This is a genomic window from Mesorhizobium sp. W016, assembly GCF_054719485.1.
Map to the genome: position 1 here is coordinate 1 of NZ_JBTTIF010000001.1, position 47,694 is coordinate 47,694.

Annotated in this window: 58 protein-coding genes, 1 tRNA gene and 3 pseudogenes; 31 read left to right on the forward strand and 31 right to left on the reverse strand. The window is 59.8% G+C overall.

Annotated elements, in window-relative coordinates:
• Positions 1 to 188 precede the first annotated feature (188 nt).
• Together ACYG9V_RS00005 and ACYG9V_RS00010 are read right to left on the reverse strand one after the other, a co-directional pair.
• A pseudogene (locus ACYG9V_RS00005) lies at positions 189 to 332 on the reverse strand (DUF4113 domain-containing protein); the annotation flags it as partial.
• A gap of 237 nt (positions 333 to 569) precedes the next feature.
• Entirely contained in the window at positions 570 to 1,277 is a 708-nt protein-coding gene (locus ACYG9V_RS00010) for a hypothetical protein (RefSeq protein WP_352765881.1), read from the reverse strand.
• 700 nt (positions 1,278 to 1,977) lie between these two features.
• On the opposite strand from ACYG9V_RS00010, the gene ACYG9V_RS00015 reads away from it, so the two are divergent.
• From ACYG9V_RS00015 to ACYG9V_RS00025, 3 genes are read left to right on the forward strand one after another with little or no spacing between them, the layout of a single operon-like run.
• Complete coding sequence (locus tag ACYG9V_RS00015; RefSeq protein WP_352765882.1) at positions 1,978 to 3,471, forward strand: hypothetical protein; 1,494 nt, start codon at positions 1,978 to 1,980, stop codon at positions 3,469 to 3,471.
• Entirely contained in the window at positions 3,458 to 4,276 is an 819-nt protein-coding gene (locus tag ACYG9V_RS00020) for a hypothetical protein (protein ID WP_352765883.1), read from the forward strand. Before ACYG9V_RS00015 ends, ACYG9V_RS00020 begins: the two co-directional genes overlap by 14 nt.
• Positions 4,277 to 4,278: 2 nt before the next feature.
• Positions 4,279 to 4,560 carry a hypothetical protein gene (locus tag ACYG9V_RS00025; protein WP_352765884.1) on the forward strand — a complete coding sequence of 94 codons (282 nt, stop codon included), beginning with the start codon at positions 4,279 to 4,281 and terminating at the stop codon, positions 4,558 to 4,560.
• On the opposite strand, the gene ACYG9V_RS00030 is transcribed toward ACYG9V_RS00025, so the two are convergent.
• Positions 4,557 to 4,748, reverse strand: coding sequence for a hypothetical protein (locus ACYG9V_RS00030; RefSeq protein WP_352765885.1), 192 nt, complete (start codon positions 4,746 to 4,748; stop codon positions 4,557 to 4,559). The two genes, ACYG9V_RS00025 and ACYG9V_RS00030, sit on opposite strands and share 4 nt — an antisense overlap.
• 22 nt (positions 4,749 to 4,770) lie before the next feature.
• On the opposite strand from ACYG9V_RS00030, the gene ACYG9V_RS00035 reads away from it, so the two are divergent.
• Together ACYG9V_RS00035 and ACYG9V_RS00040 are read left to right on the forward strand one after the other, a co-directional pair.
• Positions 4,771 to 5,250 carry a hypothetical protein gene (locus ACYG9V_RS00035; RefSeq protein WP_352765886.1) on the forward strand — a complete coding sequence of 160 codons (480 nt, stop codon included), beginning with the start codon at positions 4,771 to 4,773 and terminating at the stop codon, positions 5,248 to 5,250.
• Between the two features lie 181 nt (positions 5,251 to 5,431).
• On the forward strand, positions 5,432 to 6,979 hold the full coding sequence (locus ACYG9V_RS00040; RefSeq protein WP_460221885.1) for a type IV secretory system conjugative DNA transfer family protein: 1,548 nt from the start codon (positions 5,432 to 5,434) through the stop codon (positions 6,977 to 6,979).
• Positions 6,980 to 6,983: 4 nt separating this feature from the next.
• Here the strand turns inward: ACYG9V_RS00040 and mobQ are convergent, their stop codons facing one another.
• Positions 6,984 to 8,255 carry a MobQ family relaxase gene (gene mobQ / locus ACYG9V_RS00045; RefSeq protein ID WP_352765890.1) on the reverse strand — a complete coding sequence of 424 codons (1,272 nt, stop codon included), beginning with the start codon at positions 8,253 to 8,255 and terminating at the stop codon, positions 6,984 to 6,986.
• Positions 8,256 to 8,466: 211 nt separating this feature from the next.
• On the opposite strand from mobQ, the gene ACYG9V_RS00050 reads away from it, so the two are divergent.
• Positions 8,467 to 8,790, forward strand: coding sequence for a hypothetical protein (locus ACYG9V_RS00050; RefSeq protein WP_352765891.1), 324 nt, complete (start codon positions 8,467 to 8,469; stop codon positions 8,788 to 8,790).
• A 240-nt stretch (positions 8,791 to 9,030) separates the two neighbouring features.
• On the opposite strand, the gene ACYG9V_RS00055 is transcribed toward ACYG9V_RS00050, so the two are convergent.
• The 4 genes from ACYG9V_RS00055 to ACYG9V_RS00070 all read right to left on the reverse strand — a co-directional run bounded on the left by ACYG9V_RS00055 (position 9,031) and on the right by ACYG9V_RS00070 (position 11,545).
• Positions 9,031 to 9,345 (reverse strand): type II toxin-antitoxin system RelE/ParE family toxin, encoded by a 315-nt coding sequence (locus tag ACYG9V_RS00055; RefSeq protein ID WP_352765892.1) that lies wholly within the window; start codon positions 9,343 to 9,345, stop codon positions 9,031 to 9,033.
• Positions 9,335 to 9,610, reverse strand: a complete 276-nt coding sequence (locus tag ACYG9V_RS00060; protein ID WP_460221886.1) for a type II toxin-antitoxin system ParD family antitoxin — start codon at positions 9,608 to 9,610, stop codon at positions 9,335 to 9,337. The genes ACYG9V_RS00055 and ACYG9V_RS00060 overlap by 11 nt, the downstream gene beginning before the upstream one ends.
• 473 nt (positions 9,611 to 10,083) lie before the next feature.
• Positions 10,084 to 10,206 (reverse strand): hypothetical protein, encoded by a 123-nt coding sequence (locus ACYG9V_RS00065; protein WP_352765821.1) that lies wholly within the window; start codon positions 10,204 to 10,206, stop codon positions 10,084 to 10,086.
• Between the two features lie 121 nt (positions 10,207 to 10,327).
• Positions 10,328 to 11,545: a replication initiator protein A gene (locus ACYG9V_RS00070; RefSeq protein ID WP_352765823.1), complete on the reverse strand. Its 1,218-nt coding sequence runs from the start codon at positions 11,543 to 11,545 to the stop codon at positions 10,328 to 10,330.
• A gap of 375 nt (positions 11,546 to 11,920) precedes the next feature.
• Here ACYG9V_RS00070 and ACYG9V_RS00075 point away from each other — a divergent pair, with 375 nt between their 5' ends.
• The 3 genes from ACYG9V_RS00075 (at position 11,921) to ACYG9V_RS00085 (ending at position 13,987) form a co-directional block, all read left to right on the forward strand.
• On the forward strand, positions 11,921 to 12,607 hold the full coding sequence (locus ACYG9V_RS00075; RefSeq protein ID WP_352765825.1) for a ParA family protein: 687 nt from the start codon (positions 11,921 to 11,923) through the stop codon (positions 12,605 to 12,607).
• 1 nt (position 12,608) lies between these two features.
• On the forward strand, positions 12,609 to 12,953 hold the full coding sequence (locus ACYG9V_RS00080) for a stability/partitioning determinant (RefSeq protein ID WP_352765826.1): 345 nt from the start codon (positions 12,609 to 12,611) through the stop codon (positions 12,951 to 12,953).
• A 215-nt stretch (positions 12,954 to 13,168) separates the two neighbouring features.
• Positions 13,169 to 13,987, forward strand: a complete 819-nt coding sequence (locus ACYG9V_RS00085; RefSeq protein ID WP_352765827.1) for a hypothetical protein — start codon at positions 13,169 to 13,171, stop codon at positions 13,985 to 13,987.
• Positions 13,988 to 14,400: 413 nt separating this feature from the next.
• Here ACYG9V_RS00085 and ACYG9V_RS00090 read toward each other — a convergent pair whose 3' ends face one another.
• Entirely contained in the window at positions 14,401 to 14,688 is a 288-nt protein-coding gene (locus ACYG9V_RS00090) for a hypothetical protein (protein WP_352765828.1), read from the reverse strand.
• A 192-nt stretch (positions 14,689 to 14,880) separates the two neighbouring features.
• Here ACYG9V_RS00090 and ACYG9V_RS00095 point away from each other — a divergent pair, with 192 nt between their 5' ends.
• The 4 genes from ACYG9V_RS00095 to ACYG9V_RS00110 all read left to right on the forward strand — a co-directional run bounded on the left by ACYG9V_RS00095 (position 14,881) and on the right by ACYG9V_RS00110 (position 17,421).
• Positions 14,881 to 15,318: a hypothetical protein gene (locus ACYG9V_RS00095; RefSeq protein ID WP_352765829.1), complete on the forward strand. Its 438-nt coding sequence runs from the start codon at positions 14,881 to 14,883 to the stop codon at positions 15,316 to 15,318.
• A gap of 57 nt (positions 15,319 to 15,375) precedes the next feature.
• Positions 15,376 to 15,501, forward strand: a complete 126-nt coding sequence (locus ACYG9V_RS00100) for a hypothetical protein (protein ID WP_352765831.1) — start codon at positions 15,376 to 15,378, stop codon at positions 15,499 to 15,501.
• Between the two features lie 413 nt (positions 15,502 to 15,914).
• Complete coding sequence (locus ACYG9V_RS00105; RefSeq protein WP_352765832.1) at positions 15,915 to 16,622, forward strand: hypothetical protein; 708 nt, start codon at positions 15,915 to 15,917, stop codon at positions 16,620 to 16,622.
• 31 nt (positions 16,623 to 16,653) lie between these two features.
• The gene (locus tag ACYG9V_RS00110) at positions 16,654 to 17,421 is read left to right on the forward strand and encodes a hypothetical protein (protein WP_352765833.1); all 768 of its coding nucleotides are present in this window, start codon (positions 16,654 to 16,656) and stop codon (positions 17,419 to 17,421) included.
• A gap of 68 nt (positions 17,422 to 17,489) precedes the next feature.
• On the opposite strand, the gene ACYG9V_RS00115 is transcribed toward ACYG9V_RS00110, so the two are convergent.
• Complete coding sequence (locus ACYG9V_RS00115; protein ID WP_352765834.1) at positions 17,490 to 17,846, reverse strand: DUF2958 domain-containing protein; 357 nt, start codon at positions 17,844 to 17,846, stop codon at positions 17,490 to 17,492.
• A gap of 9 nt (positions 17,847 to 17,855) precedes the next feature.
• On the reverse strand, positions 17,856 to 18,086 hold the full coding sequence (locus ACYG9V_RS00120) for a hypothetical protein (RefSeq protein ID WP_352765835.1): 231 nt from the start codon (positions 18,084 to 18,086) through the stop codon (positions 17,856 to 17,858).
• Between the two features lie 482 nt (positions 18,087 to 18,568).
• Here ACYG9V_RS00120 and ACYG9V_RS00125 point away from each other — a divergent pair, with 482 nt between their 5' ends.
• From ACYG9V_RS00125 to ACYG9V_RS00140, 4 genes are all read left to right on the forward strand, one after another.
• Positions 18,569 to 19,240, forward strand: a complete 672-nt coding sequence (locus tag ACYG9V_RS00125; protein ID WP_352765836.1) for a hypothetical protein — start codon at positions 18,569 to 18,571, stop codon at positions 19,238 to 19,240.
• A 98-nt stretch (positions 19,241 to 19,338) separates the two neighbouring features.
• Entirely contained in the window at positions 19,339 to 19,842 is a 504-nt protein-coding gene (locus ACYG9V_RS00130) for a hypothetical protein (protein WP_352765838.1), read from the forward strand.
• Between the two features lie 93 nt (positions 19,843 to 19,935).
• Positions 19,936 to 20,319, forward strand: coding sequence for a hypothetical protein (locus ACYG9V_RS00135; RefSeq protein ID WP_352765840.1), 384 nt, complete (start codon positions 19,936 to 19,938; stop codon positions 20,317 to 20,319).
• A 352-nt stretch (positions 20,320 to 20,671) separates the two neighbouring features.
• Positions 20,672 to 20,932 (forward strand): helix-turn-helix domain-containing protein, encoded by a 261-nt coding sequence (locus ACYG9V_RS00140; RefSeq protein ID WP_352765841.1) that lies wholly within the window; start codon positions 20,672 to 20,674, stop codon positions 20,930 to 20,932.
• 144 nt (positions 20,933 to 21,076) lie between these two features.
• Here ACYG9V_RS00140 and ACYG9V_RS00145 read toward each other — a convergent pair whose 3' ends face one another.
• Genes ACYG9V_RS00145 through ACYG9V_RS00160 form a run of 4 tightly spaced genes read right to left on the reverse strand, consistent with a single transcriptional unit; the run spans position 21,077 to position 23,138 of the window.
• Positions 21,077 to 21,481, reverse strand: a complete 405-nt coding sequence (locus ACYG9V_RS00145) for a DUF6527 family protein (protein WP_352765843.1) — start codon at positions 21,479 to 21,481, stop codon at positions 21,077 to 21,079.
• On the reverse strand, positions 21,478 to 22,653 hold the full coding sequence (locus ACYG9V_RS00150; RefSeq protein ID WP_352765845.1) for a ThiF family adenylyltransferase: 1,176 nt from the start codon (positions 22,651 to 22,653) through the stop codon (positions 21,478 to 21,480). The genes ACYG9V_RS00145 and ACYG9V_RS00150 overlap by 4 nt, the downstream gene beginning before the upstream one ends.
• A complete protein-coding gene (locus ACYG9V_RS00155) occupies positions 22,628 to 22,900 on the reverse strand; it encodes a multiubiquitin domain-containing protein (protein ID WP_352765846.1) in 273 nt (90 codons plus the stop codon). The genes ACYG9V_RS00150 and ACYG9V_RS00155 overlap by 26 nt, the downstream gene beginning before the upstream one ends.
• Before the next feature lie 16 nt (positions 22,901 to 22,916).
• Complete coding sequence (locus tag ACYG9V_RS00160; protein WP_352765847.1) at positions 22,917 to 23,138, reverse strand: DUF2188 domain-containing protein; 222 nt, start codon at positions 23,136 to 23,138, stop codon at positions 22,917 to 22,919.
• Between the two features lie 154 nt (positions 23,139 to 23,292).
• On the opposite strand from ACYG9V_RS00160, the gene ACYG9V_RS00165 reads away from it, so the two are divergent.
• Both ACYG9V_RS00165 and ACYG9V_RS00170 read left to right on the forward strand, forming a co-directional pair.
• Positions 23,293 to 23,619, forward strand: a complete 327-nt coding sequence (locus tag ACYG9V_RS00165) for a helix-turn-helix domain-containing protein (RefSeq protein WP_352765849.1) — start codon at positions 23,293 to 23,295, stop codon at positions 23,617 to 23,619.
• A complete protein-coding gene (locus ACYG9V_RS00170) occupies positions 23,616 to 24,518 on the forward strand; it encodes an ImmA/IrrE family metallo-endopeptidase (RefSeq protein WP_352765850.1) in 903 nt (300 codons plus the stop codon). The genes ACYG9V_RS00165 and ACYG9V_RS00170 overlap by 4 nt, the downstream gene beginning before the upstream one ends.
• A 174-nt stretch (positions 24,519 to 24,692) precedes the next feature.
• On the opposite strand, the gene ACYG9V_RS00175 is transcribed toward ACYG9V_RS00170, so the two are convergent.
• The 8 genes from ACYG9V_RS00175 to ACYG9V_RS00210 form a co-directional block, all read right to left on the reverse strand.
• Entirely contained in the window at positions 24,693 to 25,520 is an 828-nt protein-coding gene (locus ACYG9V_RS00175) for a DUF3800 domain-containing protein (RefSeq protein WP_352765851.1), read from the reverse strand.
• 73 nt (positions 25,521 to 25,593) lie between these two features.
• Positions 25,594 to 26,022: a hypothetical protein gene (locus tag ACYG9V_RS00180; RefSeq protein ID WP_352765852.1), complete on the reverse strand. Its 429-nt coding sequence runs from the start codon at positions 26,020 to 26,022 to the stop codon at positions 25,594 to 25,596.
• Positions 26,023 to 26,454: 432 nt separating this feature from the next.
• Positions 26,455 to 26,563 (reverse strand) — tRNA-OTHER (locus ACYG9V_RS00185).
• Positions 26,564 to 26,577: 14 nt separating this feature from the next.
• Positions 26,578 to 27,126 (reverse strand): helix-turn-helix domain-containing protein, encoded by a 549-nt coding sequence (locus tag ACYG9V_RS00190; RefSeq protein WP_352765854.1) that lies wholly within the window; start codon positions 27,124 to 27,126, stop codon positions 26,578 to 26,580.
• A 265-nt stretch (positions 27,127 to 27,391) separates the two neighbouring features.
• Positions 27,392 to 28,513 carry an abortive infection family protein gene (locus tag ACYG9V_RS00195; RefSeq protein WP_352765855.1) on the reverse strand — a complete coding sequence of 374 codons (1,122 nt, stop codon included), beginning with the start codon at positions 28,511 to 28,513 and terminating at the stop codon, positions 27,392 to 27,394.
• Positions 28,514 to 28,606: 93 nt separating this feature from the next.
• Complete coding sequence (locus tag ACYG9V_RS00200; RefSeq protein WP_460221887.1) at positions 28,607 to 29,572, reverse strand: gamma-glutamylcyclotransferase family protein; 966 nt, start codon at positions 29,570 to 29,572, stop codon at positions 28,607 to 28,609.
• Positions 29,542 to 30,408: a pentapeptide repeat-containing protein gene (locus ACYG9V_RS00205; RefSeq protein WP_352765857.1), complete on the reverse strand. Its 867-nt coding sequence runs from the start codon at positions 30,406 to 30,408 to the stop codon at positions 29,542 to 29,544. Before ACYG9V_RS00205 ends, ACYG9V_RS00200 begins: the two co-directional genes overlap by 31 nt.
• 52 nt (positions 30,409 to 30,460) lie before the next feature.
• Positions 30,461 to 30,700 carry an HTH-like domain-containing protein gene (locus ACYG9V_RS00210; protein WP_352765858.1) on the reverse strand — a complete coding sequence of 80 codons (240 nt, stop codon included), beginning with the start codon at positions 30,698 to 30,700 and terminating at the stop codon, positions 30,461 to 30,463.
• 220 nt (positions 30,701 to 30,920) lie between these two features.
• Between ACYG9V_RS00210 and ACYG9V_RS00215 the strand changes: the two genes are divergently transcribed.
• The 4 genes from ACYG9V_RS00215 (at position 30,921) to ACYG9V_RS00230 (ending at position 33,181) form a co-directional block, all read left to right on the forward strand.
• Entirely contained in the window at positions 30,921 to 31,496 is a 576-nt protein-coding gene (locus ACYG9V_RS00215; RefSeq protein WP_352765859.1) for a hypothetical protein, read from the forward strand.
• Complete coding sequence (locus ACYG9V_RS00220) at positions 31,493 to 31,879, forward strand: hypothetical protein (RefSeq protein ID WP_352765860.1); 387 nt, start codon at positions 31,493 to 31,495, stop codon at positions 31,877 to 31,879. Before ACYG9V_RS00215 ends, ACYG9V_RS00220 begins: the two co-directional genes overlap by 4 nt.
• 226 nt (positions 31,880 to 32,105) lie before the next feature.
• Positions 32,106 to 32,342 (forward strand): hypothetical protein, encoded by a 237-nt coding sequence (locus ACYG9V_RS00225; RefSeq protein ID WP_352765861.1) that lies wholly within the window; start codon positions 32,106 to 32,108, stop codon positions 32,340 to 32,342.
• A gap of 131 nt (positions 32,343 to 32,473) precedes the next feature.
• Entirely contained in the window at positions 32,474 to 33,181 is a 708-nt protein-coding gene (locus ACYG9V_RS00230) for a trypsin-like peptidase domain-containing protein (RefSeq protein ID WP_352765862.1), read from the forward strand.
• Positions 33,182 to 33,205: 24 nt separating this feature from the next.
• Here ACYG9V_RS00230 and ACYG9V_RS00235 read toward each other — a convergent pair whose 3' ends face one another.
• The gene (locus ACYG9V_RS00235; protein WP_352765863.1) at positions 33,206 to 34,261 is read right to left on the reverse strand and encodes a hypothetical protein; all 1,056 of its coding nucleotides are present in this window, start codon (positions 34,259 to 34,261) and stop codon (positions 33,206 to 33,208) included.
• Between the two features lie 171 nt (positions 34,262 to 34,432).
• Positions 34,433 to 34,933, reverse strand: a complete 501-nt coding sequence (locus ACYG9V_RS00240) for a hypothetical protein (RefSeq protein WP_352765865.1) — start codon at positions 34,931 to 34,933, stop codon at positions 34,433 to 34,435.
• An 816-nt stretch (positions 34,934 to 35,749) separates the two neighbouring features.
• Here ACYG9V_RS00240 and ACYG9V_RS00245 point away from each other — a divergent pair.
• A pseudogene (locus ACYG9V_RS00245) lies at positions 35,750 to 36,043 on the forward strand (SOS response-associated peptidase family protein); the annotation flags it as partial.
• Between the two features lie 387 nt (positions 36,044 to 36,430).
• Entirely contained in the window at positions 36,431 to 37,375 is a 945-nt protein-coding gene (locus tag ACYG9V_RS00250; protein ID WP_352765866.1) for a toll/interleukin-1 receptor domain-containing protein, read from the forward strand.
• Between the two features lie 168 nt (positions 37,376 to 37,543).
• On the opposite strand, the gene ACYG9V_RS00255 is transcribed toward ACYG9V_RS00250, so the two are convergent.
• On the reverse strand, positions 37,544 to 39,478 hold the full coding sequence (locus ACYG9V_RS00255; RefSeq protein WP_460221888.1) for a ParB/RepB/Spo0J family partition protein: 1,935 nt from the start codon (positions 39,476 to 39,478) through the stop codon (positions 37,544 to 37,546).
• A gap of 546 nt (positions 39,479 to 40,024) precedes the next feature.
• On the opposite strand from ACYG9V_RS00255, the gene ACYG9V_RS00260 reads away from it, so the two are divergent.
• Entirely contained in the window at positions 40,025 to 40,741 is a 717-nt protein-coding gene (locus ACYG9V_RS00260; RefSeq protein ID WP_352765868.1) for a DUF1353 domain-containing protein, read from the forward strand.
• A 2-nt stretch (positions 40,742 to 40,743) separates the two neighbouring features.
• A complete protein-coding gene (locus ACYG9V_RS00265; RefSeq protein WP_352765870.1) occupies positions 40,744 to 41,739 on the forward strand; it encodes a hypothetical protein in 996 nt (331 codons plus the stop codon).
• Between the two features lie 232 nt (positions 41,740 to 41,971).
• On the opposite strand, the pseudogene ACYG9V_RS00270 reads toward ACYG9V_RS00265, so the two are convergent.
• A pseudogene (locus ACYG9V_RS00270) lies at positions 41,972 to 42,452 on the reverse strand (Ros/MucR family transcriptional regulator).
• Positions 42,453 to 42,698: 246 nt separating this feature from the next.
• Between ACYG9V_RS00270 and ACYG9V_RS00275 the strand changes: the two are divergent.
• The 4 genes from ACYG9V_RS00275 to ACYG9V_RS00290 are packed head-to-tail and all read left to right on the forward strand — an operon-like array spanning position 42,699 to position 45,350.
• On the forward strand, positions 42,699 to 42,977 hold the full coding sequence (locus ACYG9V_RS00275; RefSeq protein ID WP_352765873.1) for a hypothetical protein: 279 nt from the start codon (positions 42,699 to 42,701) through the stop codon (positions 42,975 to 42,977).
• A gap of 1 nt (position 42,978) precedes the next feature.
• Complete coding sequence (locus tag ACYG9V_RS00280) at positions 42,979 to 43,512, forward strand: hypothetical protein (RefSeq protein ID WP_352765874.1); 534 nt, start codon at positions 42,979 to 42,981, stop codon at positions 43,510 to 43,512.
• Positions 43,513 to 43,526: 14 nt separating this feature from the next.
• A complete protein-coding gene (locus ACYG9V_RS00285; RefSeq protein ID WP_352765875.1) occupies positions 43,527 to 44,780 on the forward strand; it encodes a hypothetical protein in 1,254 nt (417 codons plus the stop codon).
• Between the two features lie 15 nt (positions 44,781 to 44,795).
• On the forward strand, positions 44,796 to 45,350 hold the full coding sequence (locus tag ACYG9V_RS00290) for a hypothetical protein (RefSeq protein WP_352765876.1): 555 nt from the start codon (positions 44,796 to 44,798) through the stop codon (positions 45,348 to 45,350).
• A gap of 100 nt (positions 45,351 to 45,450) precedes the next feature.
• Here ACYG9V_RS00290 and ACYG9V_RS00295 read toward each other — a convergent pair whose 3' ends face one another.
• The 4 genes from ACYG9V_RS00295 to ACYG9V_RS00310 all read right to left on the reverse strand — a co-directional run bounded on the left by ACYG9V_RS00295 (position 45,451) and on the right by ACYG9V_RS00310 (position 47,523).
• Positions 45,451 to 46,020 carry a hypothetical protein gene (locus ACYG9V_RS00295; protein ID WP_352765877.1) on the reverse strand — a complete coding sequence of 190 codons (570 nt, stop codon included), beginning with the start codon at positions 46,018 to 46,020 and terminating at the stop codon, positions 45,451 to 45,453.
• A gap of 139 nt (positions 46,021 to 46,159) precedes the next feature.
• A complete protein-coding gene (locus ACYG9V_RS00300; protein ID WP_352765878.1) occupies positions 46,160 to 46,600 on the reverse strand; it encodes a hypothetical protein in 441 nt (146 codons plus the stop codon).
• A complete protein-coding gene (locus ACYG9V_RS00305; protein ID WP_352765879.1) occupies positions 46,554 to 46,943 on the reverse strand; it encodes a restriction endonuclease in 390 nt (129 codons plus the stop codon). Before ACYG9V_RS00305 ends, ACYG9V_RS00300 begins: the two co-directional genes overlap by 47 nt.
• A gap of 13 nt (positions 46,944 to 46,956) precedes the next feature.
• Entirely contained in the window at positions 46,957 to 47,523 is a 567-nt protein-coding gene (locus ACYG9V_RS00310; RefSeq protein ID WP_352765880.1) for a hypothetical protein, read from the reverse strand.
• Between the last annotated feature and the right edge of the window lie 171 nt (positions 47,524 to 47,694).

A 47,694-nucleotide genomic window follows, 5' to 3' on the forward strand; every position in this document is an offset into this window, starting at 1 on the left:
CATATAATAAATTCAATGGCTTAGATATTTACTTATTTCGATCAAGTTGACGGATCGGTCATTCCGGGACTGTCTGTTTGCACGCTTTGATACCACTTAATAGTATAGGATGCAACATATGAAACGCTGCAACGCGAATTCGTCATGCCGATCAAAGGCTTGCGGGGCACCGTGCAGTGCTCGCGGTGCTATTGTGCTGCTACGTGCTGCCTGTCCTCACTGTGCTCCCGGATGGTGCGGAAGGGATTGAGGCTGCTCTCCGGATGCAAAAAACAAATCGCCACGCGCGGCAGTTCCGCCCAGCGAGTGGTGTAGCACGGCGACTTCCGATCGAACTCGGTCGACTAGCTGGGGTTCAACTCCAGCATTGTCGCCGTCGAACGCATCCGTGTGCAGGAACACGAACTTCGTCGCCGGCCACTCGTTTGCGGCCTGCCTGGGCGGCAGCCAGCTCCAGCGCGTCGACTGTGAGGACGCCGCTCACGAAGGTCTCGAAGACCGCCCTGGCGGCTCACATGATGGCATGAGGCACTGACGGTTTTGCCCTCGATCTGGCCGCAACGTTTGGACTAGAGCCCTGTCGCGCCATTTCCAAGCCATGTGGTCTTGAGCGCAGCGAGCCTTTCGTCGCTGATCTTCAGATCTTCGTGCTTCAGAATGGCGTTGGAAAGATAGGTGGCATCGTTGGAGCGGTCGTTGACCGTAATGAAGCCCTTCATCAGCTCGTTGGCCGGGTTGACGGGCGCTCTCAAGACGAGTGAGGACTGCACGTACTCGCTGAGGCTCGTGAACATGAGACAGTTGCCGCTCTTGAGTATGTAGCCGTCGTTGTGACGCTTCTTGCCCTGCAAGCTCACGCGGTACCAATATGCGGGGAAGAATGGTTCATCGTTGACCGTGATGGTGAGCGTTCTCAGTTTCACCTGCCCTTCGGGAATGGCGTGGTAAACGTCATAACGACCGGCGAACCGTCGCAGCACCCGTTGCGAGTCGACCATCTCATGCATCTGGTCGACCGCGTAGTTGTAGTTGTTGACGTGCGTGACCCGGTCGAGATCCGGCAGCTTCTGGAGGACCTTGTCGAGGAATCCGGCCCTGACCAAGGTTGCGCTTGTCGCCTTGTCCGGGTCTTTCAACCAGTTATCCAGAGTTTTGCGGGTTAGAAGGCCCTTGATAGCCAGGTTGACCTGCTTCGAACGACCCTCGTCGATGTAGCGGCGGATCATAGCGAGTTTCTGCGCAACTCCGCGCGGCGCAAAAAGGTCGGAGAAATTCATCTGATTCTGCTATTTCCAGGAGGTGCGAACTTTTTCTATCAATCGGAAAAATTTCGTCAAGACTTGTTCATATCCAATTTTGTCTGTTCCAACAGAAACAACACAGTCTAGGCGGTGATGTTTAACCTCCAACGACTGCTTAGACTGGCCAAAGGACAACCGGCGGCTATGCTCTGACCTCGCGTGACGCCCACGCCAATGCAACCTGTCGTCGAGGCCGCTCGCAGGGGCAGCACAGCTCCTTTTCCGGAATTTGGAAATATTCCGCCAAATGCGCGGAGCCGGGGGAATTTGTTCTTAGTTCGCGAAACGTTTCCAGACGACCGGAAAAATGTCGCCTTTTAAGTGACTGATTTCAAACACTTTTTTAACATTATTCGCTGGACTGTTGCGCGGGCAGCGATATAATGGGGGCGTAGGAGGAGCTGAAACTCCGCCTACGCCGCATCGGCTAACTAGGTAAAAGTTGCAGATGCATCCGGATGATCAAGATCCGGCCCCTTCTATATGGGTCGGCCAACGAAACGCGTCAAGCGCAAACTGCAACTTTAAGTTGCTGAATGCGCTAACCGCCTGAATGATCGAGGTTACGCCCATAATGTCCCACGCTCCCTAGAAAACCCGCACCACCTGAAATACCCGCCCACCTGCAACGTCGGCTCGCGCCCTCGGGGGCGAAGCCTTGCCAAAGGAGATCATGATGAACCTGCCATTCCGCAATTCCAGCAAGCCGGTGGCCGTCGGCGAAAGGCTGGTGCCCCTGTCAGACGGCCTCGGCCAGAAGCGCCTCCAGGACGTCGCTGCTCAACTCCGGATCACGGCGCGCGCCGCGGAGGCCGGCTCGATCAATGAGCCGAAGACGGCGGACGCGACGCTCGACGACACCCAGCAGCAGATCATCAATCAGGCGCGAGAGTGGAGTGCAGCGGCGAAGGCCAGCGCCGAAAGCATCGTCGCCGACGCGGCAAAGACCATGCGCAACATGATGCCGGATAAGTTCAACTTCAACTTGGCACGCGCCTCGGTGCGACGCGCCGCCGAGGACGCATCAAGCGCCCATCGCGACGAACTGGACCAAGCCAATGAAGACGAGCGCCGCAGGCTTCGCGAGCGCAACCACTTCGAGCACATCAACGGCCTCATCCCCGGCTCGGCGATCTACTCAAACAAATTGAAGGATTGGCTGAGCTGGCTGTTCCTGCTCGCAGTGGCAGAGATGATGGTCAATGCGCTGTTCCTGCAGGAGGCTTCGGACTACGGTTTCCTGGGCGGCTTCGCGGTTTCGGCCGTGGCGAGCGTGCTCAACATTGCGAGCGGCACGTTGGCGGGCCTGTACGGCTGGCGCCTGCTGCGGCACGTGCGGGGTCTGCTACGCGTGGGCGGCGCCGTCGTGCTCGTTCTCGCTGCGTGGTTCTCTTGTGTGGCGGTGATCACCGTCGCCCACTACCAGCAAGACTTGGCCAACGGTCTGCAACCCAGTGTGCAAACTTTCAAGCATCCGGAGATCTGGTTCGACCTGAACACGCTTTCCGCATTCTGCATCGTCCTTTGCGGCACCGCGATGTTCGTGTTCGCGATGCTCAAGGCCAAGGGCGGCGAGAACAGCTACTTCGCGCCTTACTACCAGCACGAGATCTACGACCGCCGCTATGGCAGGGCGCTAAAGGCTCTGCTACGCGCCAACGCCGCGTTCCGCATCGACGTCCAGAACGTCTACGCCAAGCATCTTGGCGAAATGAGGGGAAAGCACGTTGCTGACCAGAGAGCGCTCGACACGATCCGCAAGCTGGCCGGGGACACGTCCGGCAGCGTGCGGACGCTGGAAGGCTCGATCGTCGACGAGCACCAGCGGGTGACCTTCTGGCTTCGTCTGTACAGGGACAACAACCGACAAGTCCGCACTTCGCCGGCCCCCGCCTATTTCGACCAATATCCGAGCCTTTCCGAGTTTGCCGGCAACCCCATCGATCTGTCGGACCTGAGCAGCTTGGTCGTGCAGGCGGCAGGGCTAGCAGAGACTAACGGCGACAACCTTGCCGCCTTTGAAGAGGCAATGCTCGACGACCAGGCGGAGTTCATCGGCCAGATCGAGCATATCCGCAAGGCCACCGAAGACCGCGTCACAGCGCGCATCGATCGCGACGACCAGATGGGCGTCCCGGCTTCTGAAGGAGGCAACAATGTCCGCCGCTAACTATCTGCCGGCGCCCGCACTGGCGGGCCTCGCCATCCTCGCTATCGTCGGGCTCACATGGGGATACGCCTCCGCAACCAAACCGCCGCCGGTGTGCGTGGCCAGCGACGCCAGCCGCGGCGTCACGATCGTCGTGGTGGACACTACGGACCCGTTGAGCCCAACATTGGCCCGACGCATGACGGCGACCATCGAGAACGAGCGGGACAAGGTGCCAGTGGGCGCCCGGCTGGTCGTACTTGCGGTTAACCCGGCGGAAGCCTCGGAGCCGGTAGAGCTCGCGTCGGCGTGCAATCCGGGCAACTCGACTGGCTCAAACCCTCTGATCACGACCGGAAGTCGCCTGGATCGCCGTTGGCGGGATTCTTTCGTTGACCCTGTCAACGCCGCCATCACCAGGGCAGCAGAAAATCCCCCGGCCAAGTCGTCTCCCCTCCTGGAGACTATTTCAGCCGTGCTGAATCGGCCCGACTTCGACGGCCGGGTCGTGTTGCGGCGCTTGGTGCTGATTAGCGACATGGTTCAGAACGACGCAGACTATAGCCAGCTCGGCAAGGGCGATCCCTGGAAACGGTTCGAGAAGTCGGAATTGGCCAAGGACTTGCCCCTCGACCTTTCCGGCGTCGACGTTGCCGTCGACTACCTGCTGCGTCCCGAGTACCGCGGGATCCAGGGATCCAAACACAAAGCCTTTTGGGCGAAGCTGGCGAGCAGCCACGGCGCGGCGGATTTCCACTTCATTGGCCAGCCGGCTGAGCCGGCGCCGGCTGCTTCCACCGACAACCAAACCATCGCGAGGAGGTAATCTTGAAGCTCATCTTCGACATCCTTGTTGGCCTCACCCGACTGTTCTTCACAATCGTGTTGTCGCTCCTCAGTCTCATCCCGTTGGGGATACGAATTGCCGGCGCTCTCGCTGGAAGTCTTTTCGGGCTGCTTGGTAAGGCCGGCCCCAGCCAGCGGAGGGCCGGCCATCTCCGAGGCACCGATGCGAAGCTGCCGTCATCGGGCCGCGAACACTCGCTGCTAGAGCAGTCGGAGTCGGGACATCGACTTAACTACGAGGTGCGGCCCCTGCCCCCGCCCTAGGCGTCGTGGACGCGCCGGCCGTGCCGCGCTCGCCGGGCGACTTCGGCCATCGCGTCGGTCTCCTGCTCGAAGTGGTCGAGGAATACGGGGCGCCAAGGCATCGGCTGAGAATGCTCACCCATCATTTCGTCATAGTGCCGGCCCGGCCCGAAGCCGAACCACAACAGAACGGTGCGCAAAATCTCCATACCTGAATCATGAGGCCATTCCATGGATCCGACAACCGAAAACGACATGCAGGAAAACCTGCGCGATCTCAGCCAGGCCATCCGCCACGCCCACTTGAACGTCAGCAACGCCGAGACCCAGCTCCGGCGAGTCCTGCGCGCGGCCTTCGCCGGCGGCGACGTCGTCTACGAGCGTTTCCAGCAGCTGGTCCGCACCCATGGCGCCGACCATGCCGTGGCGATAGCCGAGGGTAGGGGAAAGCTCCCACGCCTGCTGTGGCTCGGCTCACTGCGCGGCGGTTTTCTCAGTCCGGGGGCTCGCGGCCGGGCGGAGCAGAACGTTCTCGAGATCGCGGCAGCGACGCGCGAGCTTCGGCTGGCCGAACAGGCTCGCGACGACTTGGTCGCAACGCGTGAGAGGGTTGTGGCGCAGCGGCCCGCCTATGATCCGGCGCGGCACCGCCAGGTCATCGACACCTCGCATATCGAGATCCGCGGACGCTCCCGCACAAGGAAGCCGTGACGGCGGCAGACATCGCACCAATGCAAAGATTGCACACCATGCGACCAGCATTCGCGATGGTATCCACCATTACAGAAACTGAGAAACTCGGACCTCGCTCGAGGTCAGCCATAAAGCAAGCGCCGCTGAATGCGGCAATCGCCATTGACCTGCCAGACTCGAACCGGGATGGTCGAACGTCATGCAAATTCTCGTCTGGACCTTTCGGCTGATTTCCGCCGTGATGATCGCGACGTTTTGGCTTACCCGCAAACTCGGCATCGGCCTCTTCTGGCTTCTGCGCAGGCTGCTGCGCCGGCGGCCGACCAGTCATGGTTCAGCACGCTGGGCAAAGCTCGGCGACCTCCTGCGCGGCGGCGTCTGGGCGCGCCGGACGGGGCTGATCGTGGGCAAGGCCTACGGCGGCCTGTTACGCCACCGGGGCGAAGGTGCCGTCCTCGTTTACGCACCGATGGGATCCGGCAAGGGCGTGGGTCTCGTCGTGCCGAACCTGCTCGATTACCAGGGCGCCGTCATCTGCACAGACCCCAAGGGCGAGAACCTGGCGGTAACAGGGCGGTGGCGCGCAACCCTCGGTCCCGTCCACCGGCTTGACGCGCAGAACCCCGAAAGCGCGCACTGCTTCAACCCGTTTGACCTCATCAGGGTTGGCACCCATCACGAGACCGACGACATCGAGGCACTTGCGGACCTGCTCATCATTTCCGAGTTGTCCGAGGGACACTGGGACACAAGCGCTCGGCACATGATCTGCATGCTGATCGGCTACATCATCTATGCGAAGCCGAGATGGATGTGGACCCTGTCCTCGGTCCGGCAGCTCATCGCTCTGGACACCCCGAACCTCGAGTACGAGCTGCGGCTGATGGCGGACTGCGGGAACACCATCGTGGCAGAGGAGGCCAGGGTGACTCTGGCGGGGTTCAACCACGACGAGACGCGATCCGTGATCAAGAACACCGCCAAGGCCCTGCAGTTCTGGTCGCAGGACCGCATCGGCGGCGTCCTGACGTCGCGCTCGGATTTCAATTTCCTGGACATGCACCGGATGTCCATGACTGTGTATGTGGTCGTCCCCGAGGACAAGCTGAAGATTTACCAGCCGTTCCTCCGTGTGATGATGGGGTGCGCTCTGATCGCCGCCGTTCGCGGCAAGGACTACCCGGTGCCGGAGCATAAGCCGCTCCTGCTCATCGACGAGTGTGCCGCCCTTGGGCGGCTGGAGGCCCTGGAGTCGGGAATCGGCTATCTGCGCGCCTACGCTCGGACCATGCTCATCCTCCAAGATCTCGGCCAACTCCACCGCATCTACGGGCAGCACGCCGCGCAGTCGTTCATGGCGGCCTCCGGCTGCCAGGTCGCATTCAATATCAACGACAACGACACCGCCCAGATGATGGCCAACGCCCTCGGCAACGCCACGATCATGTCCGCGTCCCAGGGCACGTCGCAGGCCAACGACGCCGTCCTCCGGCACCAGGTCCAGGCGGGCAAGTCGGAGAGCGGTCGGGCGCTGCTCGACCCTGCGGAAATCAGGCGCCTTAAGAGCCGGCACTGCATCGTGCTGATGGGCAGCGCCGTGGCGTTCCCGATCCGCGCCGTCAAAATCCGCTTCTACAAGGTTCGCCGGTGGCGCGGACGCTGGGACGTCTGGCGCCGCCAGTCGGGAACCGCGGCCCTCCCCGCCTCGGCATCGGATGATGCCTCGACAGCCCGACGAGCCGCCTGACCACTCACCTGTCCTGCGGCCGGCGCCTCGCCCGACCGGGCCGGCCGAACCCGTCCGGCCGGCCCCGTCGGACCGACTTTGCAAGCGCGCTCCGCCGCTCGATATGACGACCACGAAGCCGGAACAGGCCCGAGAGCACCCTGTCGAGCTCAGCGATGAGCGCGGCCACCAGCGCCTGGCGCCGGCGGGCATGGGCGCGCCGTCCACCATCGCCGAAGGCTGGCCCGGGAAGGCTGCCCCCGTTCGGCGGCCGCCATCGGGGACGCGCCATGGTCGGCACACTGACGGAACGTGTCTCATGTTCGACGCGGCCAAAATACTGCCGTCGGCTGCGCGCACGAACCGTCCGCTCCTGCCAGCGCCCGATCTTGGCGTCCAGGCGGGTCAGGTTTCGCGTGATCCGCCGCAGGTTCTCCTCGAAGCGACTGCCGTGGTCGATCTCCTGGTAGCGGACAGACCGGCTCGTCCTTGCCGGAGGGCGCCAAGGCCGCCCCTGCCGAGGCTCTGAGGCCTCCGCCCGTGGTTGCATGCGCAGACCGCTCGTCCGGTTGCGACTGGCCGGCTGGTATCCTCTTCGCGCCGCGTTAGTGGCCCTCGGACCGACGTGCAGCTCCGGCTCGCGGTCGAGTTCCTCGGCCCGCTGACGGTCGCCCCCTGCTCGTGCCGCTTCTCTCTGCGCGACCAGGTTGCGATGGTCGACTCTCGACTGGGAGTGGCCGTGCGCGCGAAGCGCGTCGTTTTGCATTGCCGCCCAGGCTGCCCGCCACGACACCAGCACGGCGTCGCTGTTCCACTCCCGGGTCTTGACTCCGCGAAGGCCTTCGGCGGTCGCCTGACGCAGCGGGAGCATGATGTGGACGTGGTGGTTGCGGGGGTCGTCACCCTTCTCGGGCACCGGCCGGTGGATGGCCACGTCGGCCACCATGCCGCGGCTCGTGAACTCCTGCCTCACGAAGGCCCGTACGAGAGCGAGGCGCTGCTCGTCAGTGAGCTCGGCCGGTAGCGCTATGTTCAGCTCCCTCGCGAGCTGGGCGTCAGCCCTCCGCTCCGCCTGCTCGACGCCGTTCCAAAGGGCCTGTCGGTCGAGCAGCCAGGACGCCGACCCTTCCGGTGCAATGATCTCGGTGTGGGCCACCCCCCGCCGCCGGCTGAAGTCGGCCTCCCCTCCCCGCTTCAGGTCAGAGAGCCTCTCGCCCGCCCTGTAGGCTGCCGCCCGGACAGAGGAGCGGCCTGTCGAGCGGCTGATGATTTGGACCGAGAGATGATACGACGCCATTGGTCTCCAATATCAATCGTCGCTGCAAAGCGACACCTTGCGGCGATCAAGCACGACCTCGTGCTCGCCGCAGCACCTATGTTGTGATAGCAATGTATAAGTGCCATTAGTTCTTTGGCAAGCTCTTGCCTCTTTCATCCTCTGTGTCCTAACATCCACAATCTCCCCTCTGCCCGAACTATGTCCCCGCAACCTGCCCAGTCGCCCGCCCATGTCACGTCCCCCAAGGACCACCGCCGGGTTCATCGTTGAGACGGTCACCCTGGTCGGCGTCGTGATTGCCGGCGCCTGGCTGTTAGACAAGCTGTGGATTTGGCTGGGCTGGAAGCCGTGGCTGGTGTGCAGTGCATTGGCGCTGACGCAGGACTTCGTCGGGCAGGCCCTCGCTCTTATAATCGTCTGCGTCGGCGTGATCATGTTCGCTCTGTCGGGCTTCCGGAATGCCGGCTACCTGACGCTCATCGTCGGCGGGATCATGCTCAGCCAGTTCCCCGGGGTTTTCGCCCATTACCTCGGCGCATCATGCACCCCGTAGACGCTTCAGGCGGCCGACCATTCCAATCGCTTCGACCGACTACGCTGCGTTTCCGGCGCCTTAGGAGACGTGTGGAGACATGCTGGTGGTCGACACTTAGGTGACGGGAGCGGGACATGATGCAAAAGCACGTTTTATTGGGAATTGGTCGCTCGGCGGTATGACAACCGATGTCAGACATTCGACCAGTGCCTTCGCAGCTATCGAGTTATTGGGACACGATAGGCGGACGCGATCGGATTAGGCGTCCGCCTCGTCGTCGCGTAATGACGGGTAGTCCTGCCCGCCATAGAGCACACGCAGGATAAGCACTCGGTTTCCCTCGACACGGAACAGGATCGATGCGCGCCGTTCGAAGCCAATCACGCGGATCCCCGGCCCGATCGCCTCGCGCACCGTGCCGCGTTCGGGGAAGGTCGCAAGCGCCAGGCACGCGGCTTCGATGCGGTCGATGTACCCGCCTGCGCGCGCCGCGCCACTGTCGTTCTCGATATAGCTGTAGATGGCAAGAAGGTCGGCCTGGGCCGCAGGCCTGAAGACGACCTTATGCGTCACGCTTGGCGGCTTTCATCCGGCCGGCATGGTGCTCGCGCAGTGTCCTGAACACGTCCTCCGCCGGAATATCCGGCCGCGGATCGTCGAGGGCTTCCTGGACCTTGGCACGCATGACCTCGGTGACCAACTGCTCCTCGCGGTCGAGGGCGCGGAGCGCCGCCCGCATGACCTCGCTAGCTGAATCGTAAGCGCCCGATGCCAGGCGGGCATCAACGCTGCTCTGCTGGCGGCCGAGGGTGACAGTGATCGGTTTGCTGGTTCTCATGGCAGACACTTTCGTTCTTCACCCTTATAGCACTCTGTATTACACTGTCATACACATTTCTGACAGCAAGCCCTTTCCTGCCTCCTAAGCCCGGACCGCCTGGGACGCCATTGGGATCGGTTTTGGAGTGCCAGAGGACCCAGGCCCCGATTGACTCACGTGAAAGCGACCTGGCAGGCCCCTCCCCCGCTCTGGCGCTAATGGGGAAGGCGATGTCTCAATGCCGAGCTCTTCGGAGCATAGGACAAGTCTTCCGAAAGGCGATTTATTGGGATTAGGCAGGTGCGGGCGTCATGTTGACGAGCCGCCTGCGACCGAGCGTGGGGATCGCCGACATACGACAATTCCAAAAAATCAAAATTCAAAAATGGAAAAAGAGGCGTAGCCTCGTTTTAGGAGTTTTATATGTTTTAGATAAGTTTTAGATAGTTTTAGGACAAAATCCGAGCGAATTACGCTTCAAGTTCAAGTGGTTAAGCCGTGGCGGTGTCGCCCAAGTACGGAATTTTGTCGGCGAAATACGGTTTGTCGTCGGCGATGTGCGGGTTGTCGTCGGCGAAGTACGGCGAAACGTCGGCGATAAACGGTCCCGACAAAAACTATCCACAGCCGATTCTCGCCCGGATGCAAGTGTCCCAGCCAAATTTTTGTCGTCGGTCATGTACGGAGGGAGTGCCCATTTTTGTCGTCGGCGATGTACGGAGGTCGCGACAAAAATTAGCTGGCGGCCTGTAGCAGCATCAAATCGGGCTGCGCAGTATCATCGCGGCGCTTCATGTGCAGCATGGCGCCGTCCCTGCCCTCAACAAGGGTCAGGTCATATTCGGGCATCGGGAAGGCCTGGGTGCGCGTGACGAACTCCCGCAGGTCATAGGCGAATTTTCGCAGCTCCTGCGTGGAGTCGCAGCGCCGGTGCAGCTCGCGGACACTATACGTCGCTTCGGTTTTGCCGGCGGCTTTGCGGGCGAGCCGGTAAATGAACCGGCCAAGGCCCGAGCTGATCAGGAAGTAGTCCTGGTGCAGGGTCAGAAGCGGCAACGTCTTCTCGTTGCGCACAACGCTGGTGTAGACCCAGTCGGGGATGGTGATCTCGATGGTTTCGATCTTGTTGGCGCCGGTGCGGCTGACGACGCTGTAGCCGCCGATCATCGGGCGGCTGTCGACCTGCCGGCGCTTGCCGCCGGTCAGGTTCACCACCTTGATGGTGGTGTTGGCGAGCCGGTCCAGCGCCGCCTCGAGATCCACGTAGGACTTCCCACCGTCCGAACGGCGGCAGAATTTCAGGATGTGCGAGGCGTTCGGACGGTAGCTTTTGGGCGGTAGGGTTGGCCGGAGCCCCTTGGCTTCGTCGCGCCGGTAGACCTGCACCGCCTCGGCCAGATACGAGACCATGTTCAGGAAGATGTCGTAGTCGAACACGGTCGCCAAGCCGGTCTCCGCGCCGCCCTCAATGGTGATGAGGCTGTCCTTCAGCTCGTACTTGATGATCCCCTTGTTGGACTTCTTGCCGAGGGAGAACGGGGCGACGTCCATCAGGTTGACGTCATCTTTGAGAGGCGCGTCGTAGATCGTCGGTACGAAGAACATGAGCTGGGCGTCGTCGTGCGGTGCAGCCCGCAGGACGCGCCTCGGGGTCGTCTCCTGGAGCAACGCCGCCGCGATGTCGTCGTTGATCGCCCCGCCCCGTATGGCCTCGCCCAGCGAGCGGAGCGAGCGGTTCAGTGGCCCGCCGCCGATCTCGTCCAGCTTCAGATCGGCCCAGACCCGTCGGCTGTAGTATCGACGCAGGCGGCTCAGCATCTCGCGGTCGAGAACCACGGGCTCACGGTTGTTTTCAACGGCGAAGCGATCCGCCAGGTCCTGCAGATAGGCGTTCTTTTCATGAAGGCCGAGCGCTGCGAACTGGTCGCGGGGCATCAGGTTCAATTTAGCCATTGCTCCCCTCCCCTTTCTCCCTTGATCGCACGACGTGTCGTGACATGTTTGTCATGGGCGTACTCTAACGGCGATTCGCGACCGCTGGGAACGGAAATCGCGTCCCGCCGCCTCACGGATGCCCAACTTCATAGCAGTAGACGGTTCTCTTCCCCGTCGCATCATGGAGTTACCAGATAGCTATCTGCTACCCATTGGCTAGCTTATAGATATCTGTTAGCTATCTGATACCTAAAAGATAACCGATAGCTAACGTGTAGCTATTTGGTAACAGGGGGGTAGCCGATAGCTACCCGCTACCATTGAGCTAGCTGGTAGCTATCGGTTAAGATTTCGACAGTAAGGTGCTTACGAAAACAAGATGGAAGGTTTGTCATGCCCGTAATTTCATTCGCGAATCCGAAAGGCGGTGCCGGCAAGACCACCTCGGCACTATTGCTCGCCGGAGAGCTTGCTGACCGCGGCGCCAGCGTCGTCCTGATCGACGCAGATCCAGAGAAGTGGATTTCCCAGTGGGGCGCCTTGCCGGGCAAGCCCGCCAAGATTTCCATTATCAGCGACGTGAGTGAAGATACGGTCGTCGACTTGATCGACCAGGCGGCGAGCGAGGCGCAATTCGTCATCGTCGACCTTGAAGGCACCGCGAGCCTGATGGTGTCCCACGCGATTGGCTTGTCGGACCTGGTGATTATTCCATCGCAGGGATCGTCGATGGACGCCAAGGGAGCGGTGAAGACGCTGCGGCTGATCCGCACCCAGTCGCGGCTGGCAAACCGGGATATTGCACACTCTGTCCTGCTGACCCGCACCAGCGCCGCAGTGGCGACACGGTCGCTCAAGAACATCCGTGATCAGCTGGACGCCGGAAAGGTCGAGGTCTTCGAGACCTCGATCGTTGAACGCGCCGCCTATAGGGACATTTTGGATTTTGGAGGCCTGCTCAAGGATCTCAACCCGGCCAAGGTGAGCAACCTCGACAAGGCTGTTCTCAACGCACGCGAGTTCACAGCCGAAGTCGTGGCCAAGCTGAAGTCGGCCGGCCAGGTAGGGAAGGCGGCGTAACATGGGGGAAGAGCGCGCCAATATTTTTGCCGAGGACGATCTCGCTGAGTTCAAGCCGGCGCCCGCCAAGCGCCCAAGCCCTGCCGTCGCGAAGCAGGCGGCCGCGGCAGCGGGCTTTGTCAGCCGGGAGAGCAAGGTCGTGCCGATTGCACAGCCCATAACGCCGCCGGCGAGGGCTCCGCAACGGCGCCACCGCACCGGCCGTAACGTCCAGTTCAACATGAAAGCCAAGTCCGAAACCATCGCCGAGTTTGTGGCGATCGCCGACGCCCAAGGCTGGGTGTTCGGCGAGGCGCTAGAGAAGGCCGTTGAACTGCTCCGCGCAAAGTATCAGAAGATAAGTTAGGCTTCCCACCAAGCCCACATTGGGCGAGAGCAGTCGCGTTGACTGATCCACACACCCCTGTTCGGCAAATGGTTGCACGTCTATCCGCTCGCAAAACCATGCGACGCAGCACATAAATTAGGAGTGTCTCATAAATACTACAGCTTCTCGAGAAAAAAGCGCTCTACTACTCGCAAAATGACCTGACGTCATGATCGGGCCGGGGGGCGTAGAAGATGATGAAGTTGGCGAGAGCTGCTATAGTTGCGATGACGTGTACAGGTCTCGCAAGCTGCGGCACACAGGTTCCTCGTATAGAGGAACTGCCATTCGGTCAGGGCGAAGAGCAGCTACTGATCCAAGCCATCATCCAGAGCGTACATTGTGATCTAAGCAACGCGGTCAAAGAGTTCATAAAGGCGGACAGCGAACATCCGCCGAGGGCTGCCGCGTGGTTCGACAATTGGGGCATCCAGATGGCCCTGACCCTGACGATCGAAGAAAAAACCACGCTGAACCCTGGCCTGAAATGGAAGGTTCCGACGCCGCTTGTGTCCGCGCTCACACTTGGGGCTTCCGCTACTGGAACCGCAACCGCAACCCGGATGGATAAGTCGAACTACTTTTACACCGTGAAAGAGCTCGAGACGATGGACTATTGCAAGTCCGGGATTCAGCCGAAACGGGGTTCGCATTCGCCGCTCATACGAAACGATCTGCGACTGGGTGACTTCCTGTTCGAACAATTGTCACTCTCGGCGACACGCGTAGCTGGGTATCCAGATTCAGCGAAGGGGATCTTCAAGCAGAATGTCTTGCAGCATCAGGTGAAGTTCCAAGTGCTGACTGCAGTTGGTGTCACGCCGACCGTAACGCTGGTGCGAGCATCGTTCAACGACGGCGGCACGACCTTCGACACCCGGCGGGACAGGACCAGTGACCTGCTCATCACAATGGGTCCGCTGGACCCAACCCAGGAGAATCCCTCACTCGCGCCAGAGGCCGAGAACGCCCATCTCGCTCAACAAATCAAGGCAGCGGTGTCCACCAACTAGAGCCGCTGATCGATGATCACGGGCAAGGTTGCGCACTGCGCAAAGCAAACGGGGAGCAGCTATGGACAAGAAACAGAAAAACCAGAGACGGATGCGGACCGGGCGCCGAAAAGCCCGCCTGGCAAAGTTAGCACAATCGGCGCTGAGCCTACAGCACCTTGCACGCGACCCTCATCGACTCGTGCTGCTAGAGTGGCATGGTCCATCCAACGAGTTGGTCGCCAATGTCGTCCGCGCTGACGAGGCGACTGTCATGCTCGCAACGGCCAAGCGTCCCACAGTCACTGCAATCAGGGGCGACCCTTTGCACGTTATGCGTTGCGATTGGGTGGATGGCTCGGGTTGGGATTGTGACATCATAAGCGTGAACGATCCCCGGGCTCATCCCTGAGGCGGGCGCTCCGAAAAATCACCTAGGGCAGGTGCCTTCCGGACAATCGCCTCAGTATCGCCTCTTGCTCCCGTTCGTGCTCACTGAGCTCGGCGGCTAGCACAGAAAGGCGGGTTTCCAGTATGCCGAGAAACTTGCGCTTGTTGACCAGTTGGAGCGTCAGCCGGGACGCCATGGCGGGAGTTGCCCCGGCGGCGCGTTGCTCGGTTTCCGTGATGTCGGCCGCGGCTCTGTTGATCAAGCTTGTGACGGCTTCGTGCCGCTTGACCAGATCGCGATACTCGGACTGTGCCACCAGTGTACGACCCAACGTCTTGGATCCTGGTCGGACGATGGGCTTGCGGCGGTTCACAGATCGATTGTGGGACAACCGGCACGTTTTGCAAGCCGAGACTGCGCCGAGGCATCCGCCGATAGCTGTGGGATGTTTTGACAGGAGCGCTGCCACGGGTGTGCAGTGTGCTACCAGACAGGCAAGGTTTCGTTGATAAGGGGCCCGAGAATGGCCAACAGGTACAGCCGCGACCAGCTCCATGATGCGATCAGGCGCAACATCGTCACCTTTGATGATCGCGCCGCCGATGTTCAGGGGAATGTTGGTGAGCTTCGGCTTCACGGGTTCATCGACGGGCTACTGCTGACGCTTTACCTCCGCCACGCGGAAGGGAAGACTTTATCGCGCTCTCAGGCCTGGAGGCTGGTGCCCGCCGATCACCTTGACACCTGCAAAAAATACGTGGCCGAGGCCGAGCGACTGGGCTTCATCGCGTTGGTTGACGACCCCCATGACGGCCGGCGCAAGAACGTCGTCCCGACGCCGCAGCTGGTTCAGCACATCGAGACACGTGCCCGGGCCGCCCTCGATGCTGCAGCCGCAATCCTGCAGGCGGGACATCTCGGCGGAGAATCCAAGCGGAGAGCCGGAAAAGCTGAAAAATAGGATTGACAATTGGAGCCAGATTTTGGTACCAGTTTCTCCGTGAAAGGAGAACTGACGATGCATGCGCTTCACTTCGATCCCAGCAAGCTTGTCTTGATCATGAAGGCCACGCTGGCCGGGATCACCATCCTCGCCGTGTGCGCGGCCGTGGGCTGCTCGGTCATGCACCCCCCCGGCTTCTAATCCGGCCCAACCTCACAGGCGCCCCGGGCTCGCGTCCGGGGCGTTTTGATTTCCGGCGTAAGCTGGAATGCCATGACCGAGGCCCGGCGTCGCCGTGCCTCCGGTTGTGCTAGGTGCGGATGCTGCCGTGGCGGGATGCCTCGGCGGCGTATTCCGAGAGCGTCTTATTGGGACGGAAGTGCAGGCCGCGGTCGACTGGCTATCCCAGGCGGCCGCGGGCTCGGCGATGCTGACGTAGGTTTCACGGCGGGAGCGGTGGTTATGAGTTACAAGTGGATTGTTGTTTGGTCGGAACTTGACGACGAACTAGAGCGGAAATTGTGAGGAAGACATATTTCCGCCATAGCTAATACAGTAAAAACAAATGTCCTCTGCTGAGGACCAGAGCCGAACAGGCATCGTCCGAGGGGAACATGGCTCACGTCGACTTCATAGGCTTGGTATGCTCGGAATGGGACTACGCCCACAAAAAGTGCGCTGCGCAAGTCGAGGTGCGCCTTGTACAGGGCTCAAAATCTCCATTCTACGTCAGCAAACTTGCCGTCGACGCGGACGGGGCGCCAATGGCGTATCATCCCGACGATATGGGTTCTTACGACTATTTAGCCAACGTCAGTAAAAGCGACCTCTACGGAATTCAGGGCAAGGATGGCGCGGTCGGGCCGGAGCCCGGATTTTACGTCTCCGGAACCTCCCTGTCGAACCCGGCCTATGCGACGAACGACACCCGCCACTGGGTGGATGCGGCGACGATCCCGTATTTTGTGCTCAACCGGCAGGACTTCCCCAAATTCAGTATCCCGCTGGGTTCAATCGCCACGGTGGTCGACCTCGCGAGCCGGAAGCGCACGGGCGCCATTCTCGCCGATACGGGACATGCAGTCGGGGAGGGGTCCATCGCGTTGGCGGTGAAGCTGGGACTGAGCCCATTCTCCAAAAAACATCCGCCGAAGGTGGTGGGCTTTGACGCGCCACGTTTCCTCTATCTCCTGCACCCGGACCGATCGGTAGACCCGCCCTGGCCGGTGGACCAGATCCAATCTGCAGCAGACGCGGCTTTCCGCGACTGGGGCGGAGACGCGCAGCTGGACGCCCTCTTTCCGAAAGACGCCTTCACCTGATTTCACCGCAACACATAGGGAGGAACTTCACGTGACTGACATTCCAAGCAACGTTCTTGAGCACCTCGGTTCCGGACAGACGGCGGTTCTTCTCGAGAAGAAGACCGTCGGCACCGACACTCTCTACAAGCTGAACGTGACGTCCGAGGACGAGGGCGGGCAGCTCGTCGCCAAGGTCGATCAGGCGGGTAACGTGACGTTCCCGCTGAGCGACGCCGGCGTCCTCGAAGCCGACCCCGGTCAGGACATCGGGGCGAACCTGAAGTCCGCCTTGGACGAGTTGAAAATTCCCAACGCCACCGTCGAACTGGACTTGGAGGCCCCGGCCGGGGCCACGTTCCTGACGAAACAGCAGCTCGATACCAAGCTGGCGGCTGAAGGGAAAGAGTGCGTGAACACCTTGATCACCGCAGATGTCCCGGGCACAGATCATGGCAACCTGGCTTGCGCATGGGCGGTCAACGAGGTGGCGCGACGCGCGCTGCGACGGCCGATCGGCGGCGGCCTTTCCACAGCCAGCATGTACCTGGTGCTGAAAGCCAAGCACCAGCCCGTCAAACGGGCCGACGCGATACCGGGCAACATCATCATCTCGCCGACGGAAGGCGCCAACATCGGCCACGTCGGCATCGTGGGCGATAATGGCCAGATTTACTCGAACAGCTCCTCGCTGCAGAAGTTTTACAACAAATACACATTGGACACGTGGCAGGCGCACTACGGTGACAGCAAAGGCCTGAAGGTCCTGTTCTATCAACTCGACCCCGATCAGTTCCCTTTCTCCGGAGCGATTAGCTAACGTTGGGGAGCTGGCGCTGCCGGGGCAACGCAAACGGCGCGCCCGGCTGTGCCGGGCGCGCTCTTGGCTCATGAGCGGATCGCACCGTGGCGGAGGGCATCTGCGGCGTAAGCGGACAGAGGCTTAGTCGCCGCAAAGTGCAGGTCGCGCTCGACTGGCAATCCCAGGCGGCCGCGGACCGCCGCGAGCTCAGTAAGGCTGACACTGCCGAGTTCCGGGAAACCGAGACCAAGGTCACAGAGGCCGAAGGCGATGTCCGGATCCTCGGGATCGATCTCGGTTAACAGCCAGGTGGCGCCGGCGTCGGGGGTGAACAGTTTGACAACCGGGACGAAGTCTATCTCGTCGGGAGTGCCGCGGAGGGGCTGCTGCTGGCGACCGTTCGCCAGCAGCTGATCCCGCAGATCTTGAGTCAAGAGCTGCATTTCCGCCTCCTACTCGCCGTCTTCGGTTTTGGGCGCGCGCAGGACGACGCGGCCGTCCAGGGGCAGGGCCTCGAGGAGGAGCGTGCCGCCTTCGCCGTCTTCGTGGGCGAAGAAGGCGCCGATGCGCGTCCAGAAGCCCTTCTGGCCCTCTTCCCGGGCGTCGCGCACGGTGTAGGCCAGGTAGGTCGGGGATTTCGACTCGGTCTTCTTGGCCTTGGGGGTGTTGCTGTCAGTTTTCATGGTCATTTTCCTTTGGTTGGTTTCTGTCCCGGAGGACGGTTCCAAAGGGGGGCGACGCTCAGGCTGGCTTGTCCCCGAACACGGGAGCGAAGCGAATTGAGCGGGAAGGAACGGGACAAGACGGCCGCGTTGTCCACGGTACCGTCACTCACTCCGGGCAGACCACCAACCGGAATGTCGTTGAAGACCCAGCAAGCCACGGGGCCTCGACCACGACACCGACCACCAAGCCTCCGTGCGGCGCCGAAGATCGCACGAGGGCTAACGCCATCGGCGCTTTGTCCCAATAACGGTGGGATTGAGAGCGCTTTCTGGTCCGACCTGGCAAAGCTGAATTGCGCTCCGCCGGAACAGGCGAGGGGAGGGGGCATAGCGCGAGCTGCCACTGGCCTCTGTGGGATGGTGTGATGAGGCCCGCAACAGCTTCCGAATCGATCGCCAGCCATGGCAGAATGTCCCAAGAGTCACTGAGGAGCAGACACATGGGCAAAAGGCGCCCGGCCCGCTGTGCGTTATGCGGAGAACTGCGCCTGGTCACGCGGGAACACGTGGTGCCGCGCGGGCTTTATCCGGATTCGAAGGCCACAAGCCCCGTCCAGCGCATCGTCATTTGGACCTGCGCGAGCTGCAACAACGGCACCTCGGACGATGACGCGCATTTCCGTAACGTCGTCACCATTGCCGGCGACGCGAACGCTGCGGTTCAGGAGCTCTGGTATGGCCCGATCACGCGCAGTCTCGAACAGGTCGATGGGCGGCGCCGGGCGCTCGACATGTTTGCGTTGATGCAGCCGGCTCCCCACGCGGGCGATAACCGCTACATGGTCTATCCGGGCCGGGACCCGAGAATCCGGGGCACGCTGCGCAAGATTATACGGGGCTTGAGTCACTATCATGGCCTCAGGTCGGCCGTCACCGACGATCAGGTGTTCGTCAACGTGCTGACGGTCGATGTACCCGACGATATCCTCTCAAGGCTCCAGGCCGCGCACGCCGAGCCTGACGTTCTCGCTTATCGCTACGGGCGGATCGACGACACTCCTGGAATGGAATCGGCCTGGCTACTGCGGTTTTATGAGCGCACAACGTTCATCGGGTTTGTGTTCAGCGACATGGCGATGCGGCAACGGCTGGAGGCCGGTCAGACCTCTTGACGGTGCCAGCTGAAGTCCACAGCGTGTCCCGCGGAACCAGCTAGAAACCGTGCCGCCAAGTCTTGACCAGCTGGCGGTCATTGGGGACATTGGTGCCTATGAAATGGCCATTCGCAAAGAAGCAGGCACAGCCGTCAACGACACAGCAGGCGAAGGCGTTCAGCGCCGCGGATCTTGAATTGGTCGCGGCTGCAGAGAGTGGTGTTGCCGCCTTCATCAATTATCTTGGCGCCGACACCATGGTGGGCGAAGTCAGGGATGTGAAGGTTTTGCCTGGCCCCAAGTCGGCCCTCGTCAATGCCTTCACGCTCGCGGTGGCCCTGGAGGCTAATCCGGTACGGCGGGATGCTCTGCTCCGGTACGGGCTTTTGCTCTCGCAGTTCCAGGAAGGTGTCGGCATCAAGCCGGTCCGCCAGATGCCCGACCTCTCCGGCGACGGCGAAGCGATTCTGCAGGCGGTTCTCGCTCACAAATCCGAGTTTGGTCGTTTCAACCAATTGTTCCCGGCAGCCATCGCTGAGGCCAAGCAGATGGCCGAGAAGTACCAACGCTCCATTGATGCTGCCGTTCGGCGCGGTGGTGCGTCAGTCGCCGGAAGCTAGTCGTAACGTCACGCAATGACGGTTCGAACCCGCTTTGACATTCGGCCAAAAAGGTGTACATGTACACGTTCCTGAAGCTCTATGGAGCGTGCGATGATCGTGGACTGGCATCTCGGAATCGGGTTCGACGCGGCTTTGGAAGAGCCCCAGGGGCGGATGGGTCTGGCGGAGGACGATTTCAGCCTCTTCAAGAAAATCCTGGCGGAGTACCATGATGTTGGCGAACCGCATCCGCAGGTTCCTGACTTCCGCGTTCTGAACTTCCGGCCGATCGTGCGCCGTGATCTGGTGCTGGTTCGCGGGTATTACGCGATGTGCAGGCAGCACAAAGCGCCCTATCAGCTGCCCTACATCATGTTTTTCGGCCCTGCGGCGCCTGAAGATCCTTTCGGCACCAACGACGAATCCGTGAAGCTCCTGGTGAAACGTGTCGCGGAGCTCAAGAAACTGGTTTTTCTCAGTCAAAGTGCGGAATAGGGGGCAACTATGGCTAGTGTCTTGGAGAATATCCTCTTTGAAGGTGGCGTGGTAGAGGTGTTTGCGCGACGTCTCGCGCAGCTGCTATTCGTTTCAAGGTTTGCACATCATTCCTATCTGGCGCGGTTCTTTCGTAGGAATTTCAAATCGCTGTCTCTTGTTTGCTGCAACTACAATATATTCTATAAACTAAGAAGAGTTGGAATTCATTCCACACGTCTCTTTGTAAACAAGCTATTTATAATCGATGAAGAAATGCTGATAGGTATGGAAAATCGCTGGGCAAAATAAGGAAGATAGGACTATAGTCCTGTCCTATCTTACAACTGTCACTTTTGCTGCGGGTATTACCATGCACGACTTCATCCTGAACGGTCTTAACAAAGCTATCAAGAACCTGAAAGATGGTAAGTCAAGGTTCGAAACTTCGACGCTTACCGGCGACCAGATCAAAGCCATTCGGAAGCGTTCTGGTATGAGCCAGGTCGCGTTTGCCGAACACCTTGGGATTTCTGTCGATACACTCAAGAGTTGGGAAATTGGTCGAAGGCGGCCGGGACGAATAACCTCTCGGATCCTTGATACAATGAAAGCTGAGTTAGAAGACGCCTAATATCGATAAGGGGGAGACTTGGTCTCCCCCTTTTTCTTTAGCGACGGCTTACAGGCCACTGTGCTCCGCATGGCGTCGCCATAGAAGGTGTTCGTCGCTACTCAACGTCCGCCTGTTAGCCACTTGCAGAATAGGGGGCGTGGCTCAGCAGCGGCCGAACAGGCCGAGTAGGCGCCGCCAGGCCCGGTTCCACCAACGTGATTTTCGGTTCAGCTCGCGGTAATGGGCCTCGCGCCGACCATGGTCAGACTTAAGCGCTGCCACGGTCTGGGCCGCACTCATGGGCCGTGACCAGTCGACTCGCCCGTCGGTGATGAAATAGTGCGAGTTGCAAGGCAGCTGCCCGCTGCCGATCGACGGCCGGACGGTTGGCTTGCCATTGCGTTCTGTGACGTTCCAGCCAGCCGGACCGAGCGAGACCGGCACCTTGCTGCCGCAGCCGCATGCGCAAAGGTGCATCGCGATCTTGTATTCGTCGGAGACATACAGCACGCCAGGTTCCAGCGTCGCCGGCACATAATGGACCTTGGCCAGCCGGAAGTCAGTCACGCGTCAGGCTCCACGAACACGCGGGGCAGGGTGGTGTTCATCAGCAGGTTGTAGGCCGGCAGCGACTGGGCGTAAAATCCGCAGTGCTGCTTGTAGGCGAGCATGGCCATGCTGGCGTTCATGGCGTTGAGTTCAGCGATCTGGATGTTGGCCCGGTATTCGTGGCCGGGCGGATCACTCAGCGGCGCCAACTGCTTGGCCCGCACCTCTTCGGCATTCTCGGGTTTCACGACGGTCGTGCGGATCATGCCGGCGAGCGCGCCGTTCTGGCGCACCAGGCCCATCCCGACATCGATGAACGGAATCCTCAAGCGGATCAGGAGGTCAAAGATTTCCGCACGGGCCGTGCCGCTGTCAACACAGACGAAGGCGAAGGTCACGCCGGCGAAATCAGCTTCGCAATTGCTGTCGATAGCCTTGGCTTCGAGATGCAGACCCTTGCGGAAGGTCTGGTAGCGGTTCTGATACACTTCAGCCTTCGGCTTGCCGAGTTCGTCGGCCGACAGCTGCCCAGGCGAGCGGAAGGCGTTGTGAACATGGAAAGGCTTGGGGTCATAGCCTCTGATCTCGAGAACATTGGTCTTCACGAGATAATCCAGGACATAGGCGCCGGTGCCACCCAGGCCGATGACCGCGACGATCTCGTTGGCGAACTTGGCAGCGAGGTCACCGATCAGGGCCCGGCTAGTCAGCGTGTCGCGGAAATGGAAGACGCTTTCGGGCCCGGCGTCGTCATCGACGTTGAAGGTGAAAGGATCGGCCTCCGGATAGCGGTGGCGCGCGGGTCCCGAGACGATCGACAGGTAGTGCTCGATCTTGGTGTAAAAGTCCGGGAGACCCCCCGGCGGCTTATTGGAGAACGACCGCTGCACCACGACGTCGGTCTTCGCCAGCGTCACAGTGGCGGCACCTCCGCCGAGGGTCGGTATCGGGTTGCCATCGAGACCATACGGCACGCCCCCGGCGAAGAAGACCTGGTGGTCGACAGGCTCGACCCGCTTGCCGTCAATGTCCTTGAGCACGGTCACAATCGCGCCCCAGCACAGGTTCCCCTCGGCGTCGAGGTACGGGATGTTTCTGACTACAAGGTAGTTGCTGTCGAGCCGGAGCGCGAAGCCCCGGTCGATCAGCTTTTGGATGTCGGGATTATGACTCGCTAGTTGGAATAACATGGAAGTCCATCCCGTCCTTGGCCTTGATCGAGCCGCCGGGGGACAACGTGCCCTCCTTGGGCTTGTCGCCGCGGGTGTAGGTCACCGAGTAGACCGTCTGCGGGTGCTGCGGGTAGGTGGGGTCGAAGTAGGTCACCACCTCCGCGTAGGTCAGATCGTCCTTCTTCGGTACCTGATGCGGGGTGCCGTTCACCACGATGGTGATGGTCTTGTCGTGACCACCCTTTTTGTCGTCGTTGTCAGTCATTTTATGCGTCCTTCTGTTAGCCCTTGGGAGGGTAGGGGTCGTTGCCATAGGAGTTGGAGTCGCGGATCTGCCCGTTGGGCCGATGGATCACCACCTCGCTATGCTGGTTGATGGCGATCTCCCGTGCCGATGCGATGGCATCGGCCTGGGTCGGGTGCAGGGAAGTCGCCCGGCTGTTGCCGGCGCCGAGCACCGCCCACTGACCGTCGCGAGGTACCACATGCTGATTTTTGCTCATGAAAGGCTCCTTTAAGGCTCATTTGCTACAAACTCGTACAACTATATCTTACTATCAGGCTTGCGTCAATGCCTATGGTATGGTGTTGTAGTGCCTGATCAGACGGCGTGCCGCGCAAGCGTGCGCGCCGCTGTAACTCGTGGAGAAGGTCTGTATGGTAGAACTGGCGGTAAAGCTTAAGCAGCTGAGAATGCGGAGTGGAAAATCCCTCCAGGACGTCGCCGACGCTGTCGGTGCCTCCAAGGCGCATATCTGGGACCTGGAGCGTGGTGCAAGCAAGAACCCGTCGTTGAATCTCATCAAGAGCTTGGCGGATTTTTACAAGGTCGCTATCGCCGACCTCGTGGACGAGAACCCCGGCAGTGCGGACGCCGACGCCGAGCTGGTTGCTATGTATCGCAACCTAGGTGAGCTCTCGCAAAGTGACCGGGAAACCATCCAAATGCTGATGGACCGTCTCAAAGCGAACAGGAAACCATGACCGTAAGCCGGATCGATCTCGCGGACGCCGCAACGCCTGAGAAGCTCGTGCTTGAGATCCTTCGGCACGAGCCCAACCTCAAGATTCCGGTGCCGATTGAAGATCTCTGCCGGCAGCTTGATATTGTCGACATAACGCCCTTGGACACAGACGGCTATGAGGGCGGTCTGATCACGCCCGCCGACAAATTCGAAGGATCGATCCTTTATAACCGGCTTAGTCCACGGCGGCGCAGGCGCTTTACGATAGCCCATGAGCTGGCCCATTTCCTCATGCCGTCCCATATCCCGTCGGCAGACGGGCGATTCCTATGCAAGATGTCGGACATGCTGGCATTGCAAGCAGGCAAAGCCGACAAGCGGTTGCGGATGGAGGTGGAGGCCAACCGCTTTGCCGCGCATATTCTCATGCCAGCACCCTTCTTCCGGCCAGATGTGGCCGTGGGCAAGGATCCCGACCTCAACCAGCTCATCAAGCTGGCAGACCGCTACGACGTCAGCAAGGAAGCGGCGAGCCGGGCCTATACCCGCTACCGCGACGAGCCGGTCGCGATCGTGATCGTGCACAATGGCAAGGTCCAGCGCATATATCGAGAGCAGTCGAAGTTCCCGTGTCTTTCAGCAGGGCAGGGGTCGCCCGTCTCTGCTTACTCGCTGCTGCGCCGGCGCAAACACGAAGAAGGCGTACCCAGCGAGATCGACCAGACCGACGCCGGTGTCTGGTTGGACGTGCAACGCGGGCAAAGGCCACCCCAACTTTACGAACAGGTCCTCGCCCAGCGCGAGGGCTACGCGATGATCATGTTGTCGATTGAGCCCCAGATTGACGAGGACGAAGAGGACGAGGAAGACGGCTTGACCTCGGCCCAGCGCCTCAAGCGGCGGCTTTCATCCCGCTGAATGGGCTAGCATCCAGGCTGACCCAATGCCATGTACAGATCAATCTTACGAATGGTCAACGATTGTAAGATATACTTGACGAAAGCGTCCGGTGTAACCATATTGGTTACGTGAGCAACGCTCCGGGGTTGGCGCCAGGCGCCAGCCGAACTTTTCAAATAATCGAAGGCCCGGCTAGTCCGGGTCTTTGTTTTTTATCCGGTCAAAACAGCTGTACTTGATGCCACAGGCTGCCAGCTCTCCGGGCGGCAGGTGGGCGTCGATTAGGCGCTTATGCTCCATCAAGACCTTGAAGGGACGGTAGGACGGGTCATATCCGCCCTTGGCCATCGGATAGAGGTAGAGATCGGCGATCTGCAGCATCGGGGTGGCTTTGGTTTTGCCACGGGGCTCACCGCGCACGATGTCCTTGAACTCCTGGGCGGTTAACGACCCGTAGCTGGCCGAGTTGGCACCGTCGAACGGCATGCCCTGCGTCTTCAGGATCCGCGTGTAGGCCACCAGGTCGCGGTCCTCGGCTTTGCCGGCCCGCTCGAAGAACACGCGCAGCTTGCGGTCCTGGCTGCGGGCGTATTTGGCGGCGCGCTCGATCAGGATGCAGTAGGCGGTCTTGCACATAAACCAGAGCTGATCTTGATACCGGTCCCGGTAGCGGGCGACATAGCCGGGACGGTCAATGACCGCGGCAATGCCAATCACCGGGAGCGAAAGCAGCATCCCCTGCAGGTCTCCCAGGAACTCAAAAGCGGATTCGGGCTTCTTCAGCCAGCCGAAATCGCCGCGACCGCCCCGGATCGCCCAAGAGTGCAACGGGTAGGTGATGCCGTGCTTATGGCAAAAGGCCTTGTGGCGAGCATAGAGCTCATCGACGTCTTCCTCGTTGATGAGGATGCCGCCAAGGGCGAAATAATCCATTTCGTCCCGACGCTTCTCTTTCGGCTCTCGGTCTGGCTCACGGCTGCCGCTGTCATCGAGGTAGAGGTGGATTTCGCGGTCCGTCACGGGAGGGCTTTCACTATCCGCACCAGTTTCCCGTCTGGTTGCGCTGCTGGCTCCAACGGTTGCGGCCTGCAAGTCACTCGTAGCGCCCGCCGAACAGGTCGCCGACCGCGCGGCGTTTCTTGTAGGTCAGGTCGCGCTGGCGCAGATGCTCTGGCTTGTCGTGCAACATGTGGCAGCGCTGACAGAACGCACGAAGATTCTTCGGCGCGTTGTTGGACAGGTCGTGATCAAGGTGCGCGGCTGCGAGCGCCACTTTGGTGTACAGGATCGGCTCGGAGCACTCGAGAAGGGGAGGGTGGCTTGGCAAGGCTTTGCCGGTGCCCGAACGCCATACGGAAGCCGGCTCGTCCCACCACCGTCCGTCCCCCAGATGAGCAACGGTCGCGCCATGCGGACGGCCACACGCCTCGCAGCGGCCCTTGGCGCGCTTGAAGCGCACCCATTGGGACAGTTCCGGCCAATCGATCGGATAGAACCAGCGACGATGTTTGCGGATTGGCATCAGGCGAGCCCGCGGCCAGCATGGGCTAGCACGCTTGTGGTGTTGAGTTTCGAAAGGAGCACATCATCGGTTGGCATGCCCCGATAATCTCACATGACGACTCCGGGGAGAATAGATTTCTACCGGTCTGCACATGTCATGACGCCATCACCCACACCGATCTGACCCTCGAGGTCAAAGAAGCCTCGAACTGTTCCGTCCGCAAAACATGGCAGAAATCGACTCTTCTTCGACATACGAAGAGGGGAGATAGTGTGCTAGGACACCCGAGCCTATCAACGGCTCTGTTCGCGCCAATCCAAACCGCAACAGGCCCGTTGGAGCCATGGGCGGCGCACAAATAGGGCGCCCCGCCGCCGTCCATGGGATGGCCGGAAAGCGCCGGCGGGCAGGGGATCGGATCCTGCCTGCCGAGCGTGCAAATTGAGAGATTGGTCCGGCGGCGGGACTTGAACCCGCATCTCCCCGCCGCTACTTGTCCGATTGCTGAAGTCGGATTTTCACTCGATAGCGGGGGCTCTATCCGTTGAGCTACGCCGTATTCCTTAAAAAGGGTTAGCTCGCCCCCTTCACGATATGGAGCTTGGGCTTACCCTTCTTGGCGCGCATCGCGTCCTTGACCGCGATCTTCGCATTTTTGATCTGCACCATTTCCTTGGCGTAGGGCTTTGCTGCCTTGATGAGCCCTTCGAGGTGGTACACGTTCGATTTGCTGCCGACCTGGGAGACCCGCCGCTGCTCACGCTGGATGAGGCCGTCCTTTTCCATGTCGGCGATGCGGCGCTGGACCGTGCGAGGGTCGATATCCATCGCCGCCGCGATCGTCTTCTTCGAAGGATGAGGCTTATTATCCGGGTGCCACCAGTAAGAGGCGATGTGCATCAGGATATTGATGTCGATGGCGTCGAGGCCAAGCGCCTTCTGCCGCTCCAGGATCACATTCGGGATGACGGTCCAGCCGGCATCCATGAGCTCCTTGCTCCATTTCTTCTCGTTGGCCTTCAGGCTAATGCCCTCGGCCGCTTCGCTCTTTGCCATGCCCGCTGACCTTGTTGTTTCGATGAGCGATACATGGCCCCGAGCCGCCCCTTTTGCAAATCGCACGGGGAGGCGCGGGGGCCTGGGGCCTACGTTGTCCTTGGTTGTTCAGTCGGGGTCTGGGTTGAATGGGGTATGGGAGAATGGGATCCTGCTTTGCAGGGCGCCCCAACCTCCGAGCTCCCAGGCGCGAGCGTCGCCGGGGCGGGGACGGGCTGGCCTGGCGAGGGAGGCCCACAAATCTCCCGGTTCGGCCAAAAATAGTTGTTTCTAGGCCCTTTTTATCGAAAAACGGCTTATCCGTCGAGTAAAAAGGCGAGCCTTGCCGGGCTCATCGAGTGCTCTTTGACTTCACAGCCTGGCGGGCCTGCCAGGTCGAAACTAGGAACGTGGCCATTGTTCCCGAAAGATTCACCGCCAGCTCGGCATGGCGGGGCAGGGGCCGTGATCGCTTTGGCCCCGGACTATGAGCGTCACCCAACTTGCTGCGCAGCGAGCCCAGCAGCTCAACGATCTGCTGGCAGCTGCCGAGCAGCTGCCGGAACGTCTGCTCGGTATAATCGTCGGGCGCCAGCTTCAGCGTCTTGGCAAGTTTTCGGTAGAGAACCGGCAGGTCGTCCTTATCCTCGTAGGTCTCGCCGGCTTCATCGATGATCCATTTGCAGACATCCTCGAGGAGCGTCCGGGCCAGGGTTATCGCCCCTTGCGGGTCGTCTTGCCGGCGATCGACGGCGGCCGTCCAGCGGGGATGCACATCGTCCGGATTGAACGCGACCAGGGCGGCGGAGATACCTTCATCACCCGGGCTGCCGAGCCGAGCCTTCTGCACCGCATAAACGGGGGTCCCCGACACCTTTCCGGTCACGGCAAGCCGATATCCGTCGTGCTGCAACACCCCATTCAGTGCGGCCGCGAGCTCTGCCTGAACTTCCGGCGTCTGTGAAACGGGTCCCACGACCTCCGTAAGGAATTTGAACAGACGAGCCTTCGAACAGGTAAGAAGGCCCAGAGCCGTCAGTAGTTCGGCTGTATCCCAGTCATTATTGCGGACCGTGTGTTGGAAGATGTCGTCTTCTAGGGGACCCTCCGGGGGGTCGTAGATCGAGTCCATTTCGGCGATCGGCCAGACCCGTTGAATGAACTCGATCTCCGGAAGTTGGGTGGTCAACGGCCTTGCTTGGAATAGGGTCAGCAGCCTGCGGCGGGTTATTTCCGTGATAGGCGGTTCATCGCGCTCATCAATCTTGGCAACGAGTTCGGTGAGCGCAAAATTGGCGTCTTCTTCCAGGACCGCTCGAGCGACCTCAAGCACCCGGCTGACCCCGAGCGTTTCAAGTCGCCGCTCGGCGTACTTGTATTTGCTTTTCATCGCTTCGTCGCTTTCGCCGGACGCCAGGCCCAAGCGTTGGCAATAGCGGGGCACCTGATAGGCTGAAACGTTGGAAATCAGCATACAGACTCGATGCCGAAGTTCTTTAATGGTGGCTGGCGGAATGGCTGTCGGCATGGGCGCAATCAGGATCCGATCCGTTCCATCATCGGACTTTTACGCAATAGCCTCCAACGCGTCGAGCAAAGCCAAATAGCTATCCGGTAGCCCTTGGTGCTTGGCGCCATCGCGCAGATGCTGAAGGTAGGCTGCACTCGGCAAGAATGTCCCGGATTGCGGTTCGGCAAAGTAGGTTTGCGTCTCAGTTGCCACGCCATTCATCATAACCGTCACCGGGAGCCGCGTGTAGCTGTTGAGATGCCGATCGCGGCCGGACTGATAGCCTTCGTTCCGGTCGAGTAGAGCCAAATCGGTGGCAGTCAGACGATATACCACGCCCCAGACTTCGCCTCCAGCAAAGGGCTCCACCGACGACACCCCGCACTTGCGTTTCACTGACATTCTCGGGAAACACAGGGCATAGTCCGGCAGACGACCTGAACCAACGATTTCGGCGTCTGGGCAACGCTCCCTCATCTGCAGGATGTCCATGTTTGAGCCGTAGGCGAAATAGAGGATAGTCCCTGCCTTAGGCCACACCTGCCGTCCCAGCCGCTTGAAGTCGGACACGGCCATTGCGCCACGTTCGTTGCGGGAGATGGAGCCCGGCTCCGCCAGACGCGCCACCACGGCAGGGAAGGGGGCTTCCCAAATCTCGACAGGGTCCAAGGTGGCGTTGTGCAGCAACACCAACATCACGGTGTCGCAGGGGCCTGCCGGTTTAATCTGGCCGATGCGCTGGCTGCGGTTCCCGGCCGGGTCATAGGCGCGGCCTTTGATCTGGATTCGCTCCGGCCCGCCTGGCGTTTGCCGGATCGCGTCATAACCGGCCGTGCGGGGAGGGACCAGTTCAAGTCCCATTACGGTCGCTGCGACGTACTCGGCAACCTCACCGGTCACCCCAAGGGGCTTTCCGGTCACCTGGTAATATTCGGCGGCCAAAGGCTTCACAGCGGCAAGGATGGCCTTAATCCGCTGCGCTAGGATCTCGCTCATACCGGTGCCTGAGGTGTGGCGAGCCATTTGCGCCGGAACTCGTCACGGATCTCCTCGTCAAAAAAGCAGGTTTCGAGGCCTCTCGCCTTGGTAAAATCGGCGCTTAAAACATTGTCGGCGCCGCGAAAGTCAGCCCTGTCAAAAGACGTTTCCCTGAAAGAGGTGCCTTTCAGGTCGGATCTGTGGAAGGCAGGGCTATACACATCCGCAAATATTGGCTCTCCGTCTTCTGTCTCGTCAACTTTCTCTCTCCAGTCGGATTCGTCGGCCTTCACACTCGCTTCGTCCCACCAGAGGCGCACGCCGTCAAACGAGGCGCTCTGCAGGTTTGCGTTCCAGAACTGGCAGTTCTTATACGTTGCCAGCGAGAGGTTGCCTGTGCCGAACTTCACGTCGCGGCAGTCCAGATCCGTGAAATCCACGTCGGTTAGCTCAGTAAAGGCGCGGCTGGGCTTGGAAAAGTCTAGTCCGGTCGAAAACATCGAACCTCTTAGCGACGAGATGTCCTGCCGCGAAAACGAAAATCCATGCAGATGCATGCCGCGAAAGTCGATATCCGTGAGCCCGTGTTCGGCCAGCTGTCGGACTGATGAGGCGATGATGCTGTGCGCGTGGGCGTCATCCACTCGTTTGAAATCGCTGATGCGATCCCGAAGGCGGCGGATGTCTTCGTTGCGTCCGCGGATTTTCTCATAAAGGCCGAAGGCAGCAAGCAGAAGAACTACCTCGATCAGCACACCGGCGCTCTCCACGGCGACGCCTTGGAAATACGGGGAGAGGTTGTCATACTCGGCGTAAAGAGAGATGGCCAGCGCAAGCACTACCAACAAGAGAACGCCGACTGCAGCTAACCAAGACCTCATCCCACCCTCCGCATTCATTCACTTAGGCCGATGGCCCGGCTGTGCGCGGCGGTCATATCCTGTCCACATCGAGGCCGGCGTCGACCAACCTGCCAGCGATCTTTCGCATCTTCGCAAATTCAGTCCCAAATGCCGGTGTCAGCCCCACGGCCTCGCAAAATTCTCTGCCGGTTACACCCTCCAGGACATTGGCGTACTTGATCACCTGGACGTGAAGCTCAGCGATATAGCCGTTCCGCGGCGATGTCTCGATCGCAACCTTGATCTTCTTCAGTGCTTCGGCAGGTGTCATCGGTCAAAACCTCGCTTGTCGGGCCCAATACGACCCATACGCCAGCTTAAAGCTAATAGCAATAAGCTAAAAGCTAAAACCTGCTCAGCTGCTTCGCTTCAGCCGACGGAGATTGTTGTCCGAAAGGAGAATTGAAAGGCCGCGCGCGACACGCTGGTGAACCTTGACGCGAAGAGGTCTCAGGCCTACATAAACGTAGTAGTACTACGGAGCTATCGACGTGAAAGACCGAACCATTCTCGATCGGACCAAACGGCATCGCCAAAGGCGGGTCGGTGAAGGTTGGCAAAAAGTGACGGTCTGGGTTCCCACTGAAGCCGATGCCAAAGAGATTCGAGAAATAGCCATCAAACGCCGTGCGGAAGCCGAAGCGCTCCACGGCCTCAGCAAGGAGGTAAAGACCGTGACACCTGAAACCGAAACCCGCATCGCCAGGGCGATTGCCGATCATGGGTCCGCAGCTTACAAGAGCCCTTCCGGCGCGGTCCTGGACCTCCTGACCGAGCTGACCGAAGAAGATGACCTTATCGGCTTTTCCACCGCGGTCGTCATCCTCGCCCGAGCGAAACCGGCAAACGCCAACTTTGTTGCGGAGGCTGTTCCTGCGAAGATCTCGAACTTCCTGATACGACATCGCGGGCTCACGGCCAGCGCGCTTGTTGGTTGGACACGCAAGCATCCAGGCTGGCGTAAAGATCTTATTTCGGCTGTCCGCCAACCCGCCCAGTTCAAGCTGACGGTCGAAGCTATGGCGGAGTCCGTCAAAGCAGAAGCAGCCGCAGGGCAGGGTCGATGACGAGGGCCAAGCGCATAATACAGAAGTTCAGCGATTTCGTGAAAGAATCGGACCTTCTTTACTTAGAGGAGGTGATCATCACCGATGATGGGAACGCATTCGTGCGCCTTGAGGAAGGCAAATGGGTTGATGGGCGTTTCAAGAAAGGGATTCGGATCGACCAGCCGGCGCACGGCGTGGGGATGACTCATGGTCATATTCACGGCCGCAACGGAAACGAGCTTGGTGTCGTCAGGATCGACGGCACCGGGAGCCATGGCACGAAGATGAAGCTTCACCCCACAGACGCTGCGGCTTTGCGCGACCGCGGGTTCACCATCCCCGATAACAATATCGTCGAATGGATCGCCTTGGAGGAACAGCCAGAGCTTCTGTTCGGATAGCGCCCGGAGAGGACGTCGGTGTTGGCCGACTCGCGCCAATAGCTTTGGCTCGCAATTTAACATAATGGATATTATCCGAACCAAGCCATTGTTTTATAATAGAATTTCTCAGCTCTACGATACGGAATGTCGGTCTCTTCCCATCGTCCGCGCCCATTGAACCCCAAGAGATATTATGTATTATCGTCGCTTGGGTTGACCATAAGAGTTCAAGGGAGGAAAATACATGGCACTGATCAAACGGATCTCTTTCAATGTTGAAGAGATCACCAAAGACGCCATCGCTGCATTTTCACAGACGCTTGTCGATCCGGATGATTTTCTTGGAGCTTTCGACGGAGCTTACCAGAAATACGACTCGGCTCGATCTGCGCTAACGAATGCTGACAAATGTGAGGTATACTGTGAATATGGCAGCGACGGCTGGAAGTGCGGAGCCAGATGTGAGAAGGACTTAAGCTAACCCTTAGCGCATTGATGAAGGAACAGAGCGCTGTTTGATTTGAATAATTCGCATTAGTTCCATAATTATACTTATGCGACTGTCGACAATGTGAGCGACGACCCCGCTTCCGCGAGGCCAAGACAATCCCGATGCGAATTATCGAACCCGCCAAATTGATTTCGGAGACCGTCAAGGAATCCGTGTTGCCGCACCTGGTTGCGATCTATGACGATCGCGGTGACCAGCGTGGATCGGCGTTCCTGACGATGTGGAACGGCAACCAGCTCCTCGTGACCGCAAAACACTGCCTATTCGGGCACAAGTTCAATGAGAAGCCGGCGACGAAAAGCATCTTCGACGGGAACGAACTGCGTTCGCTTGATGTCGTGGCCCGGAGCCAGGTGGCCTGCAACCAAGAGCTTGATATCGCGGTCGTTCACGTCGAGGGTTTCGCATCAAACCGAGCCCTGCCCTATTCGGCGCTTCAGTTTAATGAGCCCGCCCTAGGTATGGTGTCCATCGTTGGCTACCTCGCGCGGGACCACCGACGTTCACTGTTGGATTCCACGCTGAGGCCCAAGCCCTTTTGCCACACAGATGTCGCGGTCGATGTCGGGCCGGAACTTGTTGGGGTAAAATATCAAAATCGCGTCATTGCGACGAAGAGTGGGCAGCGAGAGCTATCCCCAATACCCCTTGGGCTGTCAGGCGGGCCGATGCTCGACGCGAGCGCCCTGGTGTTAAACCAGGTCAAGGTTTGTGGGGTGTTCACCGAAGAACGATTGAGCGAGGGCTATGTGTTCGGCACGCACATCAGCGCGCTCGCTGCCCTTATGCAGTCGCTGCTCGAGCCATGACCAGTTCCTGCCCGATCACGACTGCTAACTGGTAGCCAATGCCGCGAGCCATTCATCGCCCGGCGGCATCGTGTCGGCGGTAAACGGTAGCCTGAAATCCAGTCGTTCGCCATTGCGATGAAACGTTAAGCCGATCTCTGCCAGGACCTCTTCAAGAATGTCACCGACAGCCTCGAAGGCAGCGCGGTCGGTCCATTGGCCATACTCGCTCCAAATCGCTCGCAGAGCTTGGTGAAGCTGCTCGAAGAACGGCGCGAACCAATGCCCCTGCAAGGCATCCTCCACCTGCGGAACGTCTGGGAGCTTCAACCCCTTGCCATCCATATGACCCAGCAGATAGCCCGCGAACTTCATCAGGTTCCCGTACAGCCCGGCTATCTCGAGCAAAATTCGATCGTGATCGCCGTGCGTGCGATAGGCTTTGATATGTTCGTTTGCCTTCTCCCGGATTGATACAAGACTGGTCGTCATCGTCTCGACGTATCCGTCCAGGGGGTCCTTGCCAAAGCGGGCGGAGATCCGGCAAGCCGCATATTCATCCCAGCACGCCAAGATGACATCGCTCCTGGCAGCCTCGAGAAAGTCCCACCGCTGGCCGCTCAGCAAGGTGTTGGGAAAGGCCTCGTCGAACACCTTCGTAATTTCAACATGGGCACATTCATGCGCGATAATATGCAGGGACTCGCGGAAAAATTCATTCTGAGGATCCTGAATTGGCCAAACGATATTGGCATTGAGGACAATGTGGGACTTGATCACGCCGTCTCGCTTGACCGACGGCGTCATGGCAATGCCATAGACAATGTCAGTGCTCGGCGTGAGGACGTGGGAGGTCTCATAGCCACGGTCGAGTTCGACGAGCGCCCGCGGATAGTCGACCGCTGCAGTGACCCCGTCCAGCCGTTCGAGCCGAATGTATTGGCTGACGGTCTGGATCGTAGCGAGAAGGGCATGGCCAAGCCTTGTTCCATCTTCCTCCGAAAGCCCGGACACACATACGTTCAAATTCGAGGGTGCAGTCTCGGGACGATCGAGTTCAACCGCTTCGGTCACTTCGCCAATATCAACGTCATCCGTCATAGTCGTTCAATTCTTCGGTCAGCAACTTCAATCAAATATAGTCGCGACGGCCCCTTTTCCCTACGGGTTACGCCGAGGAAAGCAGCGTTATCCCCTTCCGATTCAGTACCTTCCTGAATGCCTGCCTTCAGAGCCGAAGCCAGCTGAAGCGGGGCATCGGCGCCGGTCGGATCATCTCTTCTGCGATCCCCTGCCCCATCCTTTGCCTTCCAGAAAGACCATGCCGTCGAAAGCGCCCAGTTTGGCAGCCTCGGCCGTTGCATAGGTGCGGCGCGAGTCCACAGACCGTTGTGTTTGTCGTTCCAGTATCCGGCCACCCCAGCTGCCACCTTGCGGAAAGACCGTGATGTTGAAGCCGCCGGTGTTGAGGTAGCTGTTGCCCGACCGAGATGTTCGCCACTTCCGCGTCAGCCAGCGCTGTCGTCGGGCCGCCGCGCCGCGCAAGCGGCGCTCCCGTTCCTTTGGCGCTGCATAGTCGTTTTCCATGTTCTCGGCGCAAACGCAGCCGACACCCAGCACCGCCGGATAATGTGGATGACTCATGTAGTGGACGTAACGGATCTCCTGCGCTTCGCACATTTCGCAGGTTTCGGACGGTTCTCCCAGGTCGTCGACGTCGACACAGGTCCACCCCTTGTGCGGAACGCCTTCCTGGTTCCATTTCCCTGACATCGCCGGCGATCTCCGGGCCATGGTTGAAGCTGAAGCTGCTCTTCATCTCCCTATAGCCTAAGTTCCTGCTCGTTGGTGAGACCTGGAGAGAGGACGCAGGACGACAAGCCCTGGCATTTGCCAAGGTTGTCCCGCGTCCCTCGCGTGCGCTTCTGCTCGTCGGAGCCGACCCGTCGCTTCGGACCCTCCGCGGCCCATATCCCGGCGCGGAAGTTGGCAGCTACTTTTCAGGTTCGGGATCGATCCTGGCGGCCGCGCTTCTGCCTTTCGGACTGCGTTTGGGCTTGGGCCGCGCCCTCTGGTAACCCTTGGTGCCTGCACGCCAGCGTCATCTAAACCACACATACAGAACGACTTTACGTACCTGATTTGTTCTCAACCGTCAAACGCCGGCAGCGGACACCTTATGAAGCAAGATTTCTGTGCGATCCAAGGTGGCCGCGTTGCGCGAACGTGATTTTCACGCCAATGTTGAAACTTCAGTGGTACTGAAAAGCGGGAGACTGGAAACCCAGCCTCCCGCCCTGCCCGTGCCAGCTGGGAAGAAGGGTTTGCGGCTCTGTCTCTGGCGAGGGAGGCCGCAGACCCGACCCAGCAATGATCATATTACAGCCAAAGCCGGCGCAGCTGCCCGCTATGACTGGCTTTTCCCACAGACAATTTGTTCCTGTTAAGTTCCCGAATTGCGATAGCAAAGCGATGGATGCAGACTGCTGTCCATCAGACCGCAGCAAGACCAGATATTGTCCAATCCTGCGGGTTCCGAGCCACTGCGGCCAGCAGGTCGGCTCGGCAAGTCCCTGTCTGGAGGCCTTTATGTGCAACGACTACGAGCAGCATATCCTTTGGGCCGAATACAGCCGGATGATGGAGTCGCTGGCGCTCAAGATCCCCGCTCACCAGACCGAACTCGACCTGCCACGGCCGGACGACGTCCGCATCAACGATCGGGCCCCAATCCTGCGTGCCGCCGGCGCCACCATAGAACTGGCCTCGATGACATTAGGATTTCCACCGAGCGGACCAAAAGGTGGCCCGGTGTTCAACTTCCGCTCCGAAGGCCGACACTTTGAGAACAGCAACCGCTGTCTCATTCCGGCGTCGGCGTTCGTTAAGACATGCTGGGTTGATCCCGGCCACTCCAGACCCTTGGCCCGCTGTTCTCCCCAAAGAGCGGCGGGCTCTTTTTAGGCCACCGTTCTCCAACTGTCTGACCAGCGGAACTCGACGCCGCGCACCTTTGTTGTAAGGGTGCACTGTTCCCCCATTCGGTGCTCCAGACTGGCCCGCTGCCTTCCCAGGCGCGGGCTTTTTTGGTTGCCAGCCTGGTTTCTGATGTGAAAAGCGCGCGGGGTACAGGGTAAGGTCAGCCCCGTCGTAGTTGAAGGTCCGCTGGTGCTTCCTCAGCGTCGCTGGATTGGTTGCGAGTCGGCCATATTTGTCTTTCGGATGCCTTGCGCTACAAGCAGCAGCGCAACAGAACAGATCGAAATTCCCATGACCGATTTCTTTATCAGCTACACGCACACCGACACGGCTTGGGCCGAGTGGATCGCTTACGTTCTTGAAGAATCCGAGTTCAGCGTGGTGATCCAAGCGTGGGATTTCCGGCCGGGCGCTAATTTCGTGCTTGAAATGCAGAAGGCCGCGGCCGACGCCGCCCGCACGATCCTGGTGCTCTCGCCGGCGTACCTGACTTCTGCATTCGCCTCGTCTGAGTGGGCTGCTGCCTTTGCAGGCGACCCGCAGGGGCTCAACCGCAAGCTCGTACCGGTCATGGTCGAGACCTGCCAGCCTGCCGGCCTTTTGACGTCCCTTGTTCAAATCCGCATCGTTGGGATGCTTGAGGATGCTGCTAAGGCAACCCTGCTCGCCGGACTAGACAACAGGCGGGCTAAGCCAGCGTCCCGGCCCCGGTTTCCGGGGTCTTTCGATGCCCCTGAACACAAGGAATTTCCAGGTCCCGGCCCTGTTAGCGGCGGGGGCGCGCGCTTGGAGAGCATCCTTCCTGCGCTCAAGCGGGTACCTACGGACATTGAAAAACGCCGTTTCGTCAGAGACGGCTTCGAGACCATCAAGGCGTTGTTTGAAACTAACCTGAATGTTGCCAAACAGGATCCACGGATCGACACGGATTTCCTGCTGGTTGGATCTGACTTCCGAGCCGAGCTTTTTGTCGACGGCAACAGCAAGTGTTCGTGCCGGGTCTGGACGGGGGGTATGCTCTCGGATAACGGCATCCAGTTCTCAGAAGGCCCGCGCATCAACGACAACAGTTTTAGCGAAATGCTGACAATCTCGCAGGAAGACGGTTTGTATTTCAATGCGACGATGGCCATGGGGATGTCTGAGTTCGAAAGGACCGTCGACGTGAAAAAATTGACCCCTCAACAAGCCGCTGACTATCTTTGGCACCGGTTTACACGGCGTCTCGGCCACTAATCCGCTTGCATATCACTGCAGCTCAACAACCGGGTGGGCGGGGAGCGCGAGGGGCGGGTCAGGGGCGCCCTCGCCTGATCTGAAGCCGGTTCGATACCGGCTGAAGGACCATCCAGACGCAAAAAAGCCGGGACATCGCTGCCCCGGCTTCAACTGATGCACTAGGCCTTATTCGACCGCGACTGCCAAGGCTTCGCTTTCGGGCTTTACGGGCAACTGCAACGCACTAGGCAGCCAGCCCTTGCCGTCCAGTTCCTTCTCGGCCTGCACAATGGCTTCGGGCTTCGGGGCGCGCTCAACAGCTTTCGCCGCATCGTCCGTGCACCCAGCCTCGCGCATTACACCGGCAATGTCGGCCTTCGACAGCCGGGACAGGAATGCTGCGTCCGGCGTCCACCATAGGCGCATGTCCAGCCCGACCGCCGCCGCCATCAGGTCGGCTTGGGCGACACGCTGCTTACCGGCGTCGTGACGGGCGACCACGGCGTTGAGGTTAGCGGCAGCGACCACCGCCAACAGGTCAAGCAGCACGTCCTGCGGCTGCGCCAGCAGCCACGGCCACAGGTCGGCGGGATCGCCCGGAACGCGGTGCGCCCAAGCTTCCATGAGCTCGTTCCAACTCGTCAGCGCTCGGCAGGCCTCCGGCTCCTTGATGGAGGGTTCAAGATTGCGGCGCTGGCCGCTGATTTCCACCGCAGGCTCGACACGCCCGTGGTGGTAATCGTAGAACACGCGGCTCACCAGTGCATGCAGGATGGCAATCAGTGCCACGTCGGGGCGGCCCGCCAGTTCCACGCGCAAGGCTGCGGTGCGAATGGCCGTCAGTTCCTCGGTGAGCGCCGCCGACATGCCGGAGGCCTCGACCTCCGGGGCTTCCTCCTGTCCCGCTTCGTCGGCCTCGCCGTGGCCTTCGCCGCCGTCCTGCGAGACGGCAAGGGCCTTGCGGTGTTCGGCCTTCACCAACCCCGGCGTGACCTGCAACAGGCCATCATACGAGATCGACACGAGACAGCCCGCCAGCGCCATATCCCTTGGCTCGAACGCTTCGGCGGCGTTCTGGATGGCTTCGATGCGGCCTTCCAGCGCGCGCAGCTTTGCTTCGTCCGCCTCGATTTGCGGGTCGCCTTCGGCATAAGCATCAAGGGCCTCGGCTAACTCGTCGTACTGCGCACCCAGCGCCGACAGTTCCTCCTGCTCGGCCTCGGTCGGGTCGCGCCGCACCGCATGGATACGCCCGAACCCGCTGGTGTGAATGAGGCTGTTCTCCAACGCGATTTCCACCCACTTCCAGCCCACCGGTCGCAGTTCGTCGGCCACCGCCTCCAGCCGGTCACCGGCAAGCTTCACCAGCAATGGCCGGTCGGTCAAGAACGTCAGGTCGTCCTCGGCGAACAGGTCGCGCAGCACCCCGCCTCCTGCGGCCTCATAAGCCTCGACGCCCACGAACCGCGCCAGCCGGTCATTGCCGCGCACGTGGGCGCTGGTCAGGAACGAGCGGATACTGCCCGGATTGCGGCTCCAGCCATCCTGCTCGAACCACGCCGCCTCCTGTGCCGCGTGGTCATCGCTCAGCGCCAGTGCCTTCGCCTGTTCAAGGGTCACCTCCCCCGCCCGCATGGCATCAAGGATGCGCGGCGACAGGCTGGCCAGCTTGAGCCGCTGGCGCACGGTCACAACGGACTTGCCGAAGCGCGAGGCAATGTCCTCCGCCGCCATGCCCTGCTCGACAAGGTCGCGGTACGCAATGACCTCGTCCACCGGGTGCATCGCCTCCCGCTGGTCGTTCTCGGCCAGCGAAATCTCGGTGTCGCTGCCTTCCTCATGCAGGACGGCCCTGACCGGATAGTCTTTGGTCACAGCCACGCCCTGCACCGTGCGGCCCTCGTCCATCAGCAGACGCAACGCCCCCAAGCGCCGCCCTCCGGCGACAACTTCGAACTTTGCCCCTTTCGCGGACTTGCGGGTCACAAGGTTGTGGATGAGGCCATGGGCCTCGATGCTGGCGGCCAAAGAGGCCCTACCCACTTCGGAATTGACGCGGCGGACGTTGGCCTTGCTCGGCACCAGCTTGCCGAGCGGAATGGTGATTTCTGCGGTGTTCATTGGACTTGCTCCTTTGTTTGTCGTTTCAGGCGTGCCTTTCCCTTTCGGGTCAGGCCACCTGACCCCTGCCACGCGGCGAGCAGCGGGGAGCGAGGGGGCAAGTCCCGGGGGCGGAGGGGTCTCCCCGGTCTGCACGGAGCGAAGCGGAGGAAGATGGGGGAAACCGCCTGCGGCGGCTTGCTGGGAGAGAGGGCCGCGCGCCTCTCTCCCTACCTAACGAAACAAGGGCGTACAAAGCGGAAGCGCCGAGCTGCCCGCCAGCGGGATCAAGTCAGTTCGACGCTGGAGAAAGTTCGTGGCCCTGAGACCGGTTTAACAGGGCGGCCGTAGGAGCATCAGCATAGCGCCGCCGCAGGCGGGATGCGGGAACGACAGCCCCCGGCGAAGGGCGCCGTATGATGCATCCCTGGACAAACGCGGCAACGGAAGTGTTCAGAGAACGGTTGTTGGGCTTGGTTCCAATGACAAGGTGGCTTCCGCCATGAAGCGCGCTGATTGCCGCCTATCAGCGTATGACGCATAGTGAATATCAGACGGGAGGGGATGATGTCTGGCCATGCTCTAGGCGAATATACTGGCGTTTTACAATTCCAGCCGCTGTCCGACGGCCGCAGGATGAAACTACTCAAAGACTTCGGTTTCAAAGATGCGGATGGAACACACTGGCCAGTTCCGCGCCGTACAATAGTTGACGGCGCATCGATACCGCGAGCCCTTTGGTCACTGGTCGGCGGCCCATTTGAAGGAAAGTACCGCGACGCGTCCGTGGTACACGACTACTACTGCGACATTCGAAGCGCGGATTGGCGATCAGTTCACCTGATGTTCTATCGGGCAATGCGGGTGTCGGGTGTCACCGAGCGTCGCGCCAAGGTCATGTATGCTGCAGTTTATTTCGCAGGCCCACGTTGGAGCGAAACGGTCGTTGATAATGTACGGCTTGGCCGACCTGCGATACCAACCGCGCTCGGAAAGGACGTGATGTTTAGCACTAGGCACGATCCGTTGGTGCTTGCTGTCAGTGATACGATCGAGCGTGATAAAAAATCGGCCCGCGAGTGGGGCGAGAGAATTTATGCCAGCGACGAGAATTCCGAAATCATCCTCAACGTGGATAAACTCGTCGAGGTGGTGGACCGAGACAATCCGCCCCTGCGGGACCTTGAGGCAGCACTCGACGGCGCCGTCTACTTCATCACCGACGACGAAGATGCTCCACGGGGCGTATCGGTCGGTTCCTTGGCGCCAGAGATTGAGCGCTGAAGATGTCGGAAACGCCTCCGCCTCCTGTCCGAGTGCAATTCAACGGTCTGTATCGACCTGACATTGCTTTGCTTAACGAGAGCCTCATACCCTATGGCCGCTGGAGTGAGGCACATATCGCGGCGCTACTTCCGGTTGCTGTGACATTGCCAGCCAAAATCTCGCAGCGCCTGGACGTTTTGAAGGGATATCTTGTCGAAGATGGCTGGCCGCCGCAGGTGCCATTGAATGCAAGGCAGTTTGTCGGGGACGCCGTTTATCAAATGATACCGATCGTCCAGGATGACATCGCTTCAGGCATCAGATTGATGGCCGCTTCGGCGATCCGAGACGACGGATCTCGCGACGTTGCAATACGCGATCAGGTTCTCTCATCGTTTCTTGCGTCGAAGATGTTGTCGACCGCTCGTGCGCTAACCAACTTCGTGTTGGAGGGGGAGATCCCCTTGGATTGGGGCGGTGAGTTCGATGGGCTGCCCCAAATTTATTCAAACGATATCATCCAAGGACTGTCATTCCTTGCCGACAAATCCCACGGCTGGGCAGGCTGGACGGATGCCGACCTGTGGGTAGGTGAACGAGACAATCGCTTCCGGCTGTTCGTTCCAATTTGCCCCAAGCCGGGGGACGCCAATGACGTCTATTCGCTTTCGGCGGAGGAAGTTCAGCAACTCATCATCCCACAGCTACTTGAATCAAGTCGGAGCGATCAGCTTGTTTGTGCTTCAATACGCCGGCTTGCATTCGAGCCGTGGGCATCCCTTTCGCACGGATTGGTCGTTCGCAATGAGGTGTTCGTTGATACCGAGACCTTTACCGCAAGCTATGGAGCGAAAGCCAAGATCGCAAGTATCTCCGCGGATCGAACTGCCATCTGGCTACAACGATTTCCCCCAAACGAACGCAGGCGCCAATTTCTGAAGATGGAAAGGTCATTGGAGCCGGTCTCTAGCGAGGTTGAAATCATAATTGAGAAAATGGCAATATTCGACTCGTAAGCGCTGGAGCGCGGGTAAGCGAAGGCGCACCTATAACTTGCGTGGCAAAAGCGGCTCACCGCGACGATCAGCGCCCTGCGGGCAAGCCGCGTTCGGTCGTGGTCGCTCCATCGGTGCTCGAGAAAGTTCCTGGTCCTGGACCGGTTCAACAGGGCGGCCGTTGGAGTAACGAATTCCCGTTAGCGCTGCGGTGAGGAGGCAGCACTTGCGACCGTAAGGCTGTTGCCCTCGCCTAGCCCTTGGTAGAGCGCGGCTTGCGTTTCGCGGCCGCGTCCTGGGGCTTACGCCCAAGGCCGAGAGACTTGGCGAGCGCCGACCGGGTCGCAGAATAGCTTGGAGCGACCATCGGATAATCCTTCGGCAGCCCCCATTTCGTCCTGTACTCATCCGGGGTTGAGCCATGGCTGGTCGCCAGGTGCCTTTTGAGGGATTTGTATTGTCGGCCGTCCTCAAGGCTGATGATGTAGTCCGGGAAGACCGAGCGCTTCGGATTGACTGCAGGCTTCTGCTCAGGACTTGGCTGCTTGGGCTCGTGGATAGCCCCCCGACAACGCCGCGTTCACGCTCGCAATCAGGCCGGGCAACTCTGATACCGGCACCGGGTTGTTCCCTACATAGGCCGACACAACATCTGCCGTCAGATGGATCAGGTTCAAGTCATTGTCGTCGGCCAACCGCGTTCCTCCGTCGCCATAGTCAAGGTGTTGCGTCATAGCAAAAATGCCCTGAAGCCACCACCCTCAGCATTCTTGCACCAACATCCTCCGCCGCGATTAATTCGCCCGCTGTTGGGCATGTCGCCACAAGGCGAGCGGATAGTGTGACTGGATTGCAATCCTCGCAGCAGGGAGAGTCCGCCACCTAGTGGCTTAGTAATTTTGTAATTGAATCTGCGGGGCCGCCTGTACATTTGATAATTTTTGGTGATAATTTTGTCGGGGTATTGGGGGGATTGCTCCATGAGCAAAGTTGCTGCCATCGATATTGCCGTTCGTATGCAGATTGCTGCCGACGACAAAAAAATCGGCCTTGCCGACACCTTGAACATCGCTCGCACTGGCTATACCGACTCCAAGCAGGTCTCGAAATTTCTGCTGGGCGTTTCCCGGAATCTGAAGCTCGATTCGCCCTCTCGCACTTTCAGATGGTCGACGCTCGACCCAGTCAGGCTCCTATCTGAAAGGCTGGATATCGTTATCGGTTCTATCGTGGAAAATACCGACATAACGGAGCCCTAAGATGCCCACTATGGAAGAAGAAGGAGAGCCTGGGTTCAAAGAAGATCCCCGTGTCGAAGAGGAAACCTCGGGCTCGTTTCTCGAGCTTCCTGTATTCTTCGACTTTACACCGGTAGGTGAAGCGCTCGACCAGGCGAAGCGACACAAGGCGATCGCTGTCGTACGCGACGACGGCACGAGTTTCTGGCTATCCACGACCAGAGATCTCCAGACAGCCGCGAATGGAGACCGTTTCGTTCCGCTACAAAATATGCCTGCGGTCAGGTTGTCGGAACTGGAACCCACACAGCCGGCCATCCGCGTCTTCCATGCCGACACCCTGGCTTATGTCGTGCAGCAGTCTGATGCGGCGTTATTGGGCTCGCCTTCCCATCAGGTTTCGGCGGAAGGGTACGTGGCCATTCTTGCGATTCCAGACGATGTGTTCGATCTGAACCGCATTGTTCGGCGCCAGTGGCGATGCCCAGTCGATGGCGAGAGCTACGATCTCAGTGGCAAATGTCCGACACACCGTAAAGAACTCGTGCAAGCCTAGCGGATCCGGTACTCATGTTCGGTCAAGCTCTCGACAAGATCGACACGTGGCTTGGCCGGTCCTTTCTGCTGGCCAGATATTTTCCCTGGCTCCTCTTCTGTTCAGCCAATCTTCTGTTTGCTTCGGCCGAGTTCCCGGCGGTGCGCAACTTCCTATTGGAAGAATATCAAAAGGCGGCGAGCGATACCCTCATTGACCTTCTTATCCTCTTGATCGCAGTGGCCGTGGTGGCATTCACCATATCGCCGGCCATCAGACCGATTACCAAGGTGTTGGAAGGACAGGGGGTCTGGAGACCAGTCGCCGAATTGCTCTTCCTGCGCCGCTCGCTGGAACGCCAGACGCTCATTCGCCAGCGCGAAGCCCTCTTCCAAAACCGGGCCGCCCTTCCAAAAGTGGACGACGTGGCAGACGCACTAGGCAACGCAAGAGAAGCTGGGGCAAAGGTACGCGTGGTGGCGGACACCGCAGCCATCGCAGCCGCCGAGATCGAGACACGCAGGCTCTGGGCACTGCTCTACCTTAATCAGCCCATAGGACAGGACCAATTGACCAAGACGATAAAGGCGCTGTCCAGGGCCTTGCATCGCAATTGTGCCGATGTGGTGTTTCTTGAGGACAGGAGCGAAGGAGCTGTTGCTTGGGCCAAGAGGCTAAGCGCAATTCAAAAAGAATTCATCGAGGTTCTGGCACCTTATGCAATAAACGTTGCTCAAGGCCAGGAGGCCATAGCTTTAGACACTCAGCAGAGCCTCTATGGCAAGGCCGAGCTCGCACCTACCCAACTCGGCAATGACGTCGCCGCGCTACGCAGCTACTGCGATACCCGCTACGGCTTCAATTTCGATTTCTTTTGGCCGCGCCTGCAACTCGTCATCAAGGACGCCCAGTTGACAGACAAACTCTCGGCGGCAAGGGTTCAGGTTGATTTTTCGGTACTGTGCCTGACGCTGACAGTGCTGTTCTGCGCGGCCTGGCTATTCATTTTAGCTGCTTGGGGGAAATCGCTGATGACGTTGGCAGGCCTAGTGGCTTTGGGGCCACTCGCCATCCGGACATGGCTATGGATGGTGCACGAAAGTTTCGCCGACTATGCGGAGCTGGTACGCGGTGCCGTAGATGTCAGCCGCTTTGATCTGCTGGGCGCTTTGCGTCGGTCGATGCCGACATCAATAGCAGAAGAGCGAGACCTGTGGACCGCCACGGCGCGCTCCCTCATGCTCGACGAGCAAGACATCAAGGTCGCCTATGAACACCCAAAACCGTAGAGCGGTGCCAGACCAATGAAACTGCCGGCGTGGGAACGTCCGTTGATCAGAGTCAGTGTCTCGCGGCTGCTGCTCGCCTTTGCTTACGTCGCCTCCGTAGCGATTATCGGGGCCATGGTTTACCACCGTACCTCCCCTGAGGAGCCTAAAGCGGTTAGGGCCTTGGACCGCAACCACCAGCTCAGCCCCGGTGATCTCGAAACGGAGGCAATTATCCCCTTGATGGGAAAGTATCTCGTGACGGGTGTCGGTCGAGGAGCCACAGTTGGCAGTGCACAGGTCACCGATGCCCCGCGTAGTAGCCTGGGCGTCACCAGCCTTGCCGTCGTCGTAACTGTGGCTGCCGATGCCATGCAGAAAAGACGTATTGCCGTAGGTGGTCGTCCATGGCTCTGCCTGAACAATCAAGCTGTCGCCGCAACCGACGAAGTACTGACCCTGAATTGCGACGACAAATTTTGCTCGGCGGTTGTAAGGCTAGCGCGTCCTCCAGCGGCGGTGACGACCGCAGGTTCATTGGCAGATGCCTGGTTGGACACAGATCCGAAGGGATGTGCGATTCCACCATAGCCTGGTGCGCCTTGAACGGGTCGGCATCGAGGACCTGCCGCGCAAGCTGGGACGCATACACACCCCCATGTGAATGGCCGGCCAACTATATTTTGCGCCGTCAGCGCAGCCTTCTCAGCAGGTCTTCATAAGCTCCAAGGTTGGGCAGATGGCCGGTGACACGCTTTACGATCTCCGGCCGATGACGCTTACAATGCGAATCCGGAAATCCGTCATAGCCGATTTCGCGCTCGGCACCGGCCGCGAGCAGGCGACACCAGGTCCGTATGTTCGCTTCGAGCTCAATGAATGTCTCGGTGCTCAGATACTGGTCAGGCAACTGTCCGTGAAAGAGCTTGTCCCGATACTGCTTGGCTACGCGTAGCACGTTAAACAGGCGGTCAAACTCGGCACCGACCATGTCAGCCACCGACACGCCAGAGAGGCGCTGGATGCCGTCTGCCAGTTTTTTGAATGAGACATCCGGCGCTTGATAGAGCGTTTGGCGCAGCTGCCGCCTGTTGCCGAGATCGAAAGCTTCCGACTGAAAGACCAGATGCGTAAAGAGCTTGCGGACTTGGCGCTCGGCGCGCAGGTACGTCAGGGTAAAGGCATCAACTCCCTTCGTCCGATGGTCTGACTTGAGAATTTCGTCGACGGGTCGGAATTCGTCATCAAGATTGGTATCCATGTCGCCATCCTCCCCGAGCAAAGTTATTATACAGTCGGTCAACCGGGAAGGCTCAAGGCGCGCGGCGCTAGCATGAGCAGGCTACTGCCCGGTACGTCGTCGGACCCCCCAAAGGCCAATGTCTACCGGCGACGCTGCATCAATCGTCGCGCGTGATCGTCTCAGGGTCTTTCCCACGTGTTACCGGGTTGACCGCACGAAGCTCCTTGAGCCCTACCCTTGCGTAGCTGGTAAGCATTCGTAACAGCTCGCGGTAGCCTGCCGCTGCCCTTACGTCGTCAGGGACGAAGATCCCCTTCTCGTCCATCTTGGAGGTGTCATATGGCAGAACTGGCACGCCGACCTCCTTGTAGGTTGCCAGGTACGGCGAAAATGGCATCAGCATGTTGCCCAAAAACAGATATCTCTTCCACACCGCGATGTAGCGCGCCTCGTCCGCTTCATCCTCCAGGAGGTTGAACCCTGGAATGCCAAGCGGCTCGTAATAGACGTTGATGTCGCCGACCTCGTTCTCCACCGCCCAACGGCGCTTCTTAATCCATTTGTCGAAGAATCGGCTTTGGAACTCGGCGTAAGTCACGAGTTCGATATTCGTGGCGTGCGCGGCAAGGATGGCGCCGGATTGAAACCCTTCCTTCGAGATGATGTAGCCGCGGTGAGCCCCGGCCTCTAGGCATCACCGTCCGAAACGCGTGCACCACATCCTGGGTAACTTTGCTGCTCCAAAATTTGCATTCGCACAGCGTGGTGATGGCAATCCCATCTGTAACTTCGATTGCCATGACATCGATGTTGGCCCCGCCGCGAGGGAAATCGAGGTGGACGCCGCGCTTGGCGTCCATGCCGCATTCTTCAAGGATATCTCTGACCGTCTCCTCCAACTCATGCCAGGTGTCGGGCATGTGGTGCGTAATCAGAGGCATTTACGTTTTTCTCTCACTTGGCAGCATTAGCCGGCTGCGGCGGCGACAGGACATCTGGCGGCGTGGTGACGTCTTCCAGCATGTCGGCCGCGCCGACCTCAAGGGCTCGATCGAGCAGTGCGTTAAATGCGCCTTCCTGCAGGCCGGGCGTCTTCTGGCGGTGATGCCAGCGGATCACGCGATGGGGATTCCAGATGATGACGTGGCTGATCTCGCCAGATCGCCCGGGCTTGATGTCGATGAATTTCAGTTCCTGCAGGAGCCGCATGCGCGTCGACCAGGTATAGGCGGCGCGCTGGCCGGTGAATCCGGCCGCATGCGCAAGCTCTTCGTGCTTGGCGGTATTGACCATGGCGTTATCCCAGGTCTCGCACCACAGGCCGATGTAGGTCGTCGACAGAGGCTTGCCGTTACTCATGTCGTCCATGATCTGGAGGATCAGCGGCATGGTTTTGGGGATGGTTGCGAAGCCCTTGTTGGCGAGCCGGTGCCAAATCAGTGTCTCCGCGCCCGGCCAAAGCAGGTCGCGCTGCGCAAGCTGCTTCTTGGTGATCGCGGTGGCTTCTCGTATTGAAGGCATTGTCATGTCCTTTGAAGGCCAGTTTGGACCTGGCTGGGGTTGCTATCGCCTTCTTGCGGTGTGGAAGCGCAGAAGGTGGGCCGGGTTTGGACCCGGGCCCGGTTGGTTGCCTCGGTTCTCATCAACAGGTTTGCAAGCTGTTTGAGCCGATGCACCTTAATATGATGCGGA

What these genes read in the sequence shown, in the direction of transcription:
- ACYG9V_RS00010 (WP_352765881.1), bottom strand. Translation starts at nt 1,277, where the DNA reads ATGAATTTCTCCGACCTTTTTGCGCCGCGCGGAGTTGCGCAGAAACTC.
- ACYG9V_RS00015 (WP_352765882.1), top strand. Translation starts at nt 1,978, where the DNA reads ATGAACCTGCCATTCCGCAATTCCAGCAAGCCGGTGGCCGTCGGCGAA.
- ACYG9V_RS00020 (WP_352765883.1), top strand. Translation starts at nt 3,458, where the DNA reads ATGTCCGCCGCTAACTATCTGCCGGCGCCCGCACTGGCGGGCCTCGCC.
- ACYG9V_RS00030 (WP_352765885.1), bottom strand. Translation starts at nt 4,748, where the DNA reads ATGGAGATTTTGCGCACCGTTCTGTTGTGGTTCGGCTTCGGGCCGGGC.
- ACYG9V_RS00035 (WP_352765886.1), top strand. Translation starts at nt 4,771, where the DNA reads ATGGATCCGACAACCGAAAACGACATGCAGGAAAACCTGCGCGATCTC.
- ACYG9V_RS00040 (WP_460221885.1), top strand. Translation starts at nt 5,432, where the DNA reads ATGCAAATTCTCGTCTGGACCTTTCGGCTGATTTCCGCCGTGATGATC.
- mobQ (WP_352765890.1), bottom strand. Translation starts at nt 8,255, where the DNA reads ATGGCGTCGTATCATCTCTCGGTCCAAATCATCAGCCGCTCGACAGGC.
- ACYG9V_RS00050 (WP_352765891.1), top strand. Translation starts at nt 8,467, where the DNA reads ATGTCACGTCCCCCAAGGACCACCGCCGGGTTCATCGTTGAGACGGTC.
- ACYG9V_RS00060 (WP_460221886.1), bottom strand. Translation starts at nt 9,610, where the DNA reads ATGAGAACCAGCAAACCGATCACTGTCACCCTCGGCCGCCAGCAGAGC.
- ACYG9V_RS00070 (WP_352765823.1), bottom strand. Translation starts at nt 11,545, where the DNA reads ATGGCTAAATTGAACCTGATGCCCCGCGACCAGTTCGCAGCGCTCGGC.
- ACYG9V_RS00075 (WP_352765825.1), top strand. Translation starts at nt 11,921, where the DNA reads ATGCCCGTAATTTCATTCGCGAATCCGAAAGGCGGTGCCGGCAAGACC.
- ACYG9V_RS00080 (WP_352765826.1), top strand. Translation starts at nt 12,609, where the DNA reads ATGGGGGAAGAGCGCGCCAATATTTTTGCCGAGGACGATCTCGCTGAG.
- ACYG9V_RS00085 (WP_352765827.1), top strand. Translation starts at nt 13,169, where the DNA reads ATGATGAAGTTGGCGAGAGCTGCTATAGTTGCGATGACGTGTACAGGT.
- ACYG9V_RS00095 (WP_352765829.1), top strand. Translation starts at nt 14,881, where the DNA reads ATGGCCAACAGGTACAGCCGCGACCAGCTCCATGATGCGATCAGGCGC.
- ACYG9V_RS00100 (WP_352765831.1), top strand. Translation starts at nt 15,376, where the DNA reads ATGCATGCGCTTCACTTCGATCCCAGCAAGCTTGTCTTGATCATGAAG.
- ACYG9V_RS00105 (WP_352765832.1), top strand. Translation starts at nt 15,915, where the DNA reads ATGGCTCACGTCGACTTCATAGGCTTGGTATGCTCGGAATGGGACTAC.
- ACYG9V_RS00115 (WP_352765834.1), bottom strand. Translation starts at nt 17,846, where the DNA reads ATGCAGCTCTTGACTCAAGATCTGCGGGATCAGCTGCTGGCGAACGGT.
- ACYG9V_RS00120 (WP_352765835.1), bottom strand. Translation starts at nt 18,086, where the DNA reads ATGAAAACTGACAGCAACACCCCCAAGGCCAAGAAGACCGAGTCGAAA.
- ACYG9V_RS00125 (WP_352765836.1), top strand. Translation starts at nt 18,569, where the DNA reads ATGGGCAAAAGGCGCCCGGCCCGCTGTGCGTTATGCGGAGAACTGCGC.
- ACYG9V_RS00130 (WP_352765838.1), top strand. Translation starts at nt 19,339, where the DNA reads ATGAAATGGCCATTCGCAAAGAAGCAGGCACAGCCGTCAACGACACAG.
- ACYG9V_RS00135 (WP_352765840.1), top strand. Translation starts at nt 19,936, where the DNA reads ATGATCGTGGACTGGCATCTCGGAATCGGGTTCGACGCGGCTTTGGAA.
- ACYG9V_RS00140 (WP_352765841.1), top strand. Translation starts at nt 20,672, where the DNA reads ATGCACGACTTCATCCTGAACGGTCTTAACAAAGCTATCAAGAACCTG.
- ACYG9V_RS00150 (WP_352765845.1), bottom strand. Translation starts at nt 22,653, where the DNA reads ATGTTATTCCAACTAGCGAGTCATAATCCCGACATCCAAAAGCTGATC.
- ACYG9V_RS00155 (WP_352765846.1), bottom strand. Translation starts at nt 22,900, where the DNA reads ATGACTGACAACGACGACAAAAAGGGTGGTCACGACAAGACCATCACC.
- ACYG9V_RS00160 (WP_352765847.1), bottom strand. Translation starts at nt 23,138, where the DNA reads ATGAGCAAAAATCAGCATGTGGTACCTCGCGACGGTCAGTGGGCGGTG.
- ACYG9V_RS00165 (WP_352765849.1), top strand. Translation starts at nt 23,293, where the DNA reads ATGGTAGAACTGGCGGTAAAGCTTAAGCAGCTGAGAATGCGGAGTGGA.
- ACYG9V_RS00170 (WP_352765850.1), top strand. Translation starts at nt 23,616, where the DNA reads ATGACCGTAAGCCGGATCGATCTCGCGGACGCCGCAACGCCTGAGAAG.
- ACYG9V_RS00180 (WP_352765852.1), bottom strand. Translation starts at nt 26,022, where the DNA reads ATGCCAATCCGCAAACATCGTCGCTGGTTCTATCCGATCGATTGGCCG.
- ACYG9V_RS00195 (WP_352765855.1), bottom strand. Translation starts at nt 28,513, where the DNA reads ATGCTGATTTCCAACGTTTCAGCCTATCAGGTGCCCCGCTATTGCCAA.
- ACYG9V_RS00200 (WP_460221887.1), bottom strand. Translation starts at nt 29,572, where the DNA reads ATGGCTCGCCACACCTCAGGCACCGGTATGAGCGAGATCCTAGCGCAG.
- ACYG9V_RS00205 (WP_352765857.1), bottom strand. Translation starts at nt 30,408, where the DNA reads ATGAGGTCTTGGTTAGCTGCAGTCGGCGTTCTCTTGTTGGTAGTGCTT.
- ACYG9V_RS00210 (WP_352765858.1), bottom strand. Translation starts at nt 30,700, where the DNA reads ATGACACCTGCCGAAGCACTGAAGAAGATCAAGGTTGCGATCGAGACA.
- ACYG9V_RS00220 (WP_352765860.1), top strand. Translation starts at nt 31,493, where the DNA reads ATGACGAGGGCCAAGCGCATAATACAGAAGTTCAGCGATTTCGTGAAA.
- ACYG9V_RS00225 (WP_352765861.1), top strand. Translation starts at nt 32,106, where the DNA reads ATGGCACTGATCAAACGGATCTCTTTCAATGTTGAAGAGATCACCAAA.
- ACYG9V_RS00230 (WP_352765862.1), top strand. Translation starts at nt 32,474, where the DNA reads ATGCGAATTATCGAACCCGCCAAATTGATTTCGGAGACCGTCAAGGAA.
- ACYG9V_RS00235 (WP_352765863.1), bottom strand. Translation starts at nt 34,261, where the DNA reads ATGACGGATGACGTTGATATTGGCGAAGTGACCGAAGCGGTTGAACTC.
- ACYG9V_RS00240 (WP_352765865.1), bottom strand. Translation starts at nt 34,933, where the DNA reads ATGTCAGGGAAATGGAACCAGGAAGGCGTTCCGCACAAGGGGTGGACC.
- ACYG9V_RS00250 (WP_352765866.1), top strand. Translation starts at nt 36,431, where the DNA reads ATGACCGATTTCTTTATCAGCTACACGCACACCGACACGGCTTGGGCC.
- ACYG9V_RS00255 (WP_460221888.1), bottom strand. Translation starts at nt 39,478, where the DNA reads ATGAACACCGCAGAAATCACCATTCCGCTCGGCAAGCTGGTGCCGAGC.
- ACYG9V_RS00260 (WP_352765868.1), top strand. Translation starts at nt 40,025, where the DNA reads ATGTCTGGCCATGCTCTAGGCGAATATACTGGCGTTTTACAATTCCAG.
- ACYG9V_RS00265 (WP_352765870.1), top strand. Translation starts at nt 40,744, where the DNA reads ATGTCGGAAACGCCTCCGCCTCCTGTCCGAGTGCAATTCAACGGTCTG.
- ACYG9V_RS00275 (WP_352765873.1), top strand. Translation starts at nt 42,699, where the DNA reads ATGAGCAAAGTTGCTGCCATCGATATTGCCGTTCGTATGCAGATTGCT.
- ACYG9V_RS00280 (WP_352765874.1), top strand. Translation starts at nt 42,979, where the DNA reads ATGCCCACTATGGAAGAAGAAGGAGAGCCTGGGTTCAAAGAAGATCCC.
- ACYG9V_RS00285 (WP_352765875.1), top strand. Translation starts at nt 43,527, where the DNA reads ATGTTCGGTCAAGCTCTCGACAAGATCGACACGTGGCTTGGCCGGTCC.
- ACYG9V_RS00290 (WP_352765876.1), top strand. Translation starts at nt 44,796, where the DNA reads ATGAAACTGCCGGCGTGGGAACGTCCGTTGATCAGAGTCAGTGTCTCG.
- ACYG9V_RS00295 (WP_352765877.1), bottom strand. Translation starts at nt 46,020, where the DNA reads ATGGATACCAATCTTGATGACGAATTCCGACCCGTCGACGAAATTCTC.
- ACYG9V_RS00305 (WP_352765879.1), bottom strand. Translation starts at nt 46,943, where the DNA reads ATGCCTCTGATTACGCACCACATGCCCGACACCTGGCATGAGTTGGAG.
- ACYG9V_RS00310 (WP_352765880.1), bottom strand. Translation starts at nt 47,523, where the DNA reads ATGCCTTCAATACGAGAAGCCACCGCGATCACCAAGAAGCAGCTTGCG.